This window comes from Exiguobacterium sp. B2(2022), assembly GCF_028823655.1.
In the GTDB taxonomy this organism is placed as follows: domain Bacteria; phylum Bacillota; class Bacilli; order Exiguobacteriales; family Exiguobacteriaceae; genus Exiguobacterium; species Exiguobacterium aestuarii_A.
Window position 1 is genome coordinate 1 of the sequence record NZ_JAPEHX010000006.1, and the last position, 57314, is coordinate 57314.

Consider the following 57314-nt stretch of genomic DNA (forward strand, 5'->3'; position numbering starts at 1 on the left):
TTGTCTTATGATGCAGATCGGTCGTTGAGCCATTCTCCGACGCGACGGAACGTATCCGTCCGAGGAGGTGCTTCACTTCGGCTGAATGTATGGTAGTCAATCTCTGACACGTATCGAATCAATCGGATGAGCGAGAAGGCGAAAGCAATCGTACAGCCAATCGCAAAACTGAGCCCATAACTGTCCGGTCCGAGTGGAAGAAGCAAATAAGTCAGTCCCGCGTTCATCGTGATGAAGAGAGCCGATGTATACGCCGCTCCCTTATGGTCTTCAAAGTAGAGCAACACGAGCGTGAGGACAAGGACCATCGCGTTTGAGAACGCGCCAATCGTCGTCATTTGGAAGACGTCCCGAATTTCAGGCGAGAGCCCGAGCAGTGGGAACAAGACAGCTGCGAAGATGACGAAAAGGAGTGAGACAAGCCCTTGGTTCCGGAACAGACGCTGCAGCTCCTGTCGTAAGACGAGTAACATCGCCGCCTTCGACCGTTGGATCTGTTGATACGTCCCACCTTCATTCACATATCCGTAAAACACGCGATACCGCTCATAAAAACGCGTCTCGACCGACACGACGAAAATCGTCATCGTCGGGATGATCGTCAAATACGACAAGAAGATGGCCGTGTCATAGATTGGATGATAACGGAACGTATCGAGATGCACGCTCCCCCCTTCTGCGAACCAGATGATCCACGTCCCGACCCAAATCCCGATGTTGTACAGGAAGCTCGTCCAAAACAGCGCCGGATAACGGTCGAAATAGCGATAAAACGAGAATTGACCGACCGTGCTCCGATTCGGGAACGTGAGGAGCATCGACGTGAACAAACCGAACAACGTGACAATCAGACCGAGCGTCATACTCGCCGTCAAGGCGAAACTCTTCATATAGGACTCCGTCAAATACGCCATCAAGAACTGGTCGGTGATGATGATTGCCGCTACCGCGACGACCCCACCGGCAACGAAGCTATAAGCGACCGCCTGATAAAACTTGGCCGCGCTCAGGAACAAGAAGTGTACCCAGATCAAGTTGACCGTCATGAACAAAATGAACGCCAACGCGTTCAATAATGCTGGGAGCTCAGAGAACGACAGGAAGACGGCGAACAACACCGAGGCGATGGCGACGGTCGTCTTCATCATGCCGATGAACGCCGGGAAGATGTCTTCGTACCGTTTCTCATAGAAACAGTCTGCCAAGTATCTCGTGACGACGAGCTGCTGCACGCCGAGCACGACTTGAGAAAAGATGAAGCTATACGAGACGATCAAGTTGAACGTCGTCCGTTCCTCAAGCGTGGCAATCGACAGGTAACTCGTCAACCACTGCATGAGCGCGATCGTAACGATGACGATGAGCCACGGTCCGGACGTGACGAGACCGGCAAAGGCGTACGCTTTAATACGTGAGGAAAAATAGTCTTCTTGGAACAGCTGTTGTAACTTAAACCCGATGCCCGCCATATGCCGCTCTCCTTTCTTCATATAGATGTAAGTACGCATCGATGAACTGGTCGGTGCGATAGTATGTCTCGACGCGCTGCTGCCCGTTTCGTCCGAGTCGGCGCGCGTCTTCCCGGTTCTGATGGAACCAGACGCAACGTTCCGCGATTCGGCGCGGATTGACCGGTGGGACGACGAATCCGGCCGGACCGAACGGCTCGTCCGGTCGCCCGTTCACGAGCTCCGCACAGGCCCCGACGTCCGTCACGATCCACGGGACGCCTGCGGCCATCCCTTCAAGTACGGCGAGGGGTTGTCCTTCCGAGATGCTCGTCAAGAGACAGACGTCGAATTCAGGCAAGTGTTTGCGGATGTCGACCTTCCCGACCAAGAAGACGGCTTGTTCGAGCTCGAGTTGACGGATGAGCGCTTCACACTCGGCCGCATATTCTTTGTCCTCATCGAGTGGCCCCATGATGGTCAACTCGAACGGGATGAGCATGTCTTGTAAGAGTTTCGCCGCATAGATCATCGTCTTAATATCTTTGATCGGGACGACGCGGACGATGGCGCCGATGCGGAGCTTCTCTCCCCCTGCCACGTGACCGAGTGCCGACAAGCCTGTCACATCGATCCCATTCGGAATGATACTCAACTTCTCGACCGGTGCACCGAGCTGACGTTGCAACTCACCGTTTCGTTCAAACAGTGTGATGACGTCATCCGCTGTCCGGTACGCTTCCCGGGAAATATGGTGGAAGAACTGGATCCAGTGCGAACGGAACTCTGGTGGAATCCATGCCGCCTGCAACAGTTCCTCTTCCCGCTCACGCGAGTAGATGCCGTGCTCGGTTAAGAGAAACGGAATGTTTTGGCGCTCTTTCATCGCACTCGCAATCAATCCCGCATAACCCGTCGACGCGGAATGGATGAGGTCGACTTGCGGTAACTCGGCTTGCAGGAGGTCGAGGACGGGTGCATACATGCTGCGCCACATCCAGAAGTAGTCGATGAACGAACCGGCCTGCCCTTCTTCTTGATAGCTCTCCGTCACGAGTTGATAGAAGAGACGGCTCGAGAAGAACTGTTCCGGTGTCCCGATTTGTGACGCTAACATCGGGTAGATCGACGATTCGACTTGACCGAATGTCATCCACGTCTTGATCCGGTCACGCTCTTCTTGCGTCAACGCTTCCGGACGACGTTTCCGGGTCGCGCGCTGATTGAGGGCGAGCGTGGTCACACCCGTGACGTTCTCCGGTAACGTATATTTATAATCCGCCTCAGACTTCGGGTTTGGCATGATCGAGATGATTTCAAACTCATGCATCGGCATTTGTTGCATCAGCATGTGTACCCAGCTCGACACGCCTCCGCTCACATACGGATAACTCCCTTCGACGACAATTCCAATCTTCATGGGCGCGCTCCTTCCAATATCGGGAGACGAACAGACGTCTCTTTTAGTTCAACTTGATATAACGTACCGCTCTCATCGAACGGTCTGACTGCGCCAAACGCGAAATTTCCTGTATCCAACCGTTTCCCTGGCTCGACTCGGACGAGTAGCGTCGACGGGACAGGCAGTTGCTGGGCGTTGATGTCAATCGTGTCGTTCGTGTAGGCTACGTCGATTTGTGCATCTTGATACAGCTTATATTTTCGATACGCATCATACTGGCTCAACCCTTCGAGATGTGGATACTTCGCATAGAGTGTCTGGAATAGTCCTTCAAACGACTCTTTCATGATGCCCCATCCTTTTCCTTTCGAACGGTATTCATCTAACACATCATCCGGGTGAATAAAGTGCGAGACGAGTCCGAAGTTGGCGACGGCGTCGATGACGACGAACAGGTCATCCGGCGTCTCGTTGTATCCGCTCGACACGCGCGGGAAATCATATAAATTCGGATAGACCGGGTCCGGTCCGAACTCTTGAATGTAACTTCCTTTACTCGCATCCCCGCTATAGAGCCCGGCGACGATCAATCCGTCCTCGAACTTCTCGTTCAGCACGCTCAGTCCCGACTGTCCGATGATGTTCGATGGTGGGACGTAGCTCCGAATTTGTTCATTCGGCATATAATAATCGAACGCCTCGACGACACGGTCGACGGCCGAACGCATGGCGTCTTTGCTCTCCCATTTCGTATAGCCGAGCTCGGGGTCCATCACCTCGTCACCCATGACGAGTGGCTGGTGGTTGAAGCCGTGAAGACCGACTTCCCCGTTCGTCTGTAGCAACCCTCGGCCATATTCGAGCATCGGTGCACGAATCTTCTCAATGAGTTGTTCGGTCGTCTCTTCGTTCGTCGCTTTATAACTGCCGATCAAGAAGCCCGAATACGTGACGTCATAGTCCTCACCGATTTGTTTCATATCTTTCCACCATACTTCGGAGAAGAATTCTTTAATGGAGAGGTCATACTCTTCCGTGATGACGGGATTCGAGTTACTCGGCACCGGTGCCGGGAAGTCGTCGAGATGGACGATTTTGATGCCTGCTTGCGGCATGACGAACGCCGGGAACAACATCGACAACGACTGCACCATCAGACCTCGTGAGTTCTTATCTGTCAGGGACGTCGTATTCCAAAACATCACCTCTCCCTGACCGTATGAAGATTGCCACAAAATCGGTTCGTCTTTCGCCGAGATAAGGACATTTGTCTCATCTTTCAGCTCAACATCGGCGATACTATGGACGAAGAGCCCTGAGTCTTGTGGCAAGTCGACATAGCCAGGGAAGATTTCTTTCTCGAACACCAATCCATTGATGCCGTCCTTGAAGTCCCCGAAATCAGTGACGCCGATGAGGTCGGCCCACTCCTGATCGATGAAACGACCGGCGACATAAAGGCGTCCCCCCTTCTCAACAAACGACCGAATCGTTTCATACGGCCATGACTTTGTATTTTCCCCACTGACAACGAGGACGTGCTGCGGAGAAGGCTCGATTGCGGCAATCTCCTCTGCCTCGATGGACGTGTATGGCAACTTCGCGTAGTCGAGCGCGTATTTCAAGTTGTTCAAGACGGACGTCGACAAGTCGTCCTCGTTTTGATGGATATAGATTTGAGCCGGTGTCCCTTCCACTGCTCTCACCTCGCCTGCGAGTGTCGTGAACGCCTTCGGCTCATGTGCTTCTTGTGGGATGAGCCGGTGACCGTAGTCGAGTCGTAAAAACTGGACGACGACAATCATCGCGATGATCAGAGAGAACAAGGACGCGAGATACGTCGTAATCGATTTATTCATGTGTTTGCACCTTCTAACTGTTGAATGACAAAGCGATAATCTTCTGGAACGTCTCGTAGGTCGAGGTGTTGATGGAGCCGATCGAGGATTGGACGTAACGATGCCCAGTCCCCATCGCTCATATGGTGTTCAATGAGCATGATATAGCCGTCCGGTACTTCCGGATGATACAACGTGAGCGCTTCCGCCAACCGTTCCCCTGTCTCGACGTCACCTGCTTGGAACGATAGACGGGCTTTCGTGCGTAAATAGGTCTCATCCGTCGCATCGTGTTCTCCTAGTTGTTCAAGATGGAACATGGTCCGTTGCTGGATGCGGGCTTTCATATCCTCGTCCAAGAGACCGCTCTCGAAAAAGGAGACGCCCGTCTCGATGACGGGATAAATCGTCTCCGGTCGTTCCGGGTTCACTTGCGCGATGCGTTGCTTGAACATCAAATCGTATCGGTCGAACAACGTGTTCCGGACGGTCGCGGCATAGTGGACCGTTTCCGTATCTTCATGCTCGAGACCTAAATGTAAGTATTCTTCTGTGTTCATAAGCGGTGTCGACATGAGTTGCGTGATCGACTGTTTCCGCTTCTTCCCGTCCATCTGCAAGGCTTCCGCCAATGGGACGAGGTCTAAATCTTCTTTTGCCTGTTGCTGTAAGCGCTCCAAGTTGACCGTGTCGAAGTTGATATATTCGTCATAATCAAGAAGCGTCTTCGATGAGGCGAAACGACGGGCAACCCCATATGCGATCAACCCGAACAGTTCCCCGATGATCGGGACGACGGCACTGACGAGAAAAATGGAGAGCCAGACGCCTTTCTCGGCCGCATCCACTCTCGGTCGGACGACGAGTCGGTAGATAACGAAAAGAACTCCGGCATGAAGGAGAAAGAACAAGAGAATCATCCATCCGGTCATAGGCGTTTCCCACCTTTCACATAGAACACATGCTCGATCCGCTCTTTGAATCGTTCCGCCGACTCAATCGGTGTGCCCGGGAGAAGGAAGTGAAGGACACGTTCCTCTTCGTCATATCCGATGACGTCGATCTCCCGCATCGATTGACGGAGGATGAGCTCGATTTCAATGAGTGACAAGTCGACGCCTTCGACTGGGATCGTGACCGTGCTGTATGGTTGGTCATACTGTTCATGGCGCAACACTTGCTGTGCGACTTTTTGTTCGAACGCGTCCATGCGGAACATGCGCGTCCCGTCGACGAGCTGATCGCTGACGAGCATCCATTCGAGCGCATCCGCCTTCTCGATCCGTGTGCCGGCCCAGTCGAGGACGAGTTTCATCATGTTCATCTCGTGACTGCGCAACCGAAGAATGTCAATCTCATGGACAATTAACACTTCTTTCACCGTTCCCTCATAACAGATCGGGGCGACGAGAAGGGGTCCTTCGACTTCATCGGCCAACCGAATCGTCGGTTTTTGGGTCTGGAACATCCGTGCGAAGATGCCTTGCTCCGAATCAATGAAGAGCGTCTGTGGCAAACGTTCGACATCCCCCGAACGTACATGAAGACGAAGCGTCCGGCGTGACGTATCGACGTGGTAGAGGGCGAGCTGTCGCGCCCGGAACACGCGTGTAAACGTCCCGATCAAATGGTCACGTACCAAGTCTGTCGCGTCCTGGTCGAGCTGAAGACCGACCTCATAGATTCTTGAGAGTGTATACGTCGAATCGAGCACCCGCTTCCGCATCTCTCCTTGTGATTCTTGGAGTTGCTGCACCGTCTGCTTCAACTGTTCGTTCTCATCGACCACCTCTTCCTGACGGATATGGGACTGAAGACGCCGGCGCTCAAGGCGACGAAGAAGTGAAGCAAAATCCACGCGAGTTCGTTCGTATCGTAAAGGAATAAGAGCAAATCTGTCCCTTCCATCAGAAGGAATGAAAAATGATATAGACTCGTCAATGTGAAACTGACGAACGCCCCGAGTAGGCCGTAGCGAAGCGAGAAGAGAAGGATATAAAAAATTAACGGGTCAATCGCCCATTCTGACAAAGAAAGACTAAACGTATAGTCCAAAATGCCGATAAGTAAAATAGTCACAATCATTTCAATCCATTTGATTGATGTGCGATGTTGGGTATAAATCATAGTGTCACTCATTCCTTTACGTGGTATTTTATTAAGTAGTAGGACATTCGATGGATTGTTCGACCAAAAATTTCATATCGAGACGGGCAAACTTACTGAAAAGTAAGGGCGCAAAGACATGGGTCGTCGATCTTTCGAGATACCGATCGCCAGTCTGCAATAGCCGCAGCCGCTCTCTGATAACTATCAGGAGGGTTTTTTTATGGGTATTTTCTCAGCCAAACGTATCGTCAGCCTCTGTTGTGCTTTCGTTGTCGGATTCGCATTATGGACACCACATCAAGCGGTCGCCAAAGCGAGCAACCCGCTCGCAAACGTCGAGTCGTACAAGATTTATTATGATATGCCGAGTAAAAGCAAGATCAAAAAGATGCAACAATATGACCTCGTCATCATCGAGCCTGTTTATTATACTGCAGCTCAAATCAAAGAGTTACAAAAATTCGGTACGAAAGTGTACGGCTACATCAATACGATGGAAGCTGACAATTGGAACGTCGACTTCATCAAGCAGATGAACGAATCGGACTTCTTCCACCGTAACGGACAACGTGTCCATTATGCGGAGTGGGATTCTTATTTGGTCGACATGACGTCGACGCACTATCGTGAGCTATTGACGCGTGAAGTGGAGAAACAAATTGTCGCGAAAGGATTAGACGGAGCGTTCTTAGATACTGTCGGCAACATCGACAACGAGCATTCGGAACAACCAACCATCTTGAAAGCACAGCGTGACGGGATGAGTCAGTTCATGAAGACGATCAAGGCCAACCACCCTACCCTTTCTCTCATTCAAAACTGGGGATTTGCGACACTGAAGACGTATACGTATCCGTATGTGGATGGTGTCATGTGGGAAAGCTTCAACTATACGACGATTTCGAAAGACCAATGGTCAAAAGACCGCATCCAAGAATTGCGTGACCTCGATGCGCGATACGGCATCAAGGCGTTGACGGTATCTTCAAAACAACGTCCGAAGAGTGCCGCATACGCGGAACAAAACGGATTCATTCATTTCCACTCAAACGCCACGTTAGATTATAATAAATTCTGACTTTCATTTACCTGATTGTACAAGTATCTGGTAGTTTCTACAACGAAAATACTTTAAAAAAACATCCTACGGGTTTGCCTTCTTTATCGGCAAATTCGTAGGATGTTTTGATGAAATCCTTTGATTCAACGGTTATTAATCATGCATCAAGCGGATGTGACCGTCCGGCTCTTGATAAATCACGTGTTCTTGTGACAGTTCCGTCGGGGAACGGACCCCTGCGGCGGCCGTCATATTATACAGTCCTTCCCGAAGCGAGATGATATAGTTCGTGACCCGAAAGCTCTTCTCGTCGACGACAAGAGCACGCTGCAGTTTCGGGTCGGTCGTCGCGACACCGACCGGGCAACGGTTCGTATGACACACCTGCGCCTGGATACAGCCGACGTTGAACATGAGCCCGCGGGCGATGTTGACGAGGTCGGCACCGAGGGCGAGGGCAATCGCCACCTTGTCCGCCGTGATGAGTTTCCCCGAGGCGAACAGTTTGATCCGGTCCCGAAGACCATGCTCGATCAAGAGGCGATGGACGTATGGAAGTGCCGCTTTCAGTGGCAACCCGACCGTATCGGCGAGTTCCTGGTACGTCGCCCCCGTCCCGCCTTCACTCCCGTCAATCGTGATGAAGTCCGGTACGATTTGAGACGTCGCCATCTCTTCAACAAGCGATTCCATGTCCTGTATATTGCCGACGACGAGCTTGATGCCGACCGGCTTCCCACCGATTTCACGCAACTTTTCGATGAAGCCCAACAGTTCCCTATGCGTCTGAAACTCGGAGAATCGGTTCGGACTGTCGATGGTCTCCCCGACACGCACGTGGCGGATACGGGCGATCTCCTCGGTCACTTTCGAGCCATCGATATGTCCCCCACGCGTCTTCGCCCCTTGTGCTAGTTTCAGTTCGAACGCCTTCACTTGCGGGAGTGCGCTCTTCTGTTTGAACGCTTCCACCGAGAACGCCCCGTCTTCGTCCCGGACACCAAACAGTGCCGGACCGATTTGACAGATGATGTCGACATTCCCTTTCAAATGATAGTCCGAAAGACCACCTTCCCCTGTGTTCATCCATGTCCCACCCGCACGGCCGAGCCCGATCGAGAGAGCCGTGATCGCCTTGTCGCCGAGCGAACCGAAGCTCATCGCCGACTGTCCGACGAGGCCGCGGACGTAGAACGGCTCCCGACACGTCTCTTTCCCGATGATGATGGTATCTTCTTCTGTTAATAAGTATGGGGAGATGTCTCGTTCGACGAGATGCTCTTTTCGGGTGAAGAGGTTATCTTCATCGAGTTCATACACCCACGTCGACACTTTTGTTGAATTGTCGATGCGTAGTTCATTCCGATTTGTCGGGTACAATGCGTTTTGAAGGTAGAACCCGCCCGCTTCAAAGTCTCGCTCCGAGCCGAATCCGATGATGCGCGACTTATATTTCCCGGCAATGACAGCCGCCTCGTATTCGTTCCGCGAGAACGGTTTCGCCTCGTTGTCGTTCAAGAACAAATATTGCCGAAGTTCCGGACCCATCTTCTCGAACATATAGCGCAGTTTTCCGAGAATCGGGAAGTTACGGAGGACAGAGTGCTCACGCTGGTTTCGGTCACGTCGCCACAAGTAAAACAGAAGTAGCGGTGGAGCTGTCATCATCATCAATAAGAGCACAAGCAAGATGGTCAACATCGATGTATTGAGTGACACGGTCTCTCCTCCTTTTCACTAGACGAAAAACACCCTGTCGCAAACGGAACAGGATGTCATCAGTCGCTCGGGATCGTGACCCCGTCAAATTGTTCATTTCGGCACAGCGTGATCGCCTGCATCGCTAGTTTATAGTCCTCTTCCGGCAAGGCGATCAATTCGGTCGGAAGGACCCATTCTTTTGAGTTATACAAGTGAATGACGAGTTTGGCGAGTACAAACTCTCGTTTATCGAACGTGTTGTCATCGATGATTGTGGAGGTTCGAATCTTCCCAGCTTCGAGGTCTATATAAGGAAGCAAACATTCTCGGATATGCGAATGACCCGCAAGTACATATAGCGCGGCGAAGTATTCGCGACTGGTACTGCCAGGATCCGTAAGTCGTTGTGCTAACCGTTTGAACTCGTTGTAGTGGTCGGAAGATAAAAAATCAATATGGTTCATCGGTCCACCTTCTCTCTCTAAGCCTCGCTTTGCCCTCAGAGTTTATAATTTCCACCTTTTTGTAGAAGTTAACCCTGTTTTCTTTAGATTCGGCGCATTGAAATCGCCTCACGCATCTGCTGGAGAGACGCACGTGCCACGTCCCCACGTCGCATCATGACAGCTGTAAACAAGGCATCGATCAAGCTGAGCTCCGCGATGCGGGAAGCGAGTGCCTCTGAGCGGAACGCCGTCTCTTGGGACACGGTATAGAGCGACACGTCTGCAATCTTCGAGAGCGGTGATTTCGCATAGTTCGTGATGGCGACCGTCGGGACACCCTTTTCTTTTAGGAGTTTGGCGATATCGAGCGTTTCCTTAGAAGCCCCGGAATGCGAGATGACGACGGCGACGTCGTCTGTCGTCAATTGCGAGGCCGACATGAGCTGCATATGCGACTCGAGGATGGCGCTCACTTGAAGCCCGCTTCGGACGAACTTATGATAGGCGTCTAACGCGACGACCGCTGACCCACCACTCCCAAAGAATTCGATGCGGCGTGCCCCGAGGAACAGCTCGACGGTTTTCTCCAGAGAGTCTCCTTCTAAAATCTGACGCGTCGACTCGATTGTCTTCCCGTTCGTCGAAAAAATTTTCTCTGCAATTTCAAGCGCCGTATCCGTCTCCGTGATATCTTCATGGATGTCCTGAAGTGGTGCGACGACATCCGAGGCGAGCGCGATTTTTAGCGCCTGATAGCCTTTAAAACCGACACGCTGACAAAAGCGGAACACGGTCGATTCGGCGACGTCGAGGTCATCTGCCACTTGATTAATTGTATGGTGAATGATTTGTTCTGGTTGTTTTAAGATGTAGTCGGCAATACGCTGTTCTTTCTTACTCAGTGTCGAATAGGCGCCACGGATGCGGGCCGTCCCGTTCATCGTTTCCATCAAGAATCACCCTTTCTCTTCTTCACTTAACGATACCGTTTCGAAAAAAATTCCGCAATGTGTGATTCGTCTAAAAGATTGACCCACCTTACAAAACGGGGCAGGAAGTGCGATTCTGGAATATGCTACTCTAATAAAGCACTTTTCAATTCATTCACTCATTGAACCATTTGAAATCGAAAGGACTGTTTCGAATCGAACATCACCTCAGTAGCTCGTACAACTTACCACTCGTCATTCTTTCCATCGCTGTTGCCATCTTCGCTGCAGGTGTCGCCCTCGATATTAGCAGTCGTTTGAAATATGCGAAATACGCCTCACGGTTCAGTTGGGTCGCAGCCGGCGCCTTCAGTCTCGGGCTTGGTATTTGGGCGATGCACTTTATCGGCATGCTGGCATTCCACCTAAACGATGACGTGACGTATCACCTCGGCATCGTCTTGTTGTCGATCGTACCGGCCGTCGTCGCCTCCGGGCTCGCCTTCTGGATCATCAGCCATCCGGAGACACGACCGACGCAACTCGTCTTTTGTGCCTTCTTGATCAGTGTCGGGGTCGTCTCGATGCACTACATCGGGATGGAAGCGATGCAGATGAACGCCATCCTCACGTATGACCCGATCATGTGGATCGCTTCTGCACTTGTTGCTTATGTAGCATCGCTCGTCGGACTGTACATCCTCTTTTATATCCCGAACGTCTCGCGATTCCATTGGCGCCGTCTCGCCAGTTCGGTCTTGATCGGTGTCGCCGTATCAGGGATGCACTACGTCGGGATGGGCGCGGCACAGTTCACCCCGACAGAAGGAGTCAGCAAGTCGATGAGCGGTTATGCGGTCGATAGCACCCTCCTCGCCTACGTCATCGCAGCGAGCGTCATGACCTTGTTCGTGATCATGTACATCTCACTGAGAACGGCGTCACAGCTCGAGGCAAAATCGGAAGAACTCGAACTGAAGTTTGAATCGATCATCGAATCGGCATCGGATGCCATCATCGTCGCCGACCATAACCGTGTCATTCTCCAGTGGAATCACGGGGCGACCGATTTGTTCGGATATACGTATGACGAGATGATCGGACAGTCGATTGTCGCCATCATCCCGGAACGATTCCGTGACGCGCACGAGCGCGGCATGCAACGATACGAGAAGACGGGTGAGAAACGCGTCATCGGTCAGACGGTCGAGCTCATCGGCTTACGAAAAGACGGTGTCGAAGTGCCAATCGAGATGTCGCTCGGAACGTGGAAGACGGACAAAGGCATCTTCTTCAGTAGCATCATCCGTGACATCAGTGAACGGAAACGAATCGAGGCACAAATCAACGACCTCGTCTATTTGGACCCGCTCACCGGACTCCCGAACCGTCGCTTGTTCAGCGACCGACTCGATGCGCTACTCGGTCAGTCCCAGCAAGAACCGTTCGCCTTGTACTATATCGACCTCGACAACTTCAAAGTCATCAATGACCGCTTCGGTCACTCGATCGGCGATCAATTTTTGAAGCAAGTGACGACCCGGATCCAGTCAACGATTCAAAAGTCGGACACGCTCGCCCGTCTCGGTGGAGATGAGTTCATCATCTTGTCACCGCATACGAAAAGTAACCTTGCGGCCCATCGTGCTCAAGAGTTGATCAACGTCCTCCATCCCCCATTCGAACTCGAGAACGAGGAAGTGTTCACCGGTGCTTCGATCGGGATCAGTCTTCACCCGTCCGACGGGGATACGGCAGAAGATTTAATCAAAAACGCCGACATCGCCATGTATCGGGCGAAGGCTGACGGCAAGAACGGCTATCAGTTCTTCACGAACGAATTGAACGAGTCCGTATCCCGTCGCTCGAACTTGTCGATGGCACTCCGTAAAGGAATCGGGCGTGGCGAGTTCACCGTCCACTATCAACCGCAAATCCAGTTGGAGACGGAAATGGTCATCGGCATGGAGGCGCTCGTCCGTTGGCACCATCCGGAACTCGGGATGATTTCTCCTGGTGAGTTCATTCCAATCGCCGAAGAGACGGGAAGCATCCACCGTCTCGGTGAGTTCGTCTTGAATGAGGCGTGTCGCCAAAACAAGGCGTGGCAAGATGCGGGCATCCACCCGTTTCGGGTCGCCGTCAACATTTCGGCCATTCAGTTCGCTCAAAAAGACTTGCCGGAAGTCGTCAGCCGCGCACTCGACGCATCAGGTCTCGACGCAAAGTATTTAGAACTCGAGTTGACAGAGAGCGTCATCCAGAGTGCGGACCGTGCTATCGAGACGATGCACGAGCTCGTCGCCCTCGGTGTCCATCTCTCGATCGATGATTTCGGGACGGGCTACTCGTCTCTCAGCTACTTGAAACTGTTCCCGATCGATACGCTGAAGATTGACCAACATTTCACGAAGAACATTGAAAGTGACGAGAAGGATGCGGCCCTCGTCAAAACGATCATCCGCATGGCGCATGAGCTTGATTTGAACGTTATCGCGGAAGGCGTCGAGACGGAGAATCAAGTCGCTTTCCTAAAAGCCGAATCGTGTAACCAGGCACAAGGATATTTCTACAATCGTCCTTTGCCTGCGGAAGAGATTGAAGTCTTCTTCCAGCAATATAAGAAAGCATCATCAAGTTGATTCGTTCGACCTCCATAACGGGGGTCGAATTTTTGTCGTAAAAACGAAAAAAATTCCGTGATTTGACTTGTAAATCGAATTTATTTTGATATGATGAATCTAGAGACGGAAAAAAATTCTTTTTCAGGGGTGACGATATGGAAATTGGTTTGATTGGTTTAGGAAAAATGGGGTACAATTTGGCACTTAACTTGAGCGATCACGGACATACGGTCGTCGGGACGGACGTCGGGGACGTCACATCGGACGCGTTCACAATCGTGCCGACGCTCGAGGATGTCGTGAGCAAGTTGTCGACGCCACGCGTCATCTGGGCGATGGTCCCTGCCGGAGACGTCACGGAAGCGGTACTCGCCGAACTATATGAGCGACTCGAACCGGGCGACATCGTCATCGACGGTGGCAACTCGAACTACAAGCTCTCGGTCGCACGCGCCGAGCAGTTCGCCGAGAAGGACATCAAGTTCTTTGACTGCGGAACGAGCGGTGGCACGGACGGGGCACGGAACGGTGCCTGTACGATGGTCGGGGGTGACGCAGACGCATGGCCGACAATCGAGCCAATCTTCAAAGACTTGTCTGTCGAGAACGGCTACCTGTATACAGGTCCTGCCGGAAGTGGTCACTTCTTGAAGATGATTCATAATGGAATCGAGTACGGGATGATGCAGGCGATTGCAGAAGGGTTCGATATCTTGGAGAAGAGTCCGTTCGATTACGACTACGAACAAGTCGCACGCGTCTGGAATCACGGGTCGGTCGTCCGTTCTTGGCTCATGGAACTCACGGAGAACGCCTTCAAGAAAGATGCAAAGCTCGATGAGATTCGTGGCGTCATGCATTCATCAGGTGAAGGCAAATGGACGATCGAGACGGCGCTTGACCTTCAGGCAGCCGCACCGGTCATCGCCTTGTCACTTATGATGCGCTACCGCTCACTCGAAGACGACACGTTCTCAGGTAAAGTCGTCGCCGCGCTCCGCAACGAGTTCGGTGGTCACGCGGTCGTCAAGAAGTAAGAAATGCGGAAAAGGTCACGGGGAGTTGACCTTTTCCTTTGTCAGAAACTGTAAACGGTTACATATTAAACTTTAGGGGGAAAACTCAATGTCTGGCTCAACACTTATTTTGATTGCCTTAGCCGGGATCTTCTTGCTCTTATTTTTAGTCATTCGTACAAAGCTTCACGCATTTGTTTCGTTGTTACTTGTCAGTCTCATCGTCGGGGTCGCAGCCGGCATGCCGCTCGGAGATGTCATCGCCTCCATCCAGAACGGGATGGGCGGAACGCTCGGCTTCGTCGCCGTTGTCGTCGGTCTCGGGGCAATGTTCGGGAAGATGCTTGAAGTGTCAGGTGGCGCGGAACGCCTCGCCCAGACGCTCGTCAGTAAGTTCGGGGAAGACAAGGCACAATGGGCGCTCGGGATCACCGGGTTCATCGTCGCCGTCCCGGTCTTCTTCGATGTCGGTTTTATCATTCTCGTCCCAATCGTATACGGTCTCGCCAAAAAGACGGGACGCTCGCTTCTCTACTATGGGATCCCGCTCCTCGCAGGTCTCGCGGTCACGCATAGCTTCATCCCACCGACACCTGGTCCGATCGCCGTTGCGAACTTGATCGGTGCCGACCTCGGTTGGGTCATCTTGTTCGGTGTCATCGCCGGGATTCCATCGATGATTTTAGCCGGTCCCGTTTTTGGGAAGTATATTGCTAAGAAGATTCATGTGACGATTCCGGATTACATGGAATTCAAAGAAATCGATACATCGAAAGAATTGCCAAGCTTCAAAATGATCTTGTCGCTCATCTTGATCCCGCTCGTGTTGATCTTAGCGAACACGCTCTCAGCGGTACTCTTAGATGAAGGCAACGCCGTCCGTGACTTCTTGACGTTCCTCGGACACCCGTTCGTCGCCTTGACGATCGCGACGCTTCTCACGTTCGTCTTCCTCGGGACACGCCGTGGCTATTCACGTGACGAAGTACAAGAAATTGCAACGAAAGCACTCGAACCAGCCGGGATCATCATCCTCGTTACTGGTGCCGGTGGTGTGTTCAAACAAGTGCTCATCGACTCAGGTGTCGGTGACGTCCTCGGTGAAATGATGGCTGGTTCACCACTTCCGGCAATCGTCCTCGCCTTCTTGATTGCGACGGTTGTCCGTGTCGCCCAAGGGTCGGCAACGGTCTCGATGGTCACAGCAGCTGGACTCATCACACCGCTACTTGAAATCCAAAACATCACAGGCGCGGCACTCGGTTTGATCGTCATCGCCATCGCCTCAGGGGCGACTGTCCTCTCGCACGTCAACGACTCAGGCTTCTGGCTCGTCAACCGTTACTTCGGTCTCGATGTGAAAGATACGCTCAAGTCATGGACGATCATGGAAACGATTATCGGACTCACCGGCTTTGCCGTCGTGTTCTTGATTAGCCTGTTTATCATCTAAGTTAGGAAGTGATTGTGTGTTTACGATTGGGGTCGATATCGGGACGACGAGTACGAAAGCCGTCCTGTTCAACGGTCATCAACAACTAGCGGTACATAACGTGTTGTATCCGCTTCTCACGCCCGATACGGAGACGGCCGAGCAAGACCCGGTCGTCATCTATGGGGCCGTGCTCGAAGCCGTCTCGGCGGTCCGCGCCAAAGCGGACGGTCCGATTCGCTTCGCATCGTTCAGTTCGGCGATGCATAGCTTGATTGCACTCGATTCCTCAGGACGTCCGCTCACGAACAGCATCACGTGGGCCGACAGTCGCGCGAATCCATATACGCAAGAAATCAAACGCGACTTTGATGCGAGTGCCCTCCATATGCGCACCGGTACCCCGGTCCACCCGATGGCACCGCTGTCGAAGCTGCGCTGGTTGAAATCAGAACATCCTGACGTCTTTGAACAGACAGCCAAGTTCGTCTCCATCAAAGAGTATGTCTTTTATCGGTTGACGGGACGCTTCGTCGTCGATCACTCCATCGCCTCGGCGACGGGGTTGTTCAATTTGAAACAACGGGATTGGGATGCGGAAGCACTGACGGTTGCCGGTGTGACACCAGATCGTTTATCTGAACTCGTGCCAACGACAGAGATTTTACATGTAACACCAGACGTGACCGAGACGCTCGGCTGGGACTTCCCGCTCGTCGTCGGGGCAAGCGACGGCGTGCTCTCGAACCTCGGGGTCGGTGCCTTCGAACAAGGGGTCGTCGCCGTGACAATCGGGACAAGTGGCGCCATTCGGACGGTCGTCTCAGAACCTGTCGAAGATCCAAAAGGTCGCATCTTCTGTTACGCGCTGACGGACAAGCATTGGGTGATCGGTGGACCGGTCAATAACGGTGGCATCATCCTCCGTTGGCTCCGTGACGAGTTCGCAGCAAGTGAGGTCGAGACAGCGAAACGCCTCGGGATCGACGCGTACGACGTGTTGACGCGAATCGCCGAGACGGTCAAACCGGGTGCAGACGGTCTGTTGTTCCATCCGTATTTAATGGGCGAACGGGCTCCACTTTGGGATTCGAACGCTCGCGGTTCCTTCTTCGGGCTCAGCATTCATCATAAGCGCGAGCACTTCATCCGCGCCGTATTGGAAGGTGTCATCTTCAACCTCTATACGGTCATGCTTGCACTCGATGAGTTGACGGGCGCACCGAACCGCATCCATGCGACAGGTGGCTTTGCCCAGTCGAGCCTCTGGCGTCAAATGATGGCGGACATCTTTGACACACCGGTCGTCGTGCCGGAAAGTCACGAAAGCTCATGCCTCGGGGCCGTCATGCTCGGAGAGTACGCATTCGGGGACATCGAGGAGTTCCAAGAAGTGCCTCAAGTGACCCACGAGCATGCACCGAACATGGAAGCGACGAACGTCTATCGGGAGCTCTTGCCGATCTACATTCGCCTGTCGCGTCACCTATCAGAAGAATATGAAGCCATTTCGGCGTTTCAGCGGAAGCATGTGTGACGTCAAACCGAGTCCTTCGAGGGCTCGGTTTTTTGAATCATGACAGGAGATTTCGTTTCATACATGGAAAGTAAGTGCGAGGTTGAACTATCAACATTAGTGAAGGGATTGGTCAAATGGCGATTGCAATCGGATATCTCATTGCAAGTTTAGGCGCATTCGTGGCGTATTGGTTCAGTACGGGCGAAGCACGAAATACAAAATTTAAAATATGGGGTGTCGCGCTCATGATCCCCATTTCACCAGCACTGGCCTTTTCAATCGGACTCTCCTACGCCATCAGTGTACAGAACGGTTGGGCCGGATTGATCATGTGGTTGATTTTCCCTGCGATCTTCTTTAGTGGTCTTGCGCTTCTATTGGTCGGTCTATTCAAAAAAGAAAAGAAAGTCGTTTGAGCGATATGATGATCATACTCACGACACCACGTTGCCTCATCCGCCCGTTCGAACGACAAGACATCGAGTCGTTCATGGCGTATCGAAACGACTTGGACTGGATGCAGCATCAATCGTTCAAAGGTCTTAGCTATACTGAATACGAGAACGCCCTACTCGGCGAACAATCGCTTCCACACGGCATGCAACTCGCCATCATCGACCAAGCGACCGAAGAATTGATTGGGGACGTGTATATCCAGCAAGAAGACCAGACGTATTGGATTGGCTATACCATCGCACCTACACGAGCTCGCCAAGGCTATGCGTTCGAGGTGATGTCGGGATTGATTCGTCACTTGGCCGACCAAGGAGCAGAAGCGTTCAAGGCCGGCGTCCTTGAGACGAATGAGGCATCGATCGCGCTATTGAAAAAATTGAACTTCACCTATCTCACGACAGAACTCGACGAACACATTTATCGTCTCGATGTCTCGGATATGTGATAAGGTATGTGTCATATGTCACTTGTTTTTTGATTCGAGGGAGCTATTGTTGGAATGAAGAAACGCGTTCTATTACTCATGTCTATTTTTTTGTTGATTGGTACGTTGTCACAGGCGGCGATCCCGGAACCGAAAGCGTATAACGACCCGAGCCTCATCTATCTGACGCTGGATGATGGGCCGAACTGGAAAACGGGAAAGCTGCTCGACGTGTTGAAGAAGCATCAGGTGAAAGCCACTTTCTTCATCCTTGGGAAGAATATCGAGGGGAATGAGCATCTTCTTCACCGCATCGTCGATGAGGGTCATCTGATTGCCTTGCACGGGATGACACACAAACGCGAGGAGTTTTATGCATCACCGATGACGGCCGTCCGTCAAATGAAAGATGTACAACGTCTCGTTTACGAGGTGACCGGCATCCATACGAATATGGCCCGGACGATTTACGGGAGTGATGAAGGAATGACACCTGCGCATTGGAAAGTAATGAACGAAGCCGGTTTTGAGATTTGGGACTGGAATGTCGGCAGTCTCGACCATGTCTATAAACAAGAAAATGCCTGGGTCGAGCAGCGCGTGTTCAATCGACTTGAGGCGAATCGTGCCGCGAATATCGCTTCGATCATCTTGGCGCACGATCATTCGATGACGCCGGAAGCACTCGATACAATCATCCGCTATGCGAAAGAGCGGGACTACGAATTTCGGACGCTCGAAGGCGTTCACCCGCCCCATAACTTTTCAGATGCTTGGGAACCACATGCTAGTGAAAGCACGACCCCATGACTGTAGACCATCTCGTGGTCTACAGTTTTTCACATGAAAAAACGCATCGGAATGCCCGATGCGTCTTCTCATTGAACGTATTCTACACTTTCATGGATATGTGTACGGTTTCTACCGCTGTTCTTCGCTTGATACAGGCAATCGTCTGCTAAATGAACCATTTCACGAAGATGTTCGCTTTTCCCGTTTGCGATCCCGATTGAAACAGAGATATGAATCCGCTCGTCATCGAGTAGCTTGAACTCGTGTTTGGAGATACAATTTCGAATCCGTTCCGCCACGTTGACCACCTCGGTTTGGGAAAGCATCGGAATCAAAATACCGAACTCTTCTCCCCCGATCCGCGCTTTAATGTCCTGATTTCGCGTCTCACGGTGCAACAGTTCCGCAAACTGCTTCAACACCTCATCCCCGTTCGCGTGGCCATATTGATCGTTGATCTGTTTGAAGTGATCGATGTCCAAAAGCAAGACATTACATGTCGCATACTGTCCTTTAAACTTTTTCATCTGCATCTCCCATGCCCGACGATTGGCGAGACCCGTCAAATGGTCAGTCTCCGCCGAGATTTTATACTCTCGCACGCGGTGATGGATGAGGTACAGGTCAATGTTCAACATGGTGATTACCAATCCAATCGGAAAGCTGATCATTGTAACCAACAACGCGACGTCAAGAGCACGTTCCGTAAACCCGCCGCCGACAAGGATCCCCATGGTTGCGACCAAACATATCCATACGTTCAACGTAAGACCAAATTGGAAAAGCCGTTTCTGTAGCCAAATAATCCGGTATGTCAGAATCATACCAATCACCATCGTAAAGAGGGCAACGCATGCCAGAATCGAGTAAAAATCGATGCCATAGCTGAATCGGTGAATCGACATAATGGTGGCTGCGATGAATAGCGGGGAGACCAAACGGTAAAATCCGAGTAAAAGGAGAACGAGAAACCGAAAATCAATTTTTACCGCATTCTCAAATTGAACGCTTTGCGTGATTAGAAAAATCCCGAAACAGCCTGATAACACACCGATGAGAAGTTTCTGGATGTGTACATGTCTCGTATGATAGTTCATGATTTTTGAGATGAAATAGATGCCAGTAAACGAAATGCACGAATTGGCGATTAGACTCATGAACATTAGTTGTACTCCTTCACATTTATCATGTTACTTCCACTCTCTACATATATCCAATTTCCATCATCAGCTAACGCATCGACGTGTAAAACTTTCTACAAAATGAATATTTTTTCCTTTTTTCACAAATAAATCGAGCCCTTTATGGACTCGATCCTCACTTATCGTTCATATGTCACCATCACAAATTGACCGGATGCGCGTTGACTTGTCAGTCGAAGTTTCGTCTCTTTTGTGCCTTCTGGGAAGAGCGAGATCCCCTCACCTAACACGACTGGGGCAATCGCGATCTCATACCGGTCAATCAAGTCATGTTCCATCGCCGCTTTGATGACCTCTCCCCCGCCGATGAGCCAGATGTCTTGATTGACTTCTCCTTTCAACCGATGAATCAGTTCTTCGATTGGTTCATCCGTGAACGTGACATGCTCGGCCTTACGGTCAGGTTGACGCGTCAAAATATAGTTCGGGATGTCCTTGTACGGATAAGCTCCTTCTTCTAACTTCAGTACTTCCTCATACGTCTTTCTTCCCATGATGACGGCACCAACGGTTTTGAAAAATTCAGCGTATCCGTTGTCCCCGTCCCCTTCTACGGCGAACAACCAATCAAGTTGGTCGTTCGACCGGGCGATTTTCCCATCTAAACTCATCGCAATATACAACACTACTTTCGGCATCGTGTCTTCCTCCTTGATTCGTGATATATTCAGCTTAACCAATAAACACGACAAAAGATGACGGGAATGATAACTATGAAAAAACGGCACTTGCAACTGATTCGGCTGCTCAATCGAGGGCAACGTGTCACCGCTGAAGAACTGGCTCAAGAGACAGGCGCATCCATTCGGACGATTCAACGAGATATGCTGTCGCTCGAAGAACTGGGTTATCCGATTTGGAGTGTGCCCGGGATCGGTGGCGGCTATGAGATGTTGCCGAACCGTTTATTGCCGCCATTGCACCTCCGCGAACAAGAAGCGGTCGCCCTTTACCTTACGCTCAAATGGATGGAACACATCCCGGACGTGCCATTCGGTGATATACGACATACGCTGTCCGACTGGTACGCGAACGAATTACCGCAAGACTTAGAGACGAAGATTCATCGATTGGAACGAAACATCCTGTGGCTCGGAAACAAACAGATTCCAAAGGCTCCGTTCACAAAAGACATCTATCAGGCGGTCGAGCGCAAGAACAAGATTGAAATGACGTATCGGACGACGAAAGGGCCACATACGTTCATCGTCTCACCGATCGGCATGGCACTCCTTGACTTGAAGTGGTACGTCTTCGGGCTGTCTGAACTGGGATTCCGGCAATATCGGATTGATCGAGTGGACGCGGTCAAGTTGCTCGAGGAACCGTTTGAATCCGAGGATTTGGTGACCTTGCTTCAGGCAAGTGATGAACGAGTCGGTGTGACCGTTCAACTCGAGCTGACGTCACTCGGTCGTCGTTTACTTGAAGATGTACTACCCGATATTGAAGATAAGAATGAATGGGACGTACCTGAGGAAGAGCTTCCGTTTTTGTCGAGGCAGCTGTTGAAGGCTGGAGCGGAAGTGGAGGTGAAGGCGCCGAGTGCGTTGCGGGAGATGATGAAAGAGCATGTGGAACGTCTTGTAGCACTATACGTATGAAGACTGAAAAGGCTCAACCCATGCGGTTGAGCCCGATTTCAATTCGCTTCATCCATTTCCTTATGAATGCGTAGCAATTCGTTTTTGTATAAATCAGAGCGACCTCCAAAAATCGCTTGAATGTTGTTTTTCACTTTGACGACTCCAGCTGCTCCGAGTGCTTTTAGTTCATCCTCATTGATTTGAGAAACATCACTTACTTCAACACGAAGTCGTGTGAAGCATGCATCGATATCACGGATGTTCTCTCGTCCCCCAAGTGCCTCTTCAATCGCAAGTGCTGTCGTTTGAATCGCTGATTGACCTGACTTTTTATCATTGTAGTCTTTACGCGTAAACAGTTTCGCTTCTTGTCCGCCACGCCCTGGTGTTGCCAAATTCCACTTCTTGATGGCGAAAGTAAAGATACTATAGTAAACGATGAAGAAACCAATGCCGACGACGATATTCATCCACCAGCGTGGTGTACCTGGTAAAACGTTCACTAAAATATAGTCAATCAATCCTGATCCTCCAGCCCAACCGATATGTGTATCGAGCGCATACATGAGCGCGAAAGAAATTCCCGTCAACACACTATGGATGACATACAGGACAGGTGCCACGAATAAGAAAGTGAATTCAATCGGTTCTGTGATTCCTGTTAGAAAAGCTGTACCGGCCGCTGCAATCAATAAGCCTCGAACGACAGGACGTTTGTCCGGATCAGCCTGACGATACATCGCGAGCGCCGCCCCGAGTAAACCGAACATAATGATTGGGAACTTACCAGACATGAAGCGTCCCGCCGTCACTTCGACACCTTCTGCGATTTGAGCGAGGAAAATATACTGATCACCGTTCACGACCGCATCACCGACCGTTGCTGTTCCACCGAGAGATGTCCACAGGAACGGGGCATACCAAATATGGTGTAATCCTGTCGGAATCAATAACCGCTCCAACATCCCATATAACCCTACGTATGCAGGGTTGGTCGCATCACTCGCGATGACGTTTGCCATTGAAGTGAGTGCCGATTGGATTGGCGGCCAGATGAGCATCATGACAAATCCAAGTAAGATCGAGAAGAAAACCATCACAATCCCGACAGAACGATCACCTGCAAAGAATCCCAACACTTCTGGCGGATTGAACGTATGGAACTTTTTATACACCCATACTGCGAGCAACCCGACCGCAATCCCTCCGAGTACACCGGTTTCAAGGGAAGGAATACCGAGTAACATGCCATATTCTCCACTCTCGGCAGCCATTTCTGCCGTGATGCCGAGGGAGATTGAAATTGTCGTATTCATAATGACATATCCGACGAGTGCTGCGAGTGCGGCAATCCCTGATCCCCCTGACAAACCAACTGCGACCCCGATTGCAAAAATGATTGGTAAGTTCGCAAAAATACTAAGACCAATTTGTAACATTCCAGCACTGATCGCTTCTACTGTTCCGTTCTGTAAAAACGTCCAGCTATCTGCTAATGGTCCCGTGAGTGCCGCACCTAGTCCTAGCAAAATTCCGGCAGCCGGTAATAAAGCGACCGGTACCATGAGCGCCTTCCCAAACTTTTGAAAAACTCCAAACCATTGACTCATTCGATTCACTCCTCATCTTGTAAGCGTTATCAATCTGAACAATGAGAAAGGGGATTGCCTCCCCTCTCTAGTTACCGTATCGCTACTGTCTCGCCCGATTTTAATTCCGGCCAGTACGTTCTGTTTCCCTCAATCAAATCATCTAAAATTCGACGAGCTATTGGTGCATCGACGACTGTACGATTTAGCGTCAACGCCTGAAGTGCCTTCTCATAACTGTTTTCGAAGTATGCGTCGACGACAAGTTGTTCGTAAGCAAGCTGTCCTTCAATCATTCCTTTGTAAAAACGAGGAATCTTTCCGACTGCGAATGGTTTCGGTCCACGATTGGTAAGCATCGCAGGCACTTCAACCATCGCATCGTCTGGCAAGTTCGAAATGATACCATCATTTTTCACCATGACGATAAAAATATCACCGCTATTATAGGCTAGCGAAGCAGCGACCCGAATCATATAACAGCCGTGGATATCGACCTCAAGGTGAACATTTTCGAGCGAGTCATCTTGAATAATCTGATCGCACATCGAGAAGACACGTTCTTGACGTCCGTTGATCACCTGCCGCGCGCGTGTATTCGTGACATCTTCTTTTTCTGCCATGTCAGATGGATATAAATAATATTGAAGATACGTGTTCGGTAAGTACTCTGGGAAATCCGTCAGCATCTTCTCTACTTGTTTGAACGTCTTGATCCACGATGGGTCATTCGCAATCTCCGAATCTTCTGGAATGAAACCGTCTTCTAAAATGGCGCGTTTGATGTCTGCAGTCAATTCATTTCCTTCTTTATCGAAGATGCCTGTGAACCAACCAAAGTGGTTGAGTCCGAAATATTCCGGAACGAGATCCCAAATCTCTTTACCGAGAATCTTCGCATAGCTCACCATAATTGCTGCCGGCATGTCGCAAATGTTTAATATTTTTTGATCGTCTGGGTATGCACGTTTGAGCGCCTCGGCGACAATCGCAGCAGGGTTCGTATAGTTTAAGATCCAGCCATTCGGTGAGCCGGCACGAATGTCAGAGACGAGTTCAATCATATCTCCGATTGAGCGCATCCCGTATGACATTCCGCCCGGTCCACACGTTTCTTGTCCCACCACGCCATGTCGAAGCGGAATCTGCTCATCTTTTTCGCGCATCTCCAAACCACCTGTCCGAATTTGGACGAAGAAGAAATCCTTATCCTTAAAAGCATATTCTTTGTCCGTCGTGTATTCGAACGACTCGAGTTCTGGATAATGCTCACGCAAGATGACTTCACTCGCTTTCGCGACACGTTCTTGACGTAATTCATCTGTATCGTAAAACGTGATGGAACGAAGTGGGAAGTGTGCTTTTTCCTCAATCAAACTCATGATCATGCCGATTGTGTACGTACTACCTCCACCGACGACTACGAGACGCTGTGGTGTTTTCATGTGTGCGTTCCCCTTTCAATACATATCTAATTGATTACAATACAAATCTAATACATATTATTTGAACCGTCAACACCTTTTTGAAAACGTTTTATTTTTGTATACTATGAGTAATGAACGCATACAATCAGGAGGTTATTTACATGAAAGCCAAATCTCCGCTATACCAGCGGATTGCTCAGGAGATGCGCACGTTTATCGAGACCGGCGATTGGGCGCCCGGTGAAGCAATTCCGACAGAAGCACAACTCGTCGAGGAATTCAAAGCGAGTCGAGTCACGGTTCGACAAGCCGTCAAACTACTTCAAGAAGAAGGTTTGCTTTGGAAGCGACAAGGGAGCGGCACGTATGTACAATCCGAAAAGATTGAACATAATATGTACGAATTAAAAAGCTTTACTGAAGACATGAAGCGAGAAGGAAAGGACGTCACGAGTAAAGTACTTACTTTCACCGTTCAACCTCCGACTGAAAAAATAAGGGAAATACTCGAGCTCGATGAAGACGCTCTTGTCTACTACATTCGTCGTTTACGCTTTGCGAACGGAGAACCACTCATTGTCGAAGATACGTATCTTCCACTCCAACTATTTCCGGATTTAACGTATGAGGTAATGACACGGTCGAAGTACGATTACATTGAAAATATCAAAAACCTGAAGATTGCAGACAGTGTTCAGGAATTTATCCCGGTCTTGCCGACGAAAGAAATTGCTGAAATGCTCGAGGTGAGCGATCGAACACCGATACTCAAAGTCGAACTCTATTCGTTTCTCATGGATGGCAGTCGCTTTGAGTTCACCGAAACGTATTTCAAGAGTGAAGAGTATCGCTTTATCATCCGTGCCGGTCGAAGACATGAAACAACAAACACCCAGTGAATTCAACGATTCACTGGGTGTTTGTTAATGCAAACTCATATGTTTCAACATTAGACTAATGCTATTCAAGCTGCTTTAGGGATTCAAATAGACGCTCAGCATTTTTTGGACTGCTCGTCAGGTAAATGGTTTTTAACAAGCTATTATATTCTCGTTCAGAAATGATAACAGCATTCTTCCCGCCTTCTTTCGAGATGAAAATCGTCTCGTCATTTTCACATACTTGATGAAGCAAGCGGTTCAACTTTTTTTGCGCTTTCTGGTATGGAATCGTAGACATTCACATCACTCCTCATTTACGCCCATTATATTATGATTTTTTATGAATGACGAAACATCTATGTTTTTAGATTCGTATAAAAGACCACTCATACACAAAGGCGGAATGCACATGCATCACGAGAACAAACAGTTCATCCACTTATTCAAAGACGGTCAGTTCGATGACATTTATCATCAAATGACCGATTCGTGCAAATCTCATTATTCCATGGACATGTTTCATCACGAAGCGTCTTCGTTTCATCATGGAATTCGGCGCTATCGTCTGCTCAATGAAATGGTGTTGAACGGGAGTCGGTATGTATTATGGTCGGATTTCCGAAAAGAAAAGTTATTGTCCATTCAATTCAATCGCGTGAATCAGATTGAATCTATTCAGATGACGGTCACATCCTCTTCAAAAGAGACCAACCCTTTCACGAAAAACAAATATCATCTTCCATTCAAAGAGCAGTGGTTCGTCGTCTCAGAAGGGACGAACATCGGGATGTATCTTCATGAACCGATTCGAAAGAAACGTAATGGCTATGACTTTCTAAAAACAAAAGATCAGCAACCTTACAATCGCAGAAAAGTCGGAATCGATGGCTCGTATGCGTTCGGAGAACAAGTCCTGTCACCACTTGATGGTACAGTTTATCAGGTCGTCGATGGGCTACCAGATGAACCAAATCCTGATCATCCACTCGGAAATCACATCATCATTCAACATAAACATGATGAATACAGCCTTCTCGCCCACTTAGAGAGCGGTTCGATTATCGTCAAAGTTGGAGACCAAGTGAAAACCAAAAAGTTGATTGCCCGCTGTGGACGCTCTGGAAACACAGTAGAGCCACGTTTGCATATGCGTGTCATGAATCACCCGACTGTGAACACCGCGACCGCTCTCCCGATTCGATGGAAAGGTCGACAGCGACCAGTGCGTGGAAAAGTGGTCACTTCCCGCGAAGAGGACAGTTGGTCAAATGGGCTCGCTGGCCTCGATTTTTCAGAACTGCTCTTTTATATTATTCAGGCCATACCGAGATTATTCTTTCACTTTTTCAGATAAGAAGACCCCTCAGAAATCTGAGGGGCCCAACATCACATATCCAAATCTGTGAACGCGAGCGGGACGAGTTCCCCAAGCGTCACTTCTTTCACATCGGCGTTGCCGTTCGTGAGGAGTACTTTGAAGTCAGGATCGCCGAACTCGACCATGACTTGGCGACAGATACTGCAAGGTGGCAAGAAGTCTTCCGTGTCCCCAGACACGGCAACCGCTTCGAAGTCACCTTTCTTGTATCCTTGTGCGACCGCTGTGAAGATTGCTGTACGCTCTGCACAGTTCGTTGCTCCGAACGAGACGTTCTCGACGTTGACGCCGTCGATGACCGTGCCGTCCTTCATGAGAAGTGCCGCACCGACGCGGAACTTCGAATATGGTGAATACGCATTGTCCTTCAATTGGCGTGCGCGCTCGACTAATTGTTGTTGGTTCATCTTAAGTCATTCCTCTCGAATATCGAATGAACTGATGCCAGTCCCCATGCCTCTCATTTTTGGGCAGGATTTATAGCATACACCCGCCTCAAAGAGAAGTCAACGACTTTTTTAGAACGCTTTCATAGAGACACAAAAAAAGAAGGAACTTCCGCTCCTTCTCCCTTCTGATTCACTATCATACCAACTCAAGCTGCGCAACAGGCGCCTCTTCCGTTTCTGTCTGCACGTGATGGCGACCGATCGGAATGACGGACGGTGAGCCGGATACCGGGTCACACATGACCGAACAGCGAAGGTTGAAGACCCGATGGATCAAATCACACGTGATGACGTCAGACGGCTTCCCTTCTGCAATCAACTTCCCTTTATCGAGTGCGAAGATATAGTCCGCATAACGTGCCGACAAGTTGATGTCGTGAAGCACCATGACGATCGTCGTCCCGTACTTCCGATTCAAGTCCGTCAACAAGTCAAGAATCTCGACTTGATACGTGATATCGAGATACGTCGTCGGTTCATCCAAGAAGAGGACGTCCGTCTGTTGGGCAAGTGCCATCGCGATCCAGACGCGTTGGCGCTGTCCGCCTGACAACTCGTCGATGGGACGGTCCGCGAACTCCGTGATGTTCATCATCTCCATCGCCTCAGCGACGGCCTCATAATCGGCTTTCGTCCATCCCTTTAAGAACGATTGATGCGGATAACGACCGCGACCTACGAGATCGGCGACCGTAATCCCTTCCGGTACGACCGGGGACTGTGGCAACATCCCGAGGACACGCGCTAGCTTTTTCGGTGCCATCTTCGAGATCGGCTTGTCATAAAGCGTCACTTGACCAGCACTCGGCTTGATGAGGCGTGCCATCGTCTTTAGGAGCGTCGACTTCCCGCAACCGTTCGCACCGATGATGATGCTGATTTGGTTGCTCGGAATTTCAAGACTGATATCGTTCAAAATCATCTTGTCCTCGTATCCTGAGGTGAGATGTTCCACTTTCATAATGGATGCCATTTAGAAGTCCCCTTTCTGGTTCATCCGAATCAACAAGTATAAGAGATAAGGCGCGCCGATGATACCGGTGATGACACCGACCGGATAGCGTGCCGTGAAGGCGAATTGTCCGACGAGGTCGGCCGCGAGCACTAAGATGATCCCGACAAGCGCCGCCGGCAAAATCCCGGCGTGACTCGTCCCGACGAGGCGCTTCGCGATCGGTCCCGCCAAAAAGGCGATGAAGGCGATTGGTCCCGTCGTCGCTGTCGCGAGCGCAAGCATGAACACCGCCGCAACGATGAGAAGCAATCGAGTTTGGTTCGTATTGATCCCGAGCCCTGTCGCCGCCATTTCACCGAGCTCGAGCATCTCGAGCTGACGGGTGAGTAACAATACAATCGGTAAACAGATGAGTACCGTGATGATTAAAGGCGGCAACTCCTCTAGCTTCGCCCCATTTAAGCTTCCTGTCAACCACCGCATCGCCATCGCGACATCATTTTGTCGGCTGATGAGAAGTAGGTAATTGATGACCGCCGTGAGCATCGCCTGAATCCCAATCCCGACCAAGACGAGGCGACCGATGGAGAAAGATGCCCCTTTGGACAAGAAATAGATGACGAGCACGGTCACGAGTCCCCCGATAATCGACGCAATCGAGATGACCGCTTCGCTCGACTGGAGAACGACGATACAGAAGACGGCAGCCGCACTCGAACCAGTCGTAATGCCGATGACGTTCGGGTTGGCGAGCGGGTTACGAAGCATCGTCTGGAAGATGGTTCCCGCGGCACCAAACGCCGCCCCGGCGAAGACACCGGCGAGCATACGAGGAAGACGCAATACCTCAACGGCGAACGTCGCCCCTTGCACGTCTTCCCCGAGCAAGACGCGGATGACGTCCTGAACGGGATAAATCGTATTACCTAGCATAAGCATCAAGCCGCTCAGCGTGAGCGCGATGACGCTCAAGAGAAGCGTCATCCCGACATAGCGACGACGGCGCTTCATGCGTCCTTGTCTGATTTGTTCAATCGCTGGTTGCATCATAATCCTCGTACTTTCACTTTCATCGTCAATAGAATCAAGATCGGTGCCCCGATGAACGCCGTCACGATCCCGACCTCAAGCTCGCCCGGACTCCCGAGCAAACGTCCAATGACGTCCGAGAAGGTCAGAATGATAGCACCGGCGAGGGCGGACATCGGCATGAGATAACGCTGGTCCGGACCGAGCACGAGCCGAATCAAATGCGGGGCGAGTAAACCGATGAAGCCGATCGGTCCGGCAAGCGCCGTCGCCGCCCCGCATAGAATGACACCTGCGAACGAGGCGGTCAGCTTCAACGTTCCCGTCCGCACGCCAAGACCCTTGGCCATTTCTTCCCCGAGCGCGAGTGCGTTCAAGGAAGGCGCGGTCACGACTGCGATCACGAGACCGATCAATAAGAACGGTAAAAACGTATAGATGGAATCGATATTCCCCGCACCGACACTTCCGACTTGCCAAAAGCGGAACTGATCCATGACGTTCGAGCGTGGGATCATGAGGGCCATGACGAGTGATGACAATGCCGCACTCGTCGCCGCTCCCGCCAAGACGAGTTTGAGTGGCGTTGCCCCACCTCGACCAAGCGAGCCGATACCAAAGACGAAGATCGCCGTCAACAACGCCCCGACGAGCGCGAACCAGATGAACGCACTCGCTGTCGAGATGTTGAAAAATGCGATCCCGATGACGACAGCGAGCGCCGCTCCCGTGTTGACCCCGAGAATACTCGGGTCGGCGATCGGGTTACGCGTCACCGATTGCATGAGTGCCCCCGCCACACCGAGCGCTGCCCCGCACATGAAACTGAAGATTGTCCGGACGACCCGCTCCCGGACGATGTCCGCTTCATACGACTGAACAGCCGGGCGGAATAAACCGTCCAGCAGTTCATTCCACCCGACTGTCCGTGAGCCGAAGGCAAGGGATGCCAGAATACATAGTACCGTCAGTACGAGCGTCCCAATTAAGAGAAGCGGGAAGTACTTCGGGGTATGCATCTGTTTCACCTGTTGTTGCATCATTTTACTTTCGCAAGCGCATCCGATACGCGTGAGACGTACTCATCGATCGTATATTCAATCGAGAGCGGCGTCGGTGTCCCTGCCGCTGCGAGTGGCGTGTTATCTTCGATCAAGACGACCGATCCACGTTCGATGGCTGGTACTTTACTGTAGAGCGGGTCTGCTTGGAGCGCCTTCAACGTATCTTCATTTCCGTATGTGACGAAGATGTCGACGTCGTTCAAGATATCAGCGTTCTCTTTGCTGAGTTCAAGATAGAAGCTGTCCGTTTTCGCTGCTTCGTCTAAGATGTTTTGTGGGTATTCCATCCCGAGTTCTTCGATGAAGGCACCACGTGGGTCACCCGTCGTATAAATATAGAATTTTGAAAGGTCTTCCGCGCTCATTGAGACGAATGCGGCTTTCTTTCCAGCAATCTCAGGAACGGCTGTCGCTTTGTCGGTGATCAACTGCTCCGTGTCCTTGATCAACTGTTCGCCTTCTTCACCGAGTCCCATTGCGAGTGAGTCATAGCGAACCATGTCTTGCCATGACGTGACCCAAGGTGTTTCTTGGTACGCCACGACCGGCGCGATTTGGCTGAGCGTGTCGTAGTCTTCTTGCGTGATCCCTGAGTAGGCCGCCAAGATGACGTCCGGGTTTGAATCCGCGATTGCTTCAAAGTCTAATCCGTCTGTGTCTTGATAGATGTTCGGGTTCTCTTCTCCGAGTGCTTTCAACTTCTCTGCTGTCCATGGAAGCATACCGCTGTCATCTTGGACACCGTAGTTCGCAGCCGAGAATCCGACCGGTACGACGTCAAGGGCAAGTGCGACGTCATGGTTTCCCCATGAAATCGTTGCGACACGTTCCGGTTTCTCTTCGATGACCGTCTCACCGAATGCGTGCTCGATTGTGATCGGGTAACCTTCTGCCGATTCTTCCGTCCCTTCATTCGTGGAAGCGTTCTCAGCTTCTTCCGAACCACAACCGGCTAAGATGAGTGCAAATGCCGATACAAAAATGAACATATGTAACCATTTCTTGAATGTGTTGTTCACGTGATTTTTCTCCTTTTCGAACTTCTCTGTATTTTGTCGATACTGATAATCATTATCATTTATGAGTATAGACCTGCTCCTAAGTCATGTCAACCGCTATTCAGGAAAGAAATATGAAAAAACCTGCCGTTTTAGGACAGGTTGCTTAGGACTTTCGATGCCGTCGCATGACATCTGCGATCGGTTCATCTTGTTTTTCAAGCTCGGATACGATCCGTTCATGGTCCGTGTCGCTTCGGTTCTGGCTCAACTTGAACGTCGTCTGGATGTCGGTGATGTCAATCCGAAACCCTACGACGCCCTGCATCTGTCGCTTCACCGGTTCCGATAACGTCTCCCAACGCACCGCATGCTCACGTTCCCCTTCGTGCTCTTGAAGCATGCCTGCAAGTTCCTCCACTAATTCGTCCTCGTTGAGAATCGTCGCACGTCCATATACGTGTACGGCTTGATAATTCCATGTCGAGACGTCCTCATGGCCGTACCAGGATGCTGACACATAAGCGTCTGGTCCTTGGAAGATGACGAGAACAGTTTGATCTTCAATCGTTCGCCACTGCGGATTCGCTTTTGACACGTGGGTCGTCAGTTGACCGTTCGTCTCATCGAATCGTAACGGGACGTGTGTCGCAATCGGTTTGTCCCCGTCATGCGTCACGACAATCCCAAACGGATGGGCATTAAGAAATGCATGAATCTCAGCTCGTTCTTTTACGGAATATTGATTTGGAATATACATGTCGGACCCCCTTTCTCCTATTATATTCTGAACAAGACGGGTATAACGACACAGAAGGAGGAATGTTTTTATGAAACCAACTATCAAAGCCATCGTCTTTGACGTATACGGCACCTTATTCGACGTCCATTCGGTGAGGGATGCCTGTGAAGAAGAGTTCCCTGAGAAAGGAGCAGCCATCAGCCAAGTATGGCGGACGAAACAACTCGAGTATTTCTTTTGGCGCCACATGATGGGACGCTACGAAGACTTCGATACGGTGACCCGGGACGCACTCCGTTACGCTTTAGCCGTCCATGACGCAACATCCACAGACGACATCGAACAACGTCTGATTGAATCGTATGCGCACCTGACACCGTATGAGGAGGTCGAATCGGTCCTGAAAGAGTTGCATGACGTGAAGACCGTCATCCTCTCGAACGGGACGGACGAGATGCTCGAGGCACTGCTCCGTAACGCCGGACTCACCGATTATTTCGATGAGGTCGTCAGCGTCGACGGGATCAAACAACCGAAACCAACACCAGCCGCCTATATGCATTGGTTCAAGACGTCCGGTCTTCGTCGTGACGAGGTACTCTTCTTATCGTCGAACGGATGGGACATCGCCGGGGCGAAAAACTTCGGCTTCCATGCGGCCTGGATCAATCGGAACGACCTACCGTTTGAAGCGTTCGATGTGGAACCGGATACCGTCTATCCGAATTTGAACAACTTGCCAGAATGGCTTTAATTTGTGAACGACCTCGTGAAAATGAGGTCGTTTTGTGCATCCTCTCCCATGAAAAAGGTGTGCATGCCCGTCTGTTCGAACCCATTGCGCCGATAGAATTGAATCGCTTTTTCATTGTGTTCCCATACGCCCAGCCACATCTTCCGTTTATACAACTCCTTCGCCAATTCGATTGCCTGAGTGAATAATGCTTTCCCCACCCCGTGACCTTGAAACGCTTCTAGTACGTAGATTCGTTCGATTTCAATCGCATCGGTGCCCATCGGTTCGGATTGAGCGTCGCGTACGTTCACTTTCAAATAGCCTGCCAACTCGTCATCTACATATGTAAAGTAGAAATGGGAGTCTGGGTGTGCCAACTCCTGCTTCAACTGCTCAGTCGCATACGCTTTTTCTAGGTAAGCGTTCAAGTGCTCCGGTGTATTGTGATGTGCGAACGTCTCCGTAAACGTCTGGATGCTAACGTGACGCAATGCTTCTACGTCTGTTACTTTTGAAATTTCAATCATGTACCCTTGCTCCTCTCAGTATTCTCGATGCTTTCCTTTCTTCACCTCGGTCCAATCTGTCTCCACATTGCTTCGTACTTTTTTCAGTAGCTGCAACAGTTGCAATTTTTCTTGCTCGTCGAGTCCCGATAACGCGACCGATGTCGAATATTCATGTTCCCGAATGATGTGCGGATACAATGTCTTGCCTTTCTCCGTCACGTACAGGCGTTTAATTTTTTGATTCTCCAAATCTGAGCGCCTTTCAACCCATCCTTCTTGCTCTAATTTTTTGATGGCACGTGCGGCGGTCGTCCGATCTACCTTAATCAACTCTGCTAGTCGCTCTTGAATGATACCTGGGTGTTCAAAAATCCTGACGACGTATAAGTATTTTCCCTTTTCTAAACCGAGTGCCTTGAATTCAATATTGCTGATTGAATCGAGGGCACGCGCAATCATCCCAATCTCTCGCAGATGATCATGCATCAGCAGTCACCTCCACTCTTTTTTGTTGTAAATGCAACAAAAACATTTGATATAAGCATACTTGATTTTGTGAGAGAATGAAAGGAGAGATTTTTTATGAAGAAGGGGATGAATGTGCAATGAGTCACCGCATCTACACGACGAGCTTTGCGAGCGTCTATCCACACTACGTCGCCAAAGCTGAACGGAAAGGACGGACGAAAGAAGAAGTCGACACGATCATCGAATGGTTGACGGGTTATGATGAGACCGAACTCGAACGTCAAATTGAGGATCAAGTCGATTTTGACACATTCTTCGCTTCAGCACCTCGCCTGAATAAAGACCGCGCCCTTATCAAAGGCGTCGTCTGTGGGGTCCGTGTCGAGAACGTCGAAGAACCGCTCATGCGCGAGATTCGCTACTTGGATAAACTCATCGATGAGTTGGCGAAGGGGAAGAAAATGGAGAAGATCTTACGAGGAGGCGAATCATGATGGACGTGACGACACTTGTGGACGAAGCAAGGCTCGATTCCTTCATTCATCTAATCGAGGTCATCGATGACCATTTACCAGAAGGCTTTGAAAAGACGACAGACGGACATGGTGTCCACTACGTCGTCCCGCTCGAGCGATATCCATCTGGTTATCACGTCACACCGGGTACACCGCTTCCCTTTATCAGCGTGATCGCGCAAAAGCGCCATGTCGGACTTTATCACATGGGGATTTACGCCGACCCTGAATTGCTCGCTTGGTTCGAACAGGAGTATGCGAAACACGTCCCGACGAAGCTCGATATGGGGAAAAGCTGTATTCGCTTCAACAACGTGAAACGGATCCCGTTTGATTTGGTCGGGGAACTCGTCGAAAAGATGACTGTCGATGAATGGATTCAGCGCTATGAAGGAAACCGAGGCTAACGCTTCGGTTTTTTCGCACATTCGTTTTCTGTCATGAACGATGAATGCGGTATGCTTAGGAAAAAGGAGGGACGCCTCATGCCACGCTGGCTAAAAATCACTTTGTTCTTACTCGTGTTTGGCACGTTGTTCTATATCACCCATTTCCACTATGAGTTGCGTCCGTCTGACATTCGCGACATCGTCTTGTCGTTTGGGTTTTGGGGTCCTCTATTCTTTATATTCCTTTACGCCATCGGTCCGGTCGCCTTTTTACCGACGTCCGTGCTGTCACTTGGAGCCGGTCTCGCGTTCGGCGTCTGGCCAGGGGTCCTCTATATCATCATCGGGGCGACCGCTGCTGCGACGACCGGTTACGTCATGGGACGCTTCTTCGGACGCTCGGTCGTCAACGTCGACCGCTATCCGTGGTCAGAGAAACTGTTCACCCAGATGGAGCGTCGCGGTTTCTTATATGTGTTCGTCTTACGACTCATCCCGCTCGTCAGTTTCGACTTGCTCAGTTACGCCGGAGGCATCTCGCGCGTCCGTTTCCGCGCGTTCGTCCCGGCGACCGTACTCGGCATGATTCCAGGGACGTTCGCCTACAGTTTTCTCGGTGCGAGCCTCGCATCAGGTAGCGTCACAACGATTTTCATCGCCGCACTTGTCTTCGTCGGGTTGATTGTCATCACATATATCTTCCGTGAGCCCGTCAAGAAGTGGCTTGGATTAAATTGAAAAATCGATTTTCCTTCCTCACAAAAAGGCGTTTGAACACCTAAACCCTAATCCTGTAAATTATATATGGGAATAATATCCACATTGTTGATTGAAGGAGAATCGATTCGTGCTAAAAAAATCAATCGTCTGTCTGTTCACTGTGTTTCTCTTGTTCATTTCCTCTGTTCCGGCTTCTGCAAGCGAGTTTCATCCTCGTTATAACAAAGGTGAGATGGTCTATCTGACGTTCGATGATGGACCGAATCAGTATACGCCTAAATTGCTAGACGTCCTGAAACGCTACAACGTGAAGGCGACATTCTTTATTCTTGGAAAGAAAATCAAAGGAAATGAGGCTATTCTTCAGCGGATTGTTGACGAAGGAGATACCATCGGACTACATAGCATGACCCACGACAAAAAGATTTTTTATCGTTCACCGAAAACGGCAGTCAACGAGATGAAACAGGTTCAACAGTTGATTTTTGATATTACCGGTGTGAAGTCGACAACGATACGTGTCCCTTACGGAAGTGTGCCCCATATGACAAAAGCACATCGCCAGGCGATGGAGAAGGCCGGCTTCCACATGTGGGACTGGAACGTTGATACGCTCGACTGGAAATACAAAAAGGATCAGAACGTGATGCGCTATCAAACCATCAAACAAGTGCGTGCCCATCGTTCTTACTATCAGGCATCGATTGTCTTAATGCACGATCACGCCACTTCCCCAGAATCTCTCTCCTATATGTTGAGACATTTGACACGTGAGAAGTTTGTATTTTTGACGACAGACCAGGCAAAGGAACCGTATCATTTCTACAAAAAATGGTATGGCACATCACATTGAACGTTTGAATTGGAGCCTCGCGCTCCTTTTTTGTGCGTCGAATATGCAATTCGAATAAACTTCTGGGACATCCGTCCGATATGTATAGAGCCACAATAAATGAACACGAGAATGTGAGGAAAGAAACATGAGTTTGATGAAACGAAATCAGTTGATGTTGTTGACGACGTTATTGATTGTGATGACGTCGGTTGTCGTCCATTTGCTTCACCGTTTTACGGAATTTGCCTACACGTATACGATTTTACGAAACGGCGCGGGTGGCTATGTGTACTCGAATGTGACATGGGTGCTCTTCGCGCTCCCACTCGTCTTCCTCGGGATGATGCTCGTCAGCCTGAAGCGAGAAAGCAAGATGTTCCCGTATTGGATGATGCTGACGCTCACCTTTGCAAGCATCTCGACGGTCGCCGGTGGACAAGGACTCGTCGAGTATCACTTCTCCATCTTTGTCGTCTTGGCCATCCTGTCGTTCATGCGGCGTATCGACTTGATTTTATATAGTGCCACCATCTTTGCAGTACAGCATTTGGCAGGGTATTTCTTATTTCCTGAAATGATTTGTGGGACGAGCGACTACCCATTTAGCTTATTGCTCGTCCACGCTGTATACTTGATTTTGCTCAGTGCCGTACTCGTCGCCCAGATTCATTTCCGCAACAAGGAGACGGAACGTGTCGAAGCGCACGAACAGGAGACGCGACAGTTATTGCAACAAGCCATTCATGACGTCAGCTCCCTTGTTCAGTCCTTGAATAGCCACGCGGAAGAACTCGAATCGGCTGCGAATCAGTCGCTCGAATCTGGTGAACAAATCGCCATCACGGTCGACCCAATCGTCGCGCACGCTTCGTCTCAACAAGCTTCGATGGTACAAGGTGCGGATGAGATTCAATCCATTCGTTCGCTGACCGCGCTCATCCAGGAACGGATGGCGCAAACGGCAGCAGCTTCGTCCCGTATCGCCAAAGACGCCCTCTCCGGAAATACAGATATGCGTCTCATGGAAGAAAAAGTACAGGAAATCATCATGGAGTCCGAGCAACTTGAGCAGATTGTCGCGACGATGACGAATCGTTCCTCTGAAATCCAAGGCATCTTGCAGCAAGTCGGCTCAATCAGTGAACAGACGAATATGCTCGCCTTGAACGCATCGATTGAAGCTGCCCGTGCTGGAGAAGCTGGTCGTGGATTCGCGGTCGTCGCCTCTGAAGTCGGGAAGCTTGCCGTCCAGTCTCGAGAATACGCATCGGAAATGACGCGCGTCCTCGGTGGATTGATGGAAGATACGACGGTCGTCTCGAAGTCAGCTCACCTCTTCAAACAAGCGACTGAAAACTGTCAAACGGTCACAAACGACGTGACGGCTGTCTTCGGTCGTCTCACGGAAGACGTATCGGAAATCGACGCACAAATTGCCTCGATCCAAGAGACGAGACAACTCGTGACGACACAGATGGAGACGCTCGAGACACGCCTCGAATCGACGAAACATGCCTCAAGTGAACTGCAACAACAGATTTACCACGTGGCTGCTGCAACGGAAGAACAGGTAGCTGTCCAAAAAGAACTCAGTTCCATGTCGGACCGCCTCGCCGTCACGGCGAACGCACTTGAAGATGTGACGACTCAACTCGAAGATCACGCATCCCGCGCCTAACACAAATGCCCCCGACCGGTCGGTCGGGGGCATGTTGTTTATCGGTCGAGCAATTGACGAATTCCTTCTTGTAATGGTGTGACCGGACGTCCGAGAACCGGTTCAAAGTCGCTCTCATGAATCTCGAGCGTTCCTTGACGGATGCTTCGCTGGATGCCGGCGAGAAGTGCAACCACGTCATCAGGCATCCCTGCCCCGCGCATCGTCTCTTCATATGCCTCAAGGTTCAGCTCTTGCATCATGACGTCACGTCCTAACACTTCACTGAGTGCATCGACTAGATCTTTTTGTGTATGGAGCGGTCCTGACAATTCATATACCGCACTCTCTTGCTGTTCTTTCAACAGGACGTTCGCCGCTGCTTCCGCGTAGTCTTGTTGAAGCGCCCAGCCGACCTTCCCGTCCCGGGCCGCCGTGATCCACGGTGCCCCGTCAACGACTGCCTGCATGCTCGGCAATTCGTTCTCTAAGTACCAGTTGTTCCGCAAGAACGCATACGGAATCCCCGATTCCACAATCGCTTCCTCTGTGACGACGTGTGGGGGTGCCATCAAGTTCTCACTGTCTGTCGCATCGGCCAGACTCGTATAGGCGATGAAGGAAACACCAGCCCGTTTTGCCGCCTCGACCGCGTTCGTATGTTGACGAATCCGCGTGTCGTTGTCGCCATCTGCCGAGATGATTAACAGACGCTCGACACCTTTGAACGCTTCATCGAGTGTGTTCGGCTGATCAAAATCTCCGTGGCGTACATCAACCCCACGTTCTTTCAGCGATGCTGCTTTCTCCGGATTGCGCACGCTAACCGCGAGGTCACTCGCATCGATGGATTTGAGTAACTCCTCTACAATTTTTGATCCTAATTTACCGGTTGCCCCGGTGACTAAGTATTTCATTTTTGATTTCCTCCCCTACGCTGTAATCGAATCAGTTACATGTAATCATGATAATTACAGGTAACTCATTTGTCAATTATTCTTTCCCTGTTATACTAAACATGTAACAAAGTTGTTTACATGCATGAATAGAAAGGGAGAAATTTATGACGATCAGTAGTCGATTTTCAGTGGCAATCCACATGCTGACTCTTGTCGCACTTTCACCGCCAGAAGTCATCTCGTCTGATTTTTTAGCGCGGAGCGTAAATACAAACCCTGCCCTCATTCGAAAAATTATGGCTATGTTGAAGAAGGCTGAATTGATTCAGGTCAAACCTGGTGTTGCTGGTGCGACCCTCACAAAATCATTAACCGAAATCTCACTTCTCGAAATTTATCAAGCAGTTTCCGTTGTTGAACCGAATGAATTGTTTGGAATTCATGACCAGCCAAATCCCGCTTGCCCAGTCGGCCGAAATATTCAAGCGACAATAGAGCCTATTTTTATTACGGCTCAATCCGCAATGGAACGTGTACTCGAACAGATTATGCTTTCAGACGTTGTGAAAGATATTGAGCAACTAACAAATTGAAAGATGTACTTCATGAAATCACTTTTTAAAAGAGTGATTTTTTTTCATCCCCCCTTCTTGACTTTAAGTTCATATGACCCTATATTAATGATATAAAAGTTCATACGAACTTAAAAGGAGGAATTGTTGTTGACCCTACTCATCGGGTTTTTACTCATCGTCATCTTCATGCTCGCGCTTGACCTCGGGGTGTTCCACCGTAAGGCACACGAAGTCTCGCTCCGCGAGGCATGGACATGGACGTTTGTCTGGATCGGGATTGCCATCTTATTCGGGGGCTGGTTGTTCTACACGCAAGGTAGTACGGCGGCAACGGAATATGCGAGCGTGTACTTCATCGAGAAGGCACTCGCCATCGATAACGTCTTCGTCTTCTCCCTTGTTTTCGCTTATTTCGCCATCCCGCTCAAGTATCAGCACAAAGTGTTGTTCTGGGGGATTCTCGGAGCCATCTTCTTCCGCGCAGTCTTCATCGTCGCTGGTGTATCGCTTTTAGAAAACTTCGGTTGGGTCTACTACGTGTTCGGAGCGTTCCTCGTCTATACAGGTTGGATGATGTACAAGAATATCGGGAAAGAGGAGTCGCTTGAAGAAAATAAGACGATTCGTTGGCTTGAGCGACGCCTTCCGATCACACAAGACATTTCATCTGGGAAGTTCACGAAACGGATCAATGGGAAGTTGTTCTTCACACCGCTCTTCATCGCGCTCATCTTCATCGAGTTGTCGGATATCGTTTTCGCTGTCGACTCGGTCGCCGCGAGCTTCGCGTATTCACGTGACCCGTATATCATCTTCTATGCGAACATCATGGCGATTCTTGGACTCCGTAGCCTCTACTTCGTCCTCGCCAACTTGATTGACCGTTTCTACTATTTGAAACACGGTCTCAGCTTCATGCTCGTCTTCATCGGGGCGAAGATGATTTTAGGTGATGTGTACAAGATGCCGATTTGGATGTCACTCGGGACAATTGTTCTCGTCATCTTGATTAGCGTGCTCTATAGTTTCTACAAAACGAAACCTAGTTCGTCCAAACACGTATAATGAATCAATCGGTCCATTTCGTCGGTGTTCTTTCTTTGAAAATCGGGTAATCATTGAGGTGCACAACTAAAGAAAAGGGGATTCACTATGTTTGATCGGATTGGCCTCATGAGTATCGGTCTCGTCTTCGGGATCATCCTCATGCTACTCTTTAATTCCTTATTCGGATTGGTGTTCGGTATCGTCCTTGGCGCATGCCTGATTGTCGCCAACCAAATCGGACGAAACAAGCGAACGACCATCCACTAACCAAAAAGCACGCGCTCCCAAATATGGGGCGCGTGCTGTTGCGTTAAAACATCGTATATGGATTGATGCTGTTTGCTGGCGATGAACTGCTATACACGTAGCTGTTCCGATGTACTTCGAAATGGAGATGGTTTCCGAACGAGTTGCCCGTATTTCCGACAGTTCCGATCGTCGCCCCTTTTGCGACCGTCTGTCCTTTGACGACATTGAGGCGGTCGAGGTGCGCGTACACCGTGATATATGTTTGTCCGTTCAACTGATGGGTCATCATGATATGGTTCCCATACGCCCCGTAATTGCGGGAGACGATGACTTGCCCAGAGGCGGCTGCAACGACCGGTGTCCCTCTCGGTGCCGCCAAGTCGATGCCGTTATGGAACGTGTAACCGTATTGCCCGCTCGCCGGACCATATTTTTGCGTCAACGTCCCTTTTGTCGGAATGACCATCTTCGCTGTCGACGTCGTCGAGAGTGTCGTCACACTGTACTTCTTCACATATGTACTCGATACGTAACGGGCTGTGCCGTTGAAGTTGATTTTCGTCCATCCCCCGCTCACGCCAAGATATTTGAACGACTGCCCCAATTTGGCGCTGCCGACGATCGCATACGTCGTGCCTGGACCCGAACGGACGTTCAAACTGTTGGTCGTGACTTTGACATAATACGTGGTCGCCGCTTCAGCAGGCGTACCGGCTGGAGTGAAGATTCCGATGGTGAGCAACACAGCACAGAGGAGAGAGAGCATCTTTCGTTTCATGTTATGGTAAATCCTTTCAATTATGTATTTAAATTTTTAATTTTTATATTATCTTGATGAAAAAATTTTACCACCAAAACAAACCGACAAATATGTCATTTATATTTCAAATAAAGGAAAACAAATTCTAACTTACTTCCCTCATTTTTCCTAAAGGCAAAAAAACATACACAGCCAATCGGCTGTGTATGTCTGTTACTCTTGATTCTCTTCTGCGTTCTCTTCCTCATTCTCTAAATCTTTAATCAACTGCTTCATTTCTTCAATTTCACGACGCTGCGCCTTGATGATCTCTTCCGACAGTTCTTTGACGCGCGGGTCCTCAATTTCGGCGCGCTCACTCGTCAAGATGGCAATCGAGTGGTGCGGGATCATCGCTTTCATCCAACTGACGTCATCGACCGTCGTCTGACTACGTACGAGCCAGAGCGAGGCACTGAAGACGAGGGCGCTGACCCCTAGGATGATAAAGTTGAGAGTTTTATTCTTATACATCCCCCACATAAAGAGAAGCATGACGAATGCCATGACCGATCCCATGATCAGTGCCATATACAACCTCGTTTGACTAAAGAAGATATGGTTGATTTGAAAGACGTTCAAATACATGAGCCAATACATAATAAATGTAGAGACCGCAATCATGATTCCAAATTTACCGTACGATTTCATCTCGCTCACCCTTTCTTGTTATGCATGTAGAAATACTTTTACCTACTTGTTCTGTACTCAAACCTGCATGTTTTTTAGCTATGGCATGTTCTTGATACTTTTCACTTCTTTTTCACAAACATCGGGTAGACTAATGAAATTGAGATTTTGCAAGGAAGGGGAACGACAATGCAAGAGCTGACATTGCGTGACGTATTGGCAACACTAGATTCTGTGTTATCTTGGTCGTATCTCGACCGTCCAGAAGAGATGGCGATTCACGGGGTTGGGACGACACCAGAAAAAATAAAAAAAATGTTTTTATATGTATGCAAACGTCCGATCAATGAACGTGGTGTCGATTTAGTGAAGGCCGCCATTCGTAACGGCGCAGTGGCCATCGTCACAGATCGACCGATTGATGCGAGAGTACCGGTCATTTACTGTCGAGACGTCTCACGCGCATGTGAACAACTGCAGGCTCTTTTTGGCACAGAAGGAAATCACGCGAAGCACGCGGAACGATAAAGAGGAAGGAGGGATTGTGAGATGATGATCCTCATTGTAGATGACGAAGAAAAAATGAGACATTTGATTCGTCTGTTTCTTGAAAGTGACGGGTACACGTGCATCGAGGCGAGTGATGCACGCTCGGCACTCGACAAAATCGAAGAACGCCCGGACCTCGTTCTTTTGGATATTATGATGCCAGAAGTAGATGGCATCTCGCTTTGTCGACAGTTAAAGACGATCGACCCGTCATTACCCGTCGTCTTGTTGACGGCACGTTCAGACAACGAGACGACCATCCGAGGATTAGATGCCGGAGCAGACGACTACGTGACGAAACCATTCGACGGAAACGTCCTCCTCGCTCGAATTCGTGCCGTCTTACGACGGACCCGCGTCGTCAATATCCAATACGGTCCGCTACGATATGACGAAGAGAGCGGACGGATCCTCTATGAGGAACAAGAAATCGTCCTCACGCCGAAAGCAACGGCCATCCTGAAACTGTTCCTTCAACATCCAAATCGCCTGTTTAACCGTTTGGATTTATATGACCTCGTCTGGCCATACTCTGCCGAATCCGACCCACGTACGGTTGATGCACATATTCGTATGATTCGAGAAAAGTTAGGGGATGCCGGCTTTCCAATCGACGACTATTTGAAGACCGTTTGGGGACGTGGTTATCGATGGACCGAGGAGCGTTCCGGATGAAGCGGAGTCGCGATAGCCTCCCGTTTCGCATCAGCCTCGTCTTCCTCTTATCGACGTTGCTGATTGAAGGTGTGTTATTCCTTCTCCTTTATCACACGTTACTCGGAGAGCGCGTTGTAGAAGAGATCAATCGTCTCGAGTCGAGGGCCGAGAGCCATGCGAACGTGTTGGCGATGAACTTTTCAGAGGAGACAATCGGTCATGTCGCCACGATGGAAAGTGAGACCGACACGAAAGTCGCCATCACAAACTCTGCACATGACCTCCTACAGGCTTCCCGTTCTTTCCCTCAAGTCCTAGTCGATACTGTCGATACGAAACAGCGCATCGGACCTTTCGATGACACGACTATTTTAGAGGACGATTGGGAGAATGAGCCGTACTTGAGCGTTCGTACGCCAATCGTGGATGATACCGGCACTCAATATGGATATGTCTATATGTTTTTACCGACTGAAATCATTCATGGGATCAGTCACCGCCTTCAATTGCGATTTTTATATATCACGGCCATCGCACTCGTGACGACGATCTTGACCTTCATTCTCCTAAGCCGTCTCATTTCAAAACCGATCGAGTCATTGAGACGGGCAACGGAGAACGTCCTCACGAACCCGGACGATTTACAGTTACCGACGAATCGAGTGGATGAAATCGGGGAATTGGCACGTTCGATTGAATCGATGTCGGTTGAATTGTCTCGACTGCGACGCGAGCGACATCAGTTTCTATCCGATCTCTCGCACGAAATCAAGACCCCGCTCACCTACTTGAGAGGATATGCCGAAATCGCTTCAAAAGACAGCACTCCAGAATCGCTTCGGCAACAGTCGATTCAAACGATTTTAGATGAGAGTCGCTCGCTCACGGAACTCGTCGAAAATGCGTTTCAATTGGCACAGCTCGATGAAAACACGTTCTTGTTGCATCGAGAAGAAGTGACCGTCACGACGTTCTGTGCAGATTTACGTCGAATGCTCGATACGATGTTTCGAATGACGACGATTCGCTTCGATGCCCCCGTGAATACCGAACAACCAGATGTCACGCTCACATTAGACCGGCATCGAATGCTTCAAGTCTTTCGCTCCATCGCCCACAATGCGATTGAACATAGTGAGGCCACACAGGTTTCTCTTCGTTCAAACGTCACGGACACCCACCTCATCTTAAGCATCATGGATGACGGGAAAGGCATTCCTGAAGAAGATTTACCGCACATTTTTGACCGCCTGTATCGTGTGGAAAAATCACGTTCCCGACAGACCGGTGGCAGTGGACTCGGACTCGCCATCGCTGACCAAATCGTCAACCGTCACGGCGGAGAATTGACAGTCACGTCTGACGCATCGGGCACTTCTTTCACCGTCATGCTTCCACTCGACAAAAAGACGCCTATCCTTTAATGGAAAGGCGTCTTTTGATCAGTTGAGCTCACCTTTGTCGAGGCGCATCTCCCATTCCCCGTCTGTAAACTCATATACGCTGTTATCCGATGTGACAAGCAACATGCGCTCCTCTTTGATGGCCAATTCGATTGGCACAGCGTCCGCTTGAAGCTCTGGAAGATTGAACGTCTCTGTCGACTCATCGTCTAAGTTGAAACGAACCCCTTCGAAAGAACCATCTGTCTGTCTTACGTAGGCCAACTGCCCCTCATCTGCTCCGACCGTGACAACCTGTTCTGCTTCAACAAGTGGCTCGAACGAATCTCCAGAGTCATTCGAAACGAGGATGCCGGACGGTCCATAGAAGAAGACGCGCTCCGCTTCCGTCGCATCGGCGACGATTCCTGCCACTTGCGTCTCCTCTATTCCTTGTACCTGCATCGGTTCAAATGAGCTCCCACCATCGATGGAACGATAAAATCCCGGCTCTAGCTCCGAGGTCGCTTCTTCCAAATAAACGTAGAGTGTACCCGTGGCATAACCGGCGCTCATATAGTGAAAATCTGCCTCGCCTTCAAGCGACCGACTCTCGAGTACCGCCCCATGATTTTTTCCATGCATGACCCCAAGTGGATTTTTGAAATCTGTCCGACGATCGGGGTGACCGCTTGCGTAAAATCCATCCTCGACGACTTCAAACCCCATATAGTCATGGCGATTTGTCGGAAGCGTGTACCAACCGTCTTCTCGATATTCCATCAACCCAGCATGTGTTGCGATGACAGGACGTTCGTCATCTTGCCAAAATCCTGCCCCGTGGATATGGGAGACCATCTCATCCCCCTCGACGCGTTGCCATGCATCTGTCGTTGCGCTCTCTGATTGATTAGTGTCTGACGGTGCCTCTTCCGCTCCACAAGCTGATAAAAGCAGTGGCGTCAGGGCTAGTGATAACATTAGCGTTCGTTTCATCTCCATCCCTCCATCATTAGCATCCCGTCTAGCATACTGAATAAAGGTGAAAGAAATGTTAAATCTTCAAAAGTCGGGCGTTGATGGCGACGATGACCGTGCTCAAACTCATCAAGACCGCACCGATGGCTGGTGATAGGATGATGCCAATTGGCGCTAAGACGCCTGCAGCGAGCGGGATGGCGACGATGTTGTATCCAGCGGCCCACCACAAGTTTTGAATCATTTTCCGATACGTGTTTTGTGAAAGTTCCAAAATCGATAAGACATCTTTCGGATTACTGCGGACGAGGACGATATCTGCCGTCTCGACAGCGACGTCCGTCCCACTCCCGATGGCAATGCCCACATCCGCCTGTGCCAGTGCCGGAGCATCATTGATTCCGTCTCCGACCATCGCTACTTTACTGCCATCTTTCTGGACGTCCTTCACTTGGTTCGCCTTGTCGTCCGGCAATACTTCGGCATACACGTCATCGATGCCGAGCTGACCCGCGACCCAATGTGCGACCTTCTCATTGTCCCCCGTCAACATGATAGAACGGACTCCTTTTTCACGAAGGGCCTCGACGGTCTCCTTCGCCTCTTCCCGTACTAGATCGGCCATTGCGATCATCCCGACCCATTCCCCGTCCTTCAAGACAAAGACGACGGTCTTTCCTTCTTCGGAAAGTCGTGCGAACGTCTCTTCATCGATTTGAATGTGTTGTTCACGGATATGACGTGGACTGACGACTTGAACATGCGCTCCGTCGACCGTCCCTTCTAATCCGACACCCGTCATCGAACCGAAGTTGTCGACAGTCGACAGCTTCAATTCCCGTTTCTCGGCTTCTCTTAAAATTCCTTGCGCGAGCGGATGTTGCGACTCCCGTTCGACAGCTCCAGCTAATCGCAATACATCTTCTTCTGTGAAAGATGAGCTCGCTTGTACGTCCGTGACGCCGAAGTTTCCTTCCGTCAACGTACCCGTCTTATCAAAGATGACCGCATCGAGGCGACGCGCTTCTTCAAATTGAGTTCGATTCCGGATGAGGAGACCTTGTTTCGCCGATAACGCTGTCGAGACGGCAACGACGAGCGGTGTCGCCAGTCCGAGTGCATGGGGACATGAGATGACCATGACCGTCACCATCCGTTCGACTGCCGTCCCGACCGAATAGCCGAGCATGAACCAGACGATAAATGTGATGACGCCTGCTGCAATCGCGATATAGAACAAATATTTCGCCGCACGGTTCGCTAGGTTTTGAGCCCGTGATTTCGATTTTTGTGCCTCGCTCACCAATTCGATGACTTTCGACAAGTACGTGCTTTCTCCCGTACCAATCGTTTCAATCGTCAAACTCCCTTCTTGGTTGATTGAGCCCGCAATGACATCTTCGCCTTCTGTCTTTTCGACCGGGACCGATTCGCCGGTCAACATCGACTCGTCGATTGTCGTTCGTCCTTTGATGATCTTCCCATCCACGGGTACCTGTTCCCCCGGTTTGACGAGGATTCGGTCTCCTTCCTTCAGTTCAGAGATAGGGACATCTTCCGTTTCTTCCCCATTGATGCGATGCGCCTCGTTCGGGAGCAGTTGCACGAGTTGTTCTAACGCATTTGACGCCCCCATGACAGAACGCATCTCAATCCAATGTCCGAGTAGCATGATCACAATCAATGAAGCGAGTTCCCAAAAGAAGTCATGTCCGCTTCCATAGCCAAAGACGACAGCCGCGCTATAAAAGTAAGCGACGCTGATCGCCAAGCCAATGAGCATCATCATGCCCGGGTTACGATCACGCAGCTCCTCTATACTCCCTTTCAAGAACGGCCATCCTCCGTATACATACACAATCGTCGCCAACACAAATAAGATGGTCTTTTCAAGCGGAAAATCGAGTTCAAACCGTAGCCATTCTTGAATCATGTCCGACAACAATAAAATCGGGATCATCAGACCGAGCGATACGAAGAAGCGTCGTTTGAAATCGTCAATCATATGCTCGTGTCCGTGTCCACCATGATGAGAATCGTGACTCTCCTCATGGTGTTCATGGTGTTCATGTTCCATCATTTATCCACTCCTTTCACGGATTGTATACCCCTATGCGGTATACAACTAAACGGATTTGGACTTTCATGTTTCTTTCACAATTAGGTGGTACAACAAAATGAGGACTGAACAATGAAGGAGTGTTATCAGATGAAATCAAAAGGAATGTGGTTCCTGTTGACGGGGATTTTGATTGGGGTCATCCTTGTCTTACTAGTCGTCCTCTTCAACGGGACATGGAACCATAACAACAACATGGATCAAGATCATATGATGGGAAATGGTTCGTCGACCGGGCAAATGGGTGACCACATGATGGGGAATAACGGAATGGATGGCAATGGCGGACCGATGGGACACGGTGCGACCCAAGATCTCCAAGCATCGGATGAACCGGAACAGCCGCTTCCGATTCCGACTGCCTTACAGCCAGACCGCGTCACGGAAGACACTGTTTATTACACGGTGGAAGCGACTGAAGGCATGTCTCAATTTTTCCAAGATGGGAAGAAAACAGAGACGTTCGGGTATAACGGAGACTTGCTCGGACCGATGCTCGAACTTCCAAAAGGAAAGACGGTTGTGATTGATACCATCAACCGATTGAATGAACCGACAACGTTCCATTGGCACGGTCTCGTCATTCCTTCCGACATGGACGGGGGACCGCATCAAGCTGTAGCAGCGGGTGAACGTGCACAAGTTCGACTCGATATCGACCAAGAGCCGAGCACACTCTGGTTTCATCCGCATCCGATGGGTGCAACAGCTGAACAAGTATACAAAGGTCTCGCCGGTCTTCTCTATGTGACCGATGATACAGAGAGCGGCCTGCCAAATGAATACGGGGTCGATGATATTCCGCTCATCGTACAAGATCGCCTCTTTACTGATAACGGTGAGCTTGATTATGATGCCCACATGAACGTCGACGGAACGACGGGCGATACGATTCTTGCGAACGGCGCCATCAACACCACGTTCGATGTTCAAACCGAGACGCTCCGTGTTCGACTCGTCAACGGTTCGAACGCACGTGATTTCGACTTTACGCTATCGAACGGTGATGATATGACACAAATCGCAGGAGATGGTGGCCCGCTCGAGCGTCCGGTCACGATGAAGACTATCTCGTTGACACCAGGTGAACGGGCCGAGGTGCTGATTGATTTTTCACAAGTAGAAGATGACGTGGCCTTAGAAGCGGACGGAGTAACGTTCACTACGTTTCGTGTCGGTGAACTCGACAAGACGTCTATTGATATTCCGACGACCGAAACGATGGAGCGCTCGACAGATGAAAAAGCAGATCGCCGACTCACGCTTTTTGGAATGGGGAATATGGTGTCGATCAACGGAAAAACGTATGACCCGAATCGTATCGATATCGAAGCGAAACGCGGAGACACCGAAGTGTGGGAGATTGAAAATAAACCTGACATGATGGGTGGGATGACGCATCCTTTCCACATTCACGGCGTCCAGTTCCGAATCATCAGTCGGGACGGCAACCCACCAGCTGATCATGAGAAAGGTTGGAAAGACACGGTCGCTGTTGCTCCTGATGAACGGGTGAAAATTGAACTTACCTTCACCGAAACCGGCACGTTCATGTATCATTGCCACATCCTCGAGCATGAAGAGAACGGGATGATGGGACAACTGAAAGTCACGAAATGAATCGAATCTCTCCGCTTACGACGCGGGGAGTTTTTTTGTTGCGATTCGTATTTTTCGTCCCGATTTCAGCACATTTCTGTTAGGACTATTGCCTGTATAGGGATTCCTGCCCGAATGTCGTATACTTGTTGTGAATGAATGTACAAATGTTCGCGAGGAGGTAAGTGGATGCATCGATTTCGAAGGGTAAGGCAGAAACAATCCGCTCGTCAAAAACAGGAACGCCATACGTTCTCCATCGCTTCGATTGTAGAAGAAGTGCAGGACGCGATGTGTTATATCGATTTCTCGAAACATCGTCTCTATACGAATCATCTTCTTCGTCACTGGTGTCCTTCCATGACGACTCAATCCTTTGCTACAACGGAAGCGTTGACTCGCTTTCTCTATAAGATATTCGAAGAACATGGTGCCGACATGGCGCAAGTCACCCATTTGATCCAGGAATTGCTCGAGTGCGAAACAGAGAAATGGCCAAGCATGACGTCACGCCGTATTCAATTCGATGACCGGACGCTACACTTGATCTTCAATTTCACCCGAACACCACGAGGCGTCTTCATTATGTGGCGTGATCAAACGGAAGCCGTTCGCTTTGAAGAACGAAAAGATGCATTTCTTGCCGAGTTGTCTCATGACTTCCGTACCCCTTTAACCGCAATCCATGGCTATACCGAATTGTTGATGGCGCGTCATGAAGGTTCCGAGAAGTCTTATCACATGTTGGAACAAGTGAAACAAGAATCGGAGCGGCTCGAGCGCCTCGTCGATAATTTTTTGGACTACCAAAAAGAAAGCTATACGGCCGAACAATTGACCGTGACGACATTTGCACTTCGCCCATTGTTAGCGGACGTCATGGCAAGTTATCAAACGATGTCGCCACTTCATTCGGTAACGTTTGAGACGAATGACGTCTGGATTCAAGCAGATGAAGAAAAGTTACGGCAATTGCTCCATAACTTGATCGGGAATGCCATCAAATATTCTCCCGACGGTGGTACGGTCCATACACAAGTCGAGGAATGTGACGGTACGATCATCCTGTCTGTATCTGATACCGGCATCGGCATTCCAGAAGATGCGCTCCCTTATGTATTTGACGAATACTATCGTGTCGACTCCCTCGCTCATCAATCCATCAAAGGTACGGGGCTCGGTCTACGGATTTGCAAACGAATCGCTGAAGCCCACGGTTGGGGTATCCATGCAGACTCCACATACGGAGAAGGTACGACGTTCACGATTGAGCTTCATACCCGACACACATGCCCCTTGCCACGAACATCCTTTACAATCACGTCCGACTGATTCGTTCAATCGGACGTTTTTTCATTTCGTGATGTAACACGATTCAATTTTGGGAATAGAGAAGTGACGAAGAGAGGAGGAAATGAAGATGAAACAACGAGGATACTTATCCATCCCGGTCGCTGTCGTGTTCGCCATCGTCTTTGGTTTGACCCTCGATAACTGGTGGCTCGGGATTGGGATTGGCATCGCCATGTTCTTTGCGTTTCGAGGCACGAAGAAAAAAGCGTGAAGACCACCTATTTGATGGTCTTCTTATAGATTCTTGCTTCATACGGTCGCAACTGATTGGTCTCATTGTCTAGATTTTGTAAGACGAGATTATAGCATGCTGTCGATACGGGTATAGGGTGAGAATCATCCGAATGATTGAGAATGATCAAAAATTGTTCTTCTCTCAGAGAACGGTCATATACATGCAACGTTTCATCATTTGGAAGCAAGTCTTTAAACTCACCATACACAAGTGCTTCATTTGATTTCCTTAATTGAATCAAACGTTGATAGTAACGAAACACTGAATCTTCCCGTTGCAAGTCCATTTCTACATTCAACTCAACGTAATTTTTATTTACACTCATCCAAGGTACCCCTTGTGTAAATCCAGCTTCTTTTTTGTTATTCCACTGCATTGGCGTCCGCGAGTTATCTCGACTCAATAGTTGCAAGCTGGTCAATACGTCATTTTCATTCCGTCCTTTATTCACTTCTTCTGCATACCGGTTTTTCATCGCTATATCTTGATAATCTTCAATCGAATCAAACGTGACACCAGTCATTCCTATTTCTTCACCTTGATAAATATAAGGCATTCCGGGCAATGTATGCGTCAAGGTTGCCAATAGCTTTGCCGATGCAACACGATGTTCCCCATCATTCCCATATCGAGTAACCTGACGCGTGTGGTCGTGATTGTTTAAAAATTGTGAGTTCCAGCCTTTCCCTTTCAACCCTTCATACCAATCGCGCTGAATTTCTTTGAAGCGAAGCATATCCCAAGTCGGCATCTCATCGGCGATTTGGAAATGAAACAACGTATTTAGCTCATGACGTTCCTCGTCTACATAGAGTGCGCCTTCTTTCGGTGTTACGAACGGTATCTCACCGACCGTCATGCAATCGTAGTGCCGCAGTACCTCCTCATGCATTTCTTGAAGGTACTCATGAATCCCGGGATTATTAGCTAAGTAACTCAAATTATATGGATCTTCGACATCAGATAAGTCTTTTCGCTTTGCGAGAAGATTGATGACATCCATTCGAAATCCGTCAATACCTTTATCGAGCCAAAACCGCATCATCTTATAGATTTTATGACGCAATTCTTCATTCTCCCAATTGAGGTCGGGTTGTTCGACGGCGAATGAATGGTAATAATACTGACCGCTGTGCTTATCCCATTCCCAACAAGACGGCTCAAAATATGATCGCCAATTGTTTGGCGCTTTTCCTTGCACTGGATCATGCCAAATATAGTAATCTCGCTTTGGTGAGTCTTTGCCCTTCTTTGATTCCAAGAACCACTGATGTTGATTCGAAGTATGGTTAACGACAAGATCCAGAATGATTTTCAGACCGAGTGCGTGTGCCTCTGTCAACAAACGTTCAAAATCTGCCATCGTTCCTGCTCGATCCATGACACCATAATAGTCGGCAATGTCATATCCATTGTCCTTATCCGGTGACACATAGAACGGATTGAGCCAGACAACATCCGCCCCAAGTTCTTTAATGTACGGTAACTTTTGACGCACACCTTCTAAATCACCATATCCATCTCCGTCTGTATCGAAAAAGCTTCGCCAATACACTTGATATACGACGGCCTCTTTCCACCAAGTCTGTTTCATCCAAACTCCCCCTCGTTAAAAATGCCTCGAGTGCAAACACTCGAGGCTTCATTTTTAAATTCGAACTAATAGCTTCTCTAGTGTGAGTTGCGTTGTGTCTTCGAAGACAATATCTGCCTCAGTCAAGACATGTGGGTCGCCAATTCCGACGGCAAACATACCTGCCTCATGGATGGCCGTGATTCCTGCAACTGCATCCTCAATACCGACACATTCTTTCGGATCGACTCGTAGCGCTTCAGCAGCTTTAAGAAATACTTCAGGATGTGGTTTTGAATGTATCACAGTTGCCGCATCAACAATATGGTCGAACGCTTCAAGCAATCCAAGTTGGCTCGTCACCATCTGAGCATTCTTCGAGGCTGACGCCATTCCGATTTTGTAACCTGCTGCTTTTAGCTCTTTCAAGAACATTTCAATGCCTGGCAAGATATCTGCAGCCGTAATTTTTGAAATAAGTGATACATAGTGTTCATTCTTCTTTGTCGCAAGCAGCTCCTTCTCTTCAGCAGAAAAGTCATTCTCACGGCCGCCAAGTCGTAAGATTCGTTCCAATGATTCAGTTCGACTCACACCTTTGAGTGTCTCATTGAATGCTCGATCAAACGGAATCCCCAAATCTTCTCCGAGCGCTTTCCATGCTAAGTAATGATATTCGGCACTGTCGGTGATGACACCGTCTAGATCAAAAATAAAAGCTTTCATTTTCATTCTCCTTATTTATCTCCACCAATTCGTAAACCTTGCATGAAGTACTTATTCAGCATGATGTACAAAATGATGATTGGAATGATACTGACGACAGAAGCCGCCATGATGTAGTTCCACTGCGTGGCATTCTGACTTTGAAATGACTGAAGCCCGAGCGTAAGCGTATACTTTTCGGGTGATGTGATGTAAAGGAGCGGTTTTAAGAACTCGTTCCAGAACCCGAGGAACACGAAGACGGCCTGCGTTGCAACCGATGCACGCGCCATTGGGAAGACAATACGCCAAAACGTTTGGAATCGATTTAGTCCGTCTACTTGTGCAGCTTCTTCTACTTCGCGTGGGAAGTTGATAAAGAACTGTCTCATCAAGAAGATGTAGGAGAAGTTGATGGCTCCGGGAATGATCAACGCAGAGTATGTGTCGAGAATTCCAAGCGAACGCATGATCAAGTAGTTCGGAATGAGCAAGATTTGTCCCGGTACCATCATGACAGCCAAGATCAACAGGAATAAATAGTTACGTCCCGGAAACCGAAGACGTGCAAGCGAATAACCAGCCATTGTGTTAAAAATGACGTTCACAATGGTTCCTAGTGTTGCAATTAAAAAGGAGTTCATAATCCAACGTGGAAAAAGCGGATCTTCCGTAAAGATATGTTCAAAGTTTGCGAGCGTTGGATTCTCTGGCCAAAGTGTAAGCCCCCCAGCTACAATCTCGCTATACGGTTTGAACGATGCGAGCACTGCCCATAGGAATGGATACAGTGTGACGAGCGCGTAAGAGACGAGGATGACATACATGACAATACGCGGCCATTTTTTCTTTTTCATATCCATTCCTCCTTAATAGTTCGATTCTTCTTTATTCAACTTACGAGCAATCATCGAAACCGTGAAGATGATGATTGTCAAAATAATTGCCAGTGCTGACGCATATCCCATCGTTCCAATGGTCTTAAACGCATACTGATAAATGATGAGCGAGAATGTAAGTGTGGCGTTGTTCGGCCCACCGGTTCCACCTGAGATGATATATGCTTGGTCAAATAATTGGAAACAACCGATGATGCCCATCAACAGAACATAGTTCGTTACAGGAGTAAGGTTGGGAACTGTAATTTTCATCAGTTTTTGCCACGCATTTGCCCCATCAAGTGAAGCCGCCTCGTAAAGCGAAGACGGGATATCCTGTAGCCCTGCTAAATAGATTGTCATGAAGAATGGGACAGTAGACCAAATATTCATGACCATTATGGTCGTGAGGGCAAAATCGGTCTCGTTGATGAAGTTGATTGGTGCATCTAACAATCCCAAACTGACGAGAACATTGTTGATTGGTCCATTTAAACTGAACAAAAACATGAAAATCATGGTGAGTGCTGAACTTGAAGTAAGCGTCGGCAAGAAATAAATAGTCCGGAATGTATTTTGAAAACGAATCCCGGAATTTAAGACAGCCGCCATGAGAAGTGCAATTGCCGTTTGAATCGGTACAACAAAAAGAGCATAACGGAACGTATTTTTTAAAGCCGTCCAGACCCGATCATCGTTCCATGCGTTGATGTAATTTTCAAAGCCAACCCATTGGAAATCGATGCCGCCGAACAAATTCACGCGTGTAAATGATAAGAAAAGTGAATACGCAATCGGAAGCAACGTGAACGTCACTAAAATGATGATTGTCGGCAGCATAAATGTCATGCCTTGTACAGCTTCACGGCGATCACGTTCACTACCTTTCTTTTTTTTAGGTGGTGGTGCCTGTGACGCTGTATCCGTACGCCGGTTGATTTCGAGCTGTGTGCCCATATAATCGATCCTTCCTTCCCGAACAAAACGAGGCCCGCGCGATTACGCGAGCCCAATTGTTTCTTTATTTCAATTGCGTCTCGATATCTTTATTCGCAGTTTCTTCTGCTTTTTTCATCGCTTCTTCGAGTGTCATATCACCTTTCAAAGCAGCAGGTAACAAGTTGTTGTATTCACGAGCAATAATTGAAAGAGAATCGCCTTTTTGCCAAGGTGTCGCATAAGCTCCGGCCGCAACGAACGGTGCTTTCAATTCATCATCTTGAAGATTAAGTTCTTCGGCGATTGATTTGAGCGAAGGGAGAACACCCGCTCCTTCAGACCAAATCTTCATCCCGTCTTTCGAAGTCGCGTAATTGATAAATTCCCAACCTGCCGCTTTTTCTTCCGAATCGCTATTGAGCGAATAAGAGACTGTGAACATCATCGAACCACTGTTGCCGTCAATTGTAGGAACTTCTTTCGTCCCCATTTCAACGTTCGGGAAGTTTTGTTCGATATGCGAGATTGCCCAGTTACCTTCAATCATGATTGCCGCTTTTTCAGCTCCAAATGAATCGCCTGCCCATCCTTGCCCTAAATCAGCAGGTCGTTGAACAAGTTTATCTTGATAGGCATCCACAAGTGGTTGCAATGCTTCAATTTGATCCTGTTGTGACAATACTGCCATTCCATTTTCATCAACGATATCCGTTCCACCTGATTGTAGGACGAACATATGACGCGCGAGTTCAGATGTGGTAATTGCTGGTGTCACACCAGATGGGAGCTTTTCTTGTAACTCTCCTAAAAATTCAGGAAGCTGCCCCATCTCTGTCGGGATATCATCTGCTGTGAAACCAGCATCTTCAATCAACTTTTTGTTGTAGTAAAGTCCGAGAGTGGAATAATCTTTTGGAAGACCGAATAATTGATCGTCAGATTTAAAAGCATTAATGGCTGGTTCATAAAAGTCGCCTAAATCTTTTTCTGCTTGTTCGATATATTGATCAAGTGGTTCGAGTACACCTTGTTTAGAAAGTTCAGGTGCTAAAAAAGCATCTACATAAAACACATCTGGTGCCGTTCCGCCGACGAGGTCAGTTTGGAGCTGTGTTTGATAATCATTGTAGACTTTCTTTTTAACTTTGATTCCAGTCTCTTCAGTGAAAGCTGCTAACAATTCATCGAATGCTTTTACTTCAGCATCTGTTCCTTTCCATGTCCCTACCGTGATTTCTTTACCTTCAAGTTCAGATGGATCTGAAGCGACTTGCGCCTCCTCTTCACCACCACAAGCTGCAGTAAAGACAAGTCCTGATAGCATAACAATCGATAATGGCTTAGATACTTTTTTATTCATCAATCATTTCCTCCTTAAGTGTAATGTCGACCAAATTAAAGTAACCGCTTTCAACTCACAACTAGATTTTATACCCGAAACGTTTCGGAAATCAAGAACTTTTTTAAAACCCTTCAAAAATGCTTTCAATTCAAGGTTTACAAGATATTCATATACAGACTAAACTAGATGTACCTATAAATTTTACTTAATTTACTCACAACGTTTTCATAAAGGAGTATTGTATGATGGCCACATTAAAAGACGTTTCTAAAGCATCCGGTTTTTCCATCACAACTGTATCTCGAGCCTTAAACGGCTACGATGATGTAAACAAAGAGACACGGGACAAGATTTTAAATGTCGCTAAAGAACTTGGTTATAGCCCGAACATTTTGGCACGCAGTTTGGTCAAAAAGCAATCCAAGACAATCGGCTTTCTCGTCACTGATTTAAAACGCGAGAGTATTAAAGATAACTTTAT

Annotated in this window: 60 protein-coding genes and 1 riboswitch (1 of these 61 running past the window's edge); of the genes, 27 read left to right on the top strand and 33 right to left on the bottom strand. The window is 49.3% G+C overall.

Annotated elements, in window-relative coordinates; translation table 11 throughout:
- Window positions 1-5: 5 nt before the first annotated feature.
- Genes pelG through ON063_RS02000 form a run of 6 tightly spaced genes read right to left on the bottom strand, consistent with a single transcriptional unit; the run spans window position 6 to window position 6815 of the window.
- On the bottom strand, window positions 6-1469 hold the full coding sequence (gene pelG / locus ON063_RS01975; RefSeq protein ID WP_274664050.1) for an exopolysaccharide Pel transporter PelG: 1464 nt from the start codon (window positions 1467-1469) through the stop codon (window positions 6-8).
- Window positions 1450-2868 (bottom strand): GT4 family glycosyltransferase PelF, encoded by a 1419-nt coding sequence (gene pelF / locus ON063_RS01980; RefSeq protein WP_274664051.1) that lies wholly within the window; start codon window positions 2866-2868, stop codon window positions 1450-1452. Before pelF ends, pelG begins: the two co-directional genes overlap by 20 nt.
- Window positions 2865-4709 (bottom strand): DUF2194 domain-containing protein, encoded by a 1845-nt coding sequence (locus ON063_RS01985; RefSeq protein WP_274664052.1) that lies wholly within the window; start codon window positions 4707-4709, stop codon window positions 2865-2867. Before ON063_RS01985 ends, pelF begins: the two co-directional genes overlap by 4 nt.
- A complete protein-coding gene (locus ON063_RS01990) occupies window positions 4706-5620 on the bottom strand; it encodes a hypothetical protein (RefSeq protein WP_274664053.1) in 915 nt (304 codons plus the stop codon). The genes ON063_RS01985 and ON063_RS01990 overlap by 4 nt, the downstream gene beginning before the upstream one ends.
- Entirely contained in the window at window positions 5617-6477 is an 861-nt protein-coding gene (locus tag ON063_RS01995; RefSeq protein WP_274664054.1) for a hypothetical protein, read from the bottom strand. The genes ON063_RS01990 and ON063_RS01995 overlap by 4 nt, the downstream gene beginning before the upstream one ends.
- On the bottom strand, window positions 6453-6815 hold the full coding sequence (locus ON063_RS02000) for a hypothetical protein (RefSeq protein WP_274664055.1): 363 nt from the start codon (window positions 6813-6815) through the stop codon (window positions 6453-6455). The genes ON063_RS01995 and ON063_RS02000 overlap by 25 nt, the downstream gene beginning before the upstream one ends.
- Before the next feature lie 75 nt (window positions 6816-6890).
- Window positions 6891-6977, top strand: a riboswitch (cyclic di-GMP riboswitch).
- A gap of 40 nt (window positions 6978-7017) precedes the next feature.
- Between ON063_RS02000 and ON063_RS02005 the strand changes: the two genes are divergently transcribed.
- Entirely contained in the window at window positions 7018-7875 is an 858-nt protein-coding gene (locus ON063_RS02005; RefSeq protein WP_274664056.1) for a putative glycoside hydrolase, read from the top strand.
- A gap of 135 nt (window positions 7876-8010) precedes the next feature.
- Here ON063_RS02005 and ON063_RS02010 read toward each other — a convergent pair whose 3' ends face one another.
- From ON063_RS02010 to ON063_RS02020, 4 genes are all read right to left on the bottom strand, one after another.
- Window positions 8011-9558 carry an FMN-binding glutamate synthase family protein gene (locus tag ON063_RS02010; protein ID WP_274664101.1) on the bottom strand — a complete coding sequence of 516 codons (1548 nt, stop codon included), beginning with the start codon at window positions 9556-9558 and terminating at the stop codon, window positions 8011-8013.
- Window positions 9479-9673, bottom strand: a complete 195-nt coding sequence (locus ON063_RS14890) for a Clp protease N-terminal domain-containing protein (protein ID WP_446719117.1) — start codon at window positions 9671-9673, stop codon at window positions 9479-9481. The genes ON063_RS02010 and ON063_RS14890 overlap by 80 nt, the downstream gene beginning before the upstream one ends.
- Window positions 9636-10022 carry a hypothetical protein gene (locus ON063_RS02015; RefSeq protein ID WP_214694370.1) on the bottom strand — a complete coding sequence of 129 codons (387 nt, stop codon included), beginning with the start codon at window positions 10020-10022 and terminating at the stop codon, window positions 9636-9638. The genes ON063_RS14890 and ON063_RS02015 overlap by 38 nt, the downstream gene beginning before the upstream one ends.
- 83 nt (window positions 10023-10105) lie before the next feature.
- On the bottom strand, window positions 10106-10954 hold the full coding sequence (locus ON063_RS02020; protein ID WP_274664057.1) for a MurR/RpiR family transcriptional regulator: 849 nt from the start codon (window positions 10952-10954) through the stop codon (window positions 10106-10108).
- 161 nt (window positions 10955-11115) lie between these two features.
- On the opposite strand from ON063_RS02020, the gene ON063_RS02025 reads away from it, so the two are divergent.
- The 7 genes from ON063_RS02025 to ON063_RS02055 all read left to right on the top strand — a co-directional run bounded on the left by ON063_RS02025 (window position 11116) and on the right by ON063_RS02055 (window position 19214).
- Window positions 11116-13575: a bifunctional diguanylate cyclase/phosphodiesterase gene (locus tag ON063_RS02025; protein ID WP_274664058.1), complete on the top strand. Its 2460-nt coding sequence runs from the start codon at window positions 11116-11118 to the stop codon at window positions 13573-13575.
- 137 nt (window positions 13576-13712) lie between these two features.
- On the top strand, window positions 13713-14594 hold the full coding sequence (gene gnd / locus ON063_RS02030; protein WP_214694376.1) for a phosphogluconate dehydrogenase (NAD(+)-dependent, decarboxylating): 882 nt from the start codon (window positions 13713-13715) through the stop codon (window positions 14592-14594).
- Window positions 14595-14682: 88 nt separating this feature from the next.
- Window positions 14683-16026 carry a GntT/GntP/DsdX family permease gene (locus tag ON063_RS02035; RefSeq protein ID WP_274664059.1) on the top strand — a complete coding sequence of 448 codons (1344 nt, stop codon included), beginning with the start codon at window positions 14683-14685 and terminating at the stop codon, window positions 16024-16026.
- A 16-nt stretch (window positions 16027-16042) separates the two neighbouring features.
- Window positions 16043-17542, top strand: coding sequence for a gluconokinase (gntK, locus tag ON063_RS02040; RefSeq protein ID WP_274664060.1), 1500 nt, complete (start codon window positions 16043-16045; stop codon window positions 17540-17542).
- Window positions 17543-17658: 116 nt separating this feature from the next.
- Complete coding sequence (locus ON063_RS02045) at window positions 17659-17940, top strand: hypothetical protein (protein ID WP_214744452.1); 282 nt, start codon at window positions 17659-17661, stop codon at window positions 17938-17940.
- 5 nt (window positions 17941-17945) lie between these two features.
- A complete protein-coding gene (locus ON063_RS02050; protein WP_274664061.1) occupies window positions 17946-18425 on the top strand; it encodes a GNAT family N-acetyltransferase in 480 nt (159 codons plus the stop codon).
- A gap of 54 nt (window positions 18426-18479) precedes the next feature.
- On the top strand, window positions 18480-19214 hold the full coding sequence (locus ON063_RS02055) for a polysaccharide deacetylase family protein (RefSeq protein WP_274664062.1): 735 nt from the start codon (window positions 18480-18482) through the stop codon (window positions 19212-19214).
- Between the two features lie 68 nt (window positions 19215-19282).
- Here the strand turns inward: ON063_RS02055 and ON063_RS02060 are convergent, their stop codons facing one another.
- Together ON063_RS02060 and ON063_RS02065 are read right to left on the bottom strand one after the other, a co-directional pair.
- A complete protein-coding gene (locus ON063_RS02060; RefSeq protein ID WP_274664063.1) occupies window positions 19283-20359 on the bottom strand; it encodes a GGDEF domain-containing protein in 1077 nt (358 codons plus the stop codon).
- Window positions 20360-20517: 158 nt separating this feature from the next.
- Window positions 20518-21036 (bottom strand): dihydrofolate reductase family protein, encoded by a 519-nt coding sequence (locus ON063_RS02065; protein WP_274664064.1) that lies wholly within the window; start codon window positions 21034-21036, stop codon window positions 20518-20520.
- 75 nt (window positions 21037-21111) lie between these two features.
- Here ON063_RS02065 and ON063_RS02070 point away from each other — a divergent pair, with 75 nt between their 5' ends.
- Entirely contained in the window at window positions 21112-22002 is an 891-nt protein-coding gene (locus ON063_RS02070) for a helix-turn-helix transcriptional regulator (protein WP_274664065.1), read from the top strand.
- 38 nt (window positions 22003-22040) lie between these two features.
- Here the strand turns inward: ON063_RS02070 and ON063_RS02075 are convergent, their stop codons facing one another.
- The gene (locus ON063_RS02075; protein ID WP_274664066.1) at window positions 22041-23594 is read right to left on the bottom strand and encodes a PTS transporter subunit EIIC; all 1554 of its coding nucleotides are present in this window, start codon (window positions 23592-23594) and stop codon (window positions 22041-22043) included.
- A gap of 71 nt (window positions 23595-23665) precedes the next feature.
- The gene (locus tag ON063_RS02080; protein WP_274664067.1) at window positions 23666-25018 is read right to left on the bottom strand and encodes a 6-phospho-alpha-glucosidase; all 1353 of its coding nucleotides are present in this window, start codon (window positions 25016-25018) and stop codon (window positions 23666-23668) included.
- A 143-nt stretch (window positions 25019-25161) separates the two neighbouring features.
- On the opposite strand from ON063_RS02080, the gene ON063_RS02085 reads away from it, so the two are divergent.
- Window positions 25162-25899, top strand: a complete 738-nt coding sequence (locus ON063_RS02085) for a GntR family transcriptional regulator (protein WP_274664068.1) — start codon at window positions 25162-25164, stop codon at window positions 25897-25899.
- Window positions 25900-25960: 61 nt separating this feature from the next.
- Here ON063_RS02085 and ON063_RS02090 read toward each other — a convergent pair whose 3' ends face one another.
- Window positions 25961-26179 (bottom strand): type II toxin-antitoxin system Phd/YefM family antitoxin, encoded by a 219-nt coding sequence (locus tag ON063_RS02090; protein ID WP_274664069.1) that lies wholly within the window; start codon window positions 26177-26179, stop codon window positions 25961-25963.
- Window positions 26180-26290: 111 nt separating this feature from the next.
- Here ON063_RS02090 and ON063_RS02095 point away from each other — a divergent pair, with 111 nt between their 5' ends.
- A complete protein-coding gene (locus ON063_RS02095; RefSeq protein WP_274664070.1) occupies window positions 26291-27235 on the top strand; it encodes a M23 family metallopeptidase in 945 nt (314 codons plus the stop codon).
- 32 nt (window positions 27236-27267) lie between these two features.
- Here the strand turns inward: ON063_RS02095 and ON063_RS02100 are convergent, their stop codons facing one another.
- The 6 genes from ON063_RS02100 to ON063_RS02125 all read right to left on the bottom strand — a co-directional run bounded on the left by ON063_RS02100 (window position 27268) and on the right by ON063_RS02125 (window position 32514).
- Window positions 27268-27666, bottom strand: coding sequence for a cytidine deaminase (locus ON063_RS02100; RefSeq protein ID WP_074035820.1), 399 nt, complete (start codon window positions 27664-27666; stop codon window positions 27268-27270).
- A gap of 178 nt (window positions 27667-27844) precedes the next feature.
- Entirely contained in the window at window positions 27845-28681 is an 837-nt protein-coding gene (locus ON063_RS02105) for an ABC transporter ATP-binding protein (RefSeq protein ID WP_214687506.1), read from the bottom strand.
- Complete coding sequence (locus ON063_RS02110; RefSeq protein WP_274664071.1) at window positions 28682-29713, bottom strand: FecCD family ABC transporter permease; 1032 nt, start codon at window positions 29711-29713, stop codon at window positions 28682-28684.
- Complete coding sequence (locus ON063_RS02115; protein WP_274664072.1) at window positions 29710-30735, bottom strand: FecCD family ABC transporter permease; 1026 nt, start codon at window positions 30733-30735, stop codon at window positions 29710-29712. Before ON063_RS02115 ends, ON063_RS02110 begins: the two co-directional genes overlap by 4 nt.
- A complete protein-coding gene (locus ON063_RS02120) occupies window positions 30732-31745 on the bottom strand; it encodes an iron-siderophore ABC transporter substrate-binding protein (protein WP_446719119.1) in 1014 nt (337 codons plus the stop codon). Before ON063_RS02120 ends, ON063_RS02115 begins: the two co-directional genes overlap by 4 nt.
- A gap of 175 nt (window positions 31746-31920) precedes the next feature.
- The gene (locus tag ON063_RS02125; protein WP_274664074.1) at window positions 31921-32514 is read right to left on the bottom strand and encodes an FMN-binding negative transcriptional regulator; all 594 of its coding nucleotides are present in this window, start codon (window positions 32512-32514) and stop codon (window positions 31921-31923) included.
- A 70-nt stretch (window positions 32515-32584) separates the two neighbouring features.
- Between ON063_RS02125 and ON063_RS02130 the strand changes: the two genes are divergently transcribed.
- Window positions 32585-33250: a haloacid dehalogenase type II gene (locus tag ON063_RS02130; RefSeq protein ID WP_274664075.1), complete on the top strand. Its 666-nt coding sequence runs from the start codon at window positions 32585-32587 to the stop codon at window positions 33248-33250.
- Here ON063_RS02130 and ON063_RS02135 read toward each other — a convergent pair.
- Window positions 33247-33759, bottom strand: a complete 513-nt coding sequence (locus ON063_RS02135; RefSeq protein WP_274664076.1) for a GNAT family N-acetyltransferase — start codon at window positions 33757-33759, stop codon at window positions 33247-33249. The two genes, ON063_RS02130 and ON063_RS02135, sit on opposite strands and share 4 nt — an antisense overlap.
- 15 nt (window positions 33760-33774) lie before the next feature.
- Entirely contained in the window at window positions 33775-34227 is a 453-nt protein-coding gene (locus ON063_RS02140; protein WP_274664077.1) for a MarR family transcriptional regulator, read from the bottom strand.
- Between the two features lie 119 nt (window positions 34228-34346).
- On the opposite strand from ON063_RS02140, the gene ON063_RS02145 reads away from it, so the two are divergent.
- From ON063_RS02145 to ON063_RS02165, 5 genes are all read left to right on the top strand, one after another.
- Window positions 34347-34703, top strand: a complete 357-nt coding sequence (locus ON063_RS02145) for a DUF2200 domain-containing protein (RefSeq protein ID WP_274664078.1) — start codon at window positions 34347-34349, stop codon at window positions 34701-34703.
- Complete coding sequence (locus ON063_RS02150; RefSeq protein WP_274664079.1) at window positions 34700-35131, top strand: DUF1801 domain-containing protein; 432 nt, start codon at window positions 34700-34702, stop codon at window positions 35129-35131. The genes ON063_RS02145 and ON063_RS02150 overlap by 4 nt, the downstream gene beginning before the upstream one ends.
- Window positions 35132-35209: 78 nt before the next feature.
- A complete protein-coding gene (locus ON063_RS02155; protein ID WP_214744494.1) occupies window positions 35210-35851 on the top strand; it encodes a TVP38/TMEM64 family protein in 642 nt (213 codons plus the stop codon).
- A gap of 109 nt (window positions 35852-35960) precedes the next feature.
- Entirely contained in the window at window positions 35961-36686 is a 726-nt protein-coding gene (locus ON063_RS02160; protein WP_274664080.1) for a polysaccharide deacetylase family protein, read from the top strand.
- 127 nt (window positions 36687-36813) lie between these two features.
- A complete protein-coding gene (locus ON063_RS02165) occupies window positions 36814-38346 on the top strand; it encodes a methyl-accepting chemotaxis protein (RefSeq protein ID WP_274664081.1) in 1533 nt (510 codons plus the stop codon).
- 38 nt (window positions 38347-38384) lie between these two features.
- On the opposite strand, the gene ON063_RS02170 is transcribed toward ON063_RS02165, so the two are convergent.
- On the bottom strand, window positions 38385-39242 hold the full coding sequence (locus ON063_RS02170) for an SDR family oxidoreductase (protein WP_274664082.1): 858 nt from the start codon (window positions 39240-39242) through the stop codon (window positions 38385-38387).
- 146 nt (window positions 39243-39388) lie between these two features.
- On the opposite strand from ON063_RS02170, the gene ON063_RS02175 reads away from it, so the two are divergent.
- The 3 genes from ON063_RS02175 to ON063_RS02185 all read left to right on the top strand — a co-directional run bounded on the left by ON063_RS02175 (window position 39389) and on the right by ON063_RS02185 (window position 41113).
- Window positions 39389-39817 (top strand): Rrf2 family transcriptional regulator, encoded by a 429-nt coding sequence (locus ON063_RS02175; RefSeq protein ID WP_274664083.1) that lies wholly within the window; start codon window positions 39389-39391, stop codon window positions 39815-39817.
- 129 nt (window positions 39818-39946) lie between these two features.
- On the top strand, window positions 39947-40864 hold the full coding sequence (locus ON063_RS02180; RefSeq protein WP_274664084.1) for a TerC family protein: 918 nt from the start codon (window positions 39947-39949) through the stop codon (window positions 40862-40864).
- Between the two features lie 87 nt (window positions 40865-40951).
- Complete coding sequence (locus ON063_RS02185) at window positions 40952-41113, top strand: hypothetical protein (protein ID WP_274664085.1); 162 nt, start codon at window positions 40952-40954, stop codon at window positions 41111-41113.
- A gap of 43 nt (window positions 41114-41156) precedes the next feature.
- Here ON063_RS02185 and ON063_RS02190 read toward each other — a convergent pair whose 3' ends face one another.
- On the bottom strand, window positions 41157-41873 hold the full coding sequence (locus ON063_RS02190; protein ID WP_274664086.1) for a peptidoglycan DD-metalloendopeptidase family protein: 717 nt from the start codon (window positions 41871-41873) through the stop codon (window positions 41157-41159).
- Between the two features lie 195 nt (window positions 41874-42068).
- The gene (locus tag ON063_RS02195) at window positions 42069-42545 is read right to left on the bottom strand and encodes a DUF305 domain-containing protein (RefSeq protein WP_274664087.1); all 477 of its coding nucleotides are present in this window, start codon (window positions 42543-42545) and stop codon (window positions 42069-42071) included.
- Between the two features lie 168 nt (window positions 42546-42713).
- On the opposite strand from ON063_RS02195, the gene ON063_RS02200 reads away from it, so the two are divergent.
- Genes ON063_RS02200 through ON063_RS02210 form a run of 3 tightly spaced genes read left to right on the top strand, consistent with a single transcriptional unit; the run spans window position 42714 to window position 45154 of the window.
- Window positions 42714-43052, top strand: coding sequence for a hypothetical protein (locus ON063_RS02200; protein ID WP_274664088.1), 339 nt, complete (start codon window positions 42714-42716; stop codon window positions 43050-43052).
- A 21-nt stretch (window positions 43053-43073) separates the two neighbouring features.
- Window positions 43074-43748, top strand: coding sequence for a response regulator transcription factor (locus ON063_RS02205; RefSeq protein ID WP_274664089.1), 675 nt, complete (start codon window positions 43074-43076; stop codon window positions 43746-43748).
- A complete protein-coding gene (locus tag ON063_RS02210) occupies window positions 43745-45154 on the top strand; it encodes a sensor histidine kinase (RefSeq protein ID WP_274664090.1) in 1410 nt (469 codons plus the stop codon). Before ON063_RS02205 ends, ON063_RS02210 begins: the two co-directional genes overlap by 4 nt.
- Window positions 45155-45172: 18 nt before the next feature.
- Here ON063_RS02210 and ON063_RS02215 read toward each other — a convergent pair whose 3' ends face one another.
- The gene (locus tag ON063_RS02215; protein WP_274664091.1) at window positions 45173-46108 is read right to left on the bottom strand and encodes a F510_1955 family glycosylhydrolase; all 936 of its coding nucleotides are present in this window, start codon (window positions 46106-46108) and stop codon (window positions 45173-45175) included.
- 58 nt (window positions 46109-46166) lie between these two features.
- Entirely contained in the window at window positions 46167-48170 is a 2004-nt protein-coding gene (locus tag ON063_RS02220; RefSeq protein WP_274664092.1) for a heavy metal translocating P-type ATPase, read from the bottom strand.
- A gap of 129 nt (window positions 48171-48299) precedes the next feature.
- Between ON063_RS02220 and ON063_RS02225 the strand changes: the two genes are divergently transcribed.
- The 3 genes from ON063_RS02225 (at window position 48300) to ON063_RS02235 (ending at window position 51372) form a co-directional block, all read left to right on the top strand.
- A complete protein-coding gene (locus ON063_RS02225; protein WP_274664093.1) occupies window positions 48300-49829 on the top strand; it encodes a multicopper oxidase family protein in 1530 nt (509 codons plus the stop codon).
- Window positions 49830-49997: 168 nt separating this feature from the next.
- The gene (locus tag ON063_RS02230) at window positions 49998-51140 is read left to right on the top strand and encodes a sensor histidine kinase (protein ID WP_274664094.1); all 1143 of its coding nucleotides are present in this window, start codon (window positions 49998-50000) and stop codon (window positions 51138-51140) included.
- Window positions 51141-51228: 88 nt separating this feature from the next.
- The gene (locus ON063_RS02235; RefSeq protein WP_274664095.1) at window positions 51229-51372 is read left to right on the top strand and encodes a hypothetical protein; all 144 of its coding nucleotides are present in this window, start codon (window positions 51229-51231) and stop codon (window positions 51370-51372) included.
- Between the two features lie 7 nt (window positions 51373-51379).
- On the opposite strand, the gene ON063_RS02240 is transcribed toward ON063_RS02235, so the two are convergent.
- The 5 genes from ON063_RS02240 to ON063_RS02260 form a co-directional block, all read right to left on the bottom strand.
- The gene (locus ON063_RS02240) at window positions 51380-52990 is read right to left on the bottom strand and encodes an alpha-glucosidase (RefSeq protein ID WP_274664096.1); all 1611 of its coding nucleotides are present in this window, start codon (window positions 52988-52990) and stop codon (window positions 51380-51382) included.
- 54 nt (window positions 52991-53044) lie between these two features.
- Entirely contained in the window at window positions 53045-53695 is a 651-nt protein-coding gene (gene pgmB / locus ON063_RS02245; protein WP_274664097.1) for a beta-phosphoglucomutase, read from the bottom strand.
- An 11-nt stretch (window positions 53696-53706) separates the two neighbouring features.
- Window positions 53707-54531, bottom strand: coding sequence for a carbohydrate ABC transporter permease (locus ON063_RS02250; protein WP_214694430.1), 825 nt, complete (start codon window positions 54529-54531; stop codon window positions 53707-53709).
- Between the two features lie 12 nt (window positions 54532-54543).
- Complete coding sequence (locus ON063_RS02255; RefSeq protein ID WP_214734494.1) at window positions 54544-55509, bottom strand: carbohydrate ABC transporter permease; 966 nt, start codon at window positions 55507-55509, stop codon at window positions 54544-54546.
- A gap of 64 nt (window positions 55510-55573) precedes the next feature.
- The gene (locus ON063_RS02260; protein WP_214694434.1) at window positions 55574-56851 is read right to left on the bottom strand and encodes an ABC transporter substrate-binding protein; all 1278 of its coding nucleotides are present in this window, start codon (window positions 56849-56851) and stop codon (window positions 55574-55576) included.
- 227 nt (window positions 56852-57078) lie between these two features.
- On the opposite strand from ON063_RS02260, the gene ON063_RS02265 reads away from it, so the two are divergent.
- Window positions 57079-57314: the beginning of a LacI family DNA-binding transcriptional regulator gene (locus ON063_RS02265; protein WP_274664098.1), read on the top strand. The gene runs 784 nt beyond the window's last position; the window shows 236 of its 1020 coding nt (coding positions 1-236); it begins with the start codon at window positions 57079-57081; its stop codon lies beyond the right edge, outside the window.

Excerpts from the sequence above, each read along its gene's own strand:
- pelG (WP_274664050.1), bottom strand. The coding sequence starts at position 1,469 with ATGGCGGGCATCGGGTTTAAGTTACAACAGCTGTTCCAAGAAGACTAT.
- pelF (WP_274664051.1), bottom strand. The coding sequence starts at position 2,868 with ATGAAGATTGGAATTGTCGTCGAAGGGAGTTATCCGTATGTGAGCGGA.
- ON063_RS01985 (WP_274664052.1), bottom strand. The coding sequence starts at position 4,709 with ATGAATAAATCGATTACGACGTATCTCGCGTCCTTGTTCTCTCTGATC.
- ON063_RS01990 (WP_274664053.1), bottom strand. The coding sequence starts at position 5,620 with ATGACCGGATGGATGATTCTCTTGTTCTTTCTCCTTCATGCCGGAGTT.
- ON063_RS02000 (WP_274664055.1), bottom strand. The coding sequence starts at position 6,815 with ATGATTTATACCCAACATCGCACATCAATCAAATGGATTGAAATGATT.
- ON063_RS02005 (WP_274664056.1), top strand. The coding sequence starts at position 7,018 with ATGGGTATTTTCTCAGCCAAACGTATCGTCAGCCTCTGTTGTGCTTTC.
- ON063_RS02010 (WP_274664101.1), bottom strand. The coding sequence starts at position 9,558 with ATGTTGACCATCTTGCTTGTGCTCTTATTGATGATGATGACAGCTCCA.
- ON063_RS14890 (WP_446719117.1), bottom strand. The coding sequence starts at position 9,673 with ATGAACAATTTGACGGGGTCACGATCCCGAGCGACTGATGACATCCTG.
- ON063_RS02015 (WP_214694370.1), bottom strand. The coding sequence starts at position 10,022 with ATGAACCATATTGATTTTTTATCTTCCGACCACTACAACGAGTTCAAA.
- ON063_RS02020 (WP_274664057.1), bottom strand. The coding sequence starts at position 10,954 with ATGGAAACGATGAACGGGACGGCCCGCATCCGTGGCGCCTATTCGACA.
- gnd (WP_214694376.1), top strand. The coding sequence starts at position 13,713 with ATGGAAATTGGTTTGATTGGTTTAGGAAAAATGGGGTACAATTTGGCA.
- ON063_RS02035 (WP_274664059.1), top strand. The coding sequence starts at position 14,683 with ATGTCTGGCTCAACACTTATTTTGATTGCCTTAGCCGGGATCTTCTTG.
- ON063_RS02045 (WP_214744452.1), top strand. The coding sequence starts at position 17,659 with ATGGCGATTGCAATCGGATATCTCATTGCAAGTTTAGGCGCATTCGTG.
- ON063_RS02050 (WP_274664061.1), top strand. The coding sequence starts at position 17,946 with ATGATGATCATACTCACGACACCACGTTGCCTCATCCGCCCGTTCGAA.
- ON063_RS02055 (WP_274664062.1), top strand. The coding sequence starts at position 18,480 with ATGAAGAAACGCGTTCTATTACTCATGTCTATTTTTTTGTTGATTGGT.
- ON063_RS02060 (WP_274664063.1), bottom strand. The coding sequence starts at position 20,359 with ATGTTCATGAGTCTAATCGCCAATTCGTGCATTTCGTTTACTGGCATC.
- ON063_RS02065 (WP_274664064.1), bottom strand. The coding sequence starts at position 21,036 with ATGCCGAAAGTAGTGTTGTATATTGCGATGAGTTTAGATGGGAAAATC.
- ON063_RS02070 (WP_274664065.1), top strand. The coding sequence starts at position 21,112 with ATGAAAAAACGGCACTTGCAACTGATTCGGCTGCTCAATCGAGGGCAA.
- ON063_RS02075 (WP_274664066.1), bottom strand. The coding sequence starts at position 23,594 with ATGAGTCAATGGTTTGGAGTTTTTCAAAAGTTTGGGAAGGCGCTCATG.
- ON063_RS02080 (WP_274664067.1), bottom strand. The coding sequence starts at position 25,018 with ATGAAAACACCACAGCGTCTCGTAGTCGTCGGTGGAGGTAGTACGTAC.
- ON063_RS02085 (WP_274664068.1), top strand. The coding sequence starts at position 25,162 with ATGAAAGCCAAATCTCCGCTATACCAGCGGATTGCTCAGGAGATGCGC.
- ON063_RS02090 (WP_274664069.1), bottom strand. The coding sequence starts at position 26,179 with ATGTCTACGATTCCATACCAGAAAGCGCAAAAAAAGTTGAACCGCTTG.
- ON063_RS02095 (WP_274664070.1), top strand. The coding sequence starts at position 26,291 with ATGCATCACGAGAACAAACAGTTCATCCACTTATTCAAAGACGGTCAG.
- ON063_RS02100 (WP_074035820.1), bottom strand. The coding sequence starts at position 27,666 with ATGAACCAACAACAATTAGTCGAGCGCGCACGCCAATTGAAGGACAAT.
- ON063_RS02105 (WP_214687506.1), bottom strand. The coding sequence starts at position 28,681 with ATGGCATCCATTATGAAAGTGGAACATCTCACCTCAGGATACGAGGAC.
- ON063_RS02110 (WP_274664071.1), bottom strand. The coding sequence starts at position 29,713 with ATGATGCAACCAGCGATTGAACAAATCAGACAAGGACGCATGAAGCGC.
- ON063_RS02115 (WP_274664072.1), bottom strand. The coding sequence starts at position 30,735 with ATGATGCAACAACAGGTGAAACAGATGCATACCCCGAAGTACTTCCCG.
- ON063_RS02120 (WP_446719119.1), bottom strand. The coding sequence starts at position 31,745 with ATGTTCATTTTTGTATCGGCATTTGCACTCATCTTAGCCGGTTGTGGT.
- ON063_RS02125 (WP_274664074.1), bottom strand. The coding sequence starts at position 32,514 with ATGTATATTCCAAATCAATATTCCGTAAAAGAACGAGCTGAGATTCAT.
- ON063_RS02130 (WP_274664075.1), top strand. The coding sequence starts at position 32,585 with ATGAAACCAACTATCAAAGCCATCGTCTTTGACGTATACGGCACCTTA.
- ON063_RS02135 (WP_274664076.1), bottom strand. The coding sequence starts at position 33,759 with ATGATTGAAATTTCAAAAGTAACAGACGTAGAAGCATTGCGTCACGTT.
- ON063_RS02140 (WP_274664077.1), bottom strand. The coding sequence starts at position 34,227 with ATGCATGATCATCTGCGAGAGATTGGGATGATTGCGCGTGCCCTCGAT.
- ON063_RS02145 (WP_274664078.1), top strand. The coding sequence starts at position 34,347 with ATGAGTCACCGCATCTACACGACGAGCTTTGCGAGCGTCTATCCACAC.
- ON063_RS02150 (WP_274664079.1), top strand. The coding sequence starts at position 34,700 with ATGATGGACGTGACGACACTTGTGGACGAAGCAAGGCTCGATTCCTTC.
- ON063_RS02155 (WP_214744494.1), top strand. The coding sequence starts at position 35,210 with ATGCCACGCTGGCTAAAAATCACTTTGTTCTTACTCGTGTTTGGCACG.
- ON063_RS02165 (WP_274664081.1), top strand. The coding sequence starts at position 36,814 with ATGAGTTTGATGAAACGAAATCAGTTGATGTTGTTGACGACGTTATTG.
- ON063_RS02170 (WP_274664082.1), bottom strand. The coding sequence starts at position 39,242 with ATGAAATACTTAGTCACCGGGGCAACCGGTAAATTAGGATCAAAAATT.
- ON063_RS02175 (WP_274664083.1), top strand. The coding sequence starts at position 39,389 with ATGACGATCAGTAGTCGATTTTCAGTGGCAATCCACATGCTGACTCTT.
- ON063_RS02185 (WP_274664085.1), top strand. The coding sequence starts at position 40,952 with ATGTTTGATCGGATTGGCCTCATGAGTATCGGTCTCGTCTTCGGGATC.
- ON063_RS02190 (WP_274664086.1), bottom strand. The coding sequence starts at position 41,873 with ATGAAACGAAAGATGCTCTCTCTCCTCTGTGCTGTGTTGCTCACCATC.
- ON063_RS02195 (WP_274664087.1), bottom strand. The coding sequence starts at position 42,545 with ATGAAATCGTACGGTAAATTTGGAATCATGATTGCGGTCTCTACATTT.
- ON063_RS02200 (WP_274664088.1), top strand. The coding sequence starts at position 42,714 with ATGCAAGAGCTGACATTGCGTGACGTATTGGCAACACTAGATTCTGTG.
- ON063_RS02205 (WP_274664089.1), top strand. The coding sequence starts at position 43,074 with ATGATGATCCTCATTGTAGATGACGAAGAAAAAATGAGACATTTGATT.
- ON063_RS02210 (WP_274664090.1), top strand. The coding sequence starts at position 43,745 with ATGAAGCGGAGTCGCGATAGCCTCCCGTTTCGCATCAGCCTCGTCTTC.
- ON063_RS02215 (WP_274664091.1), bottom strand. The coding sequence starts at position 46,108 with ATGAAACGAACGCTAATGTTATCACTAGCCCTGACGCCACTGCTTTTA.
- ON063_RS02220 (WP_274664092.1), bottom strand. The coding sequence starts at position 48,170 with ATGATGGAACATGAACACCATGAACACCATGAGGAGAGTCACGATTCT.
- ON063_RS02225 (WP_274664093.1), top strand. The coding sequence starts at position 48,300 with ATGAAATCAAAAGGAATGTGGTTCCTGTTGACGGGGATTTTGATTGGG.
- ON063_RS02230 (WP_274664094.1), top strand. The coding sequence starts at position 49,998 with ATGCATCGATTTCGAAGGGTAAGGCAGAAACAATCCGCTCGTCAAAAA.
- ON063_RS02235 (WP_274664095.1), top strand. The coding sequence starts at position 51,229 with ATGAAACAACGAGGATACTTATCCATCCCGGTCGCTGTCGTGTTCGCC.
- ON063_RS02240 (WP_274664096.1), bottom strand. The coding sequence starts at position 52,990 with ATGAAACAGACTTGGTGGAAAGAGGCCGTCGTATATCAAGTGTATTGG.
- pgmB (WP_274664097.1), bottom strand. The coding sequence starts at position 53,695 with ATGAAAGCTTTTATTTTTGATCTAGACGGTGTCATCACCGACAGTGCC.
- ON063_RS02250 (WP_214694430.1), bottom strand. The coding sequence starts at position 54,531 with ATGAAAAAGAAAAAATGGCCGCGTATTGTCATGTATGTCATCCTCGTC.
- ON063_RS02255 (WP_214734494.1), bottom strand. The coding sequence starts at position 55,509 with ATGGGCACACAGCTCGAAATCAACCGGCGTACGGATACAGCGTCACAG.
- ON063_RS02260 (WP_214694434.1), bottom strand. The coding sequence starts at position 56,851 with ATGAATAAAAAAGTATCTAAGCCATTATCGATTGTTATGCTATCAGGA.